Raw genomic sequence first — 57,671 nt, 5'->3', positions numbered from 1 at the left:
GAGCACGTTGGCACAGAGACGCATGTTAGCCAACATATTAAGCCCTTCAATATAGCCTTTGACATTCTTTTTAGGTCCAGAGAGAACCATCCAACCCACACGGAAACCACAGATGCGGTGAGACTTAGAAAGACCATTCATAGACACGCAGAAGACATCTGGTGCAAGACTAGCGATTGCAGTATGTTTCTTACCATCCATAACCAAGCGGTCATAAATCTCATCCGCAAAGATAATCAAATCATTTTGTCGAGCAATATCCACAATCTGTTCAAGAACATCCTTAGGATAGAGCGAACCTGTAGGATTATTGGGATTGATGACTACAATTGCCTTAGTATTTGATGTAATCTTTGATTTGATATCATCAATATCTGGATACCAGTTAGATTTTTCATCACATACATAGTGTACGGCATTACCGCCTGCTAGACTGACACAGGCTGTCCAAAGAGGATAATCTGGCATTGGGACCAAGACCTCATCTCCATCATCAAGCAAGGCCTGCATAGATATGGAAATCATCTCTGAAACACCATTACCAATATAAATATCATCAATATCTACATTTGGGAATCCCTTTAACTGGCAATACTGCATAATCGCCTTACGAGCTGAGAAAATCCCTTTACTATCCGAATACCCTTCACTGTTACGAACATTCATAATTAAATCACGAATGACTTCATCCGGTGCTGTAAAGCCAAATTCCGCAGGATTTCCCGTATTAAGACGAAGAATCTTTTCACCGTTAGCAATCATACGGTTGGCTTCATCCAAAACTGGTCCACGAATATCATAGGCAACGTGTTCCAACTTTGATGATTTATCAAATGTTTTCATAAGTTAATCCTTTCAAAAGATACTAAAAGCAGATACATCTAGCAGAAAATAAGAAAATTCAACACCTGATGGGGATTTCCACTTTTATTGACACCAACTTTATTTAGGCTCAGCCATTTGGTATCATTTCTGAAGACTTGTCTTCCTATTGTTTAATTATCATGTTTCTTACGAAGCTAATAACAGATTGTATTATACCTCTTTTTCATGCAATCTTCAATTTTTAGATAATACTGAAATCTTCACATTACTACGGACATCCTAAAGTAAGCAGTCAAAAAAAGATTTCAGAAAATCCATAACAACGCTTTCATTTTTTTGATTAAAGGAGTATAATAAAGCTAAAGATAGGAGGTAGAGCTTATGTCTCAACAATATGAACGTATTATGGTAGCTATCGACGGTTCTTACGAATCAGAACTGGCCTTTATTAAAGGTGTGCACGTTGCAAAACGTAATAATGCTCAGTTACTATTGGTACACGTTATCGATACACGCGCCCTTCAAAGCGTTGCGACTTTCGACTCTTATATCTATGAAAAACTAGAAGACGAAGCTAAAGCTGTTTTGGCTGACTTTGAACGCCAAGCCAGAGAAGCTGGTTTAACCAAGATTCGCAAAGTTATTGAGTTCGGTAATCCTAAGAGCCTCTTGGCTGTTGATATCCCTGATAAGGAAAATGTTGACCTTATTATGGTTGGTGCCACTGGTCTCAATACTTTTGAACGCTTGCTTATTGGTTCATCTTCTGAATACATTCTCCGTCACGCAAAAGTTGACTTGCTCATTGTTCGTGACTCTGAAAAAACACTTTAGTCACCTCTCACAAGCACCTCTGGTGCTTTTTTCATATGAAAAAGAACCGAGATTTTAACTCTCAGTTCTTTTTTTGTTCTATTTTTCAGACTTTGCTGATTCAGACATCACTTCTGACTCTGAAGTTGACTGGCTTTCTTCGACCAAGTCTTCACTAGCAGATTGACTTGAGGCACCTGCTTGCTCCAAAGCAAGGCTAGTTGAAAGGCTCTCACGCTCTGCTTCCTGACTAAGGCTAGCTTCAACAATCATGAGTTCCTTTTGACGTTCTGTTTCACGAAGGTATTCACGTTCTTCTAGCTCTTCCTGACGACGTCTTTCCTGCTCAAGTCTTTGAGCTTTTTGACGCTCACGCTTAGCATGACGTTTTTGCGTCTCATCAATCAAGACCTTAGTGTTATCTTTAATATGCATCCACTTAATAAGACGAACCAAGAGTCTCCATAGGAAAACAATAATCGATTCTGCGAAAAGAAGAATCTCAACCAGAATAACACCTAGCAAGCTCCAAGCCATGAAGAGTGTAATCAATAATTGCGTGAAAATCTTCTTCAAGTCACCCAAATGATTGTTGTGAATATTAAGAGTCTCAAGGAAAAGATCTAAAATTCCTTGCAAGAGGTGTGATTTAACAGATTTGTCTCCCTCTAAGCTCAAGTCCGTTTGAACTTCTGCTGGAGTAACAACGGTCAAGTCCCCATCTTGGTAGACATCAATACGGTCTCCTAATTTTATATCAAAATCAAAAAGCTTGCGATCTATTTTCTTAAGTCGCCCGTCAGGATGACTGAGATAAACAAAGTCATCATCAAATTTTAAAATACGAAACATAATTTACCTGCTCTTTATTGCTCCTTAAATAATAGCAAAGTTAAAAAGCCCTTGTCAAGAGCTTCTTTTTCAATCCAAGGTTTTAACACCGATACGATTTTTATACTCTTGATACGTTTCAGTGTGCATGAGAGCTTTGGCATTTTTGACCCGATCTGCTGTTGGTGGTTTGACCCCTTCCAAAGGATATGGAATACCGAGCTCACGCCATTTGAACTCACCCATTGTATGGTAGGGAAGGATTTCAAATTTATCAACATTTTTCAAGGTCTTTACAAACTCGCCGAGCTTAATCAAGTGTTCGTCAAAGTCTGTCAAACCAGGTACCAAGACATGGCGAATCCAGACTGGAACTTGTTTATCAGACAGATATTGAGCAAATTCCAAGATATTCTTATTAGGTTGACGGGTCACAAACTTGTGTTGTTCAGGATCAATCTCTTTGATATCCAGTAGAACCAAGTCAGTTACAGCCAAAAGTTTGTCAACAACTTCATGATACTCAGGAGTATTGCGGTAAGCAAACCCACAAGTATCAAGCGTACAGTGAATTCCTAGCTTCTTAGCCTCTGTAAAGAGGGCAGTGACAAAATCAATCTGAAGCATGGCCTCACCACCTGATACAGTGATACCACCATGCTCACCCCAGAAATGACGGAAACGAAGAGCCTCATCTAAGACATCTTCAACCGTACGTTCAACAGCCTTATTTGACTCCATAGCCCAAGTATCTGGATTATGACAATATTGGCAACGCATCTTACAGCCTTGCATGAAAACAATAAAACGGATACCCGGACCATCTACGGATCCAAAACTTTCGGTTGAATGAACAAGTCCAGTCACCTGACTGTAATCAATTTCTGCCATGGCAGCCTCCTTGTAAACGCTTTTTACATGTTTTTATTATACCTCTTTTATCAGAAACATGCTCCATATCTGCCTGAATTCAAGCAAAGGTTATACTATAATACATCTAAAATTAAATGATATCTATACTATACCAGAAGAAAAACAAAAAAACTGGAAAAATCCAGTCTTTTATCATCTATATTATTAGGCACGTTTCTTAAGCCCTAAAAAGGCTGCAGCAGCAAGAAAGAATGTTCCTGCCAATGTCAAGATTACTGTTGATGCTTCACCAGTCTTAGGAAGTGTAACTTCCTTACCTTTAGCATCTTTACCAGTCAATGTACCGTCAGCATTCACTTTGAATCCTACTGCTTCAGGAGCGACAACACTTGTTGTACCATCAGTGTTAGCGATGACAATTTGGCTGTTTTGTGTAGACACAATTGTTTGACCAGCTGCAGTGACAACTGGAGCTGTTGGTGTTACAGTAACAACAGGTTGTCCATTAACGTTCACTGCTGGAGTTTCAGGGGTTTGAGGTGCTTCACTTGTCCCTTTATCAGTTGGTGAGGCCGGTTCTTCTGGCTTATCGGATGGTTTCTCAGTTGGTTTATCAGCTGGTGTTGTAGATGAATCAGCTGTTGGAGCCGGTGTCGCAGGTGTTTCTGGAGTTGCTGGTGTTGTTGGTTCAGCTGGTACTTCAGGAGCTATAGGTGTTGTTGGCGTTGCCGCACCTGTGTTTGAATCATTGCTACGAGCCAAGTCACCATCACTTGGGGCTGTTGAAGGACCTGTTGCTGCACGATCTGTCGTTGGTTGTGTAAGAACAGCATCATTTGTCGCAATACCGTCGTCCGCAAAAGAAGTTACTGGTACAAAAGCTCCTAGGGTAAGGGTGAGTAAAAGCAAGCTACTATATATAGATTTTTTAGAAGCCATTAAGATTCTCCTTTTTTCATTTATCAGTCAATTTATATTCTACCATAAAAAAGTAATAAAAGACTGTTTTAATTAAAATCTTATTTATTTTTATTCTAAATCTATCAATACGCTAAAATATGTTAGAGCATCTCCAAAATTATAGTTCTTTTTCTGACAAAGTCTAGCAGTTTGGATAGGTAAAAAAGGCTTTATAACGTGCTTTATAGACATTTTCTAATCTTATTATTTTGATAAGCGGATATTCCAAGATAGATAAGAAAAAGCACTTTCACTCATAATGAGAGCAAGTGCCTAATTAGTAGATAGTCGCTTTTAAGTTTCAATATTTTCTAATAAAAACATGTAGAAAACTATTCTTCTGCCTCTTCTGGAGCTGCCGTGATGATTACCTTAAGTTTGGTTACGCGACCATCCTTAACCTTATCATTGATAAATTCGAGGTGTTTGTCCTTGTTGATAACTGCATAGTGTTCCTTAACTTCTTGAGTTGGGATGGCCCCCACACCAGTCAAATAATAACCTGCGATAGTATCAACGTCATCACTCTCAAGTTCTGTATCAAAATGTTCATTGAAGTCGTTAAGAGTCATAGCTCCTTCGACAATATAAGTATTCTCACCAATTTCACGAACTTCCACACTAGATTTATCTGTTTCGTCGTAAATCTCACCAACGATTTCTTCCAAAAGGTCCTCGAAGGTAACAAGACCAGCAACGCCACCGTATTCATCAAGCAAGATAGCCATCTGATTATTGGTGTTACGAAAGTCTGCCAAGAGATCATCTACGAAGATAGTCTCTGGAACAAAGAGAGGTTCGTTCATGATTCGGCGAAGTTTGATATTTTCAAAACCAAGTTCAAAACCTGCTTTTAGAAGGTTTTTAGTATGAATGACACCGATAATCTTATCCTTGTCATCTTCGTAAACAGGGATACGAGAGAAACTTTCCTTGAGAATAGCTTGGATATTTTCTTGAGTATTGTCTTCAATATCAATCATGAAGGCATCTGTACGAGGGACCATAACCTCACGTGCCATCAATTCATCAAGAGAGAAAATCCCCTGGAGCATTTCAATTTCTTCAGCCTCAAGTGTATCTTCACTCTTGGCCAACATGTACTCAATCTCATCCCGAGTCATCTGCTCATCCGCATCATCAAAGGTCATAGGCGTCAAATGAGACACAAGATTTGTCGATGCTGAAAGAATCCAAACAAAGGGACTAACAATCTTACCTGTAACAATAATGACAGGTGCCGAGTAGATGGCTAGATTTTCCTTGAGATTCATAGCGATACGTTTTGGATAAAGTTCCCCAAAAACGATAGAGATATAGGTCAAGACAACCAAAGAAATCATGCTACCCGCTGTCTTAGCCCAAGCCACATGACCAAACCAAGTCGCTATCACTGCACCTAGTGACGCAGAGAGACTGGCCCCCTGTAAGAGGCTAATAAAGGTAATACCAACTTGGATAGTTGATAGGAAGTTGTTTGGATTTTCAAGAACCTTGAGTAGGCGAATAAATTTCTTGTCGCCTTCTTCAGCCTTTTGTTCCACACGTGAACGGTTTAGTGATACTAAAGCCATCTCTGATGCTGAGAAAAAGGCCGTAAGCAAGGTTAATATTAGTAATAAAATAGATTGAAATAATAAGGACTGACCACTGGAGTCTTCCATTTTTTCTTCTCCTCTAAAAAAATTCTGACTTCCATTATATCACAATTTCCCAATATAGGTTCCTATTTTATGCTATAATTAGAGTAATTTATCACCGAAGGAGAGACTTATGTCACTTATACGCTTAGAAAATGTCAGCTTGGCCCGCCAAGGAAAAACACTTTTGTCTGACCTTAACTGGACAGTTGAAAAAGGACAAACCTGGGCTATCCTGGGACTTAACGGTGCTGGAAAATCAACCCTCCTACGTTTGTTGACAGCTGAATTCTTCCCTTCTGAGGGAAAGGCTGAGATACTAGGCTACACCTTTGGGAATGGAGACATCACAGGTCTTCGTCAACACATCGGTATCGTCAGCTCCTTCATCACTGAGCGTCTTCCTCAACATATGACAGCTGAAAAAATCGTCCTTACAGGTAAATACAAGAGCTCAATCCTCTACAAAGCCTATGGAGACAAAGAGCTACAAGAAGCCAAGGATATGCTGACTTCACTTGGTGCTGGAGATTTGATTGGTCGTAAATACCGTGGCCTTTCTCAAGGAGAAAAGCAAATCTGTTTGATTGCTCGCAGTCTCATGGAAGATCCTGACATCATTATTCTTGACGAAGCGACTGTTGGCTTGGACCTATTTGCCCGCGAAAAGCTCTTACGTCAGATTGACCGTATCACCTCGCTTCCTCACGCACCACTGGTCCTTTACGTCACCCACCATGCTGAAGAGATCACTGAAAAGATGGACCACATTCTCCTACTCCGTCAAGGAAAAATCGTGGCAAAAGGACCAAAAAATGATATCATCACACCGGAAGTTTTAGCTGACTTCTACCAAAATCCTGTTCAAATTATTCCAATTGATGACCATCGTTTTTACATTAACCCTCTTTTATAGAGACAAGTCATAAATTAACTTGATTTAGGGCCAATTCTAAAACAACATCAAAACAACAAGTCCCCCAGACTAGGTCTAGGGGACTTCTTGTTTTATGGCTACTCCTCTTTTATTTTCGATACGCCGTACAAAACTAAGGCTGGAACGATAAGTTGTTCTATAGAGCTTCTTGCAACTAAAATAAATAACATAGCAACTATATATAGACGGTTTTTGTCAGCAGTTCTTATGGCATTTGGAAGCATCACAGTAGGAATAATAATTAATGGAATCATCACGATGAAGTACATAAACCAACCGATACCTGCTAAGGGATTGGTTTCATCAGTAGGATAATTGAAAACTGCAATTATATTAAAAACTAAATTCCTCAAGGATAGAATAAAAGCTGTCCAAAGCCAAGGAGAATGAAGACTTTGAGGATTTGGTTGTCTTTGGCTCTCCGCATAATCATAAACCTTACGCTTTTCAATGACTGGTTTGGTTCTTTTCTCCACCAGTAGGTCATCCTCACTCAACTCAAACCCATACTTCTTCTGCCATTTTTTAACTAGTGTGGAAGTGTTGCCACTTACACGATAGACCAGATAGGCTGATACTACTAGTAGAAAAAGAGAGACATCAGTAATGATATGGTCAACTAAGAAAGCATAAATCAACTCAAGTAAACTAATGATTATGATAAGGATTGAAGAAATTCTTAATTTCTTTTGAGTTTTTTCAGTCATCAAGTTAAGTAGTAGGAAGATACTTGCACACTCTAGTATAGGATACAGTATGGAAGTAAGACTACTTAAATCTTCTAAATCAATATTTATATAGTGTGTGCTCCATACTACAGCTACCATCCCTAGTCCAAGAAGGGAGACAGAGGACTGCCAAGCTAATGGGCTTTTAAAGGAAACTAAGAGAGTTGGAAGCTCTGCCTTCATAATCATAATAACAAGCCAAGCTAAACAAATTACAGTTAAAACTGGCGAAACCAACCAGGGCTTAAAAATGGAAGCCGGTATTATGAAATAGGTAACTAGCTGACAAATATGGAAAGCAAGCACAGCTAAGACGCCCTCAGCTTTACGCTTGTCCTTCAAAAGCCTAAAAACAAACCATACTAAAACGACTTGCTGTGGAAGTTGAGAACTTAGTACAGATACAGAATTGAGCGTTTCATACTCAAAATGCAAACCATAAGACCTAAGCATAGAAAGAGCTAACAATACTTCAAAAAAGATAAGTATATAATACCAAGTTTTTCGGGACATACAACTACCCCACCTTTCATTTAATCTTAGAGAAAACATCTTTCAATATCATTATACTCCTTTTTATGTAAGCGCTTTACCTTTACAGTAAAATATTCCCTCTTTTCTTTACTTGATAACAAAACAGTCCTTTTTGACCGAATAGATTCTAGAATGAACCACATAGACAAATGATATTGTCCGTAAGTTAACCTTTTGATAACTTAGTAGGTGTTAAAGCAAAATATCTTTCAGATATAGAAAACGAGGTAAAAACATGACTAAAGTAATAGGTATTGGATTAATCGGTACAGCAGTAACAGTTATCACTTACAGTATTCTCGGCTTCCCAAAATTGGAGGTGTCCCTTTGGCCACTCTTTCCAGTCGCCCTTTTTGCTTTCTTTGCAATAGAAAATCTTATCAAAAAAGATTATAAATCTAGTTTCATGAGTACTTTGATTGGTTTAATGATTGCTAATGCAATCTATGACTTGCTCCCTATTTCAAACAGTATCCTGATTGTTGCAGGAATCCTAACATGCCTAGGACTGGGCTTTCTTTTTCCAAACCACGATAATGAAAAAGAGAGACATTAAAAAGAAGCCAAGAAAAATCTTGGCTTCTTCACTTAAGCTCGACCTCGAGCCAGATTAATCATATCATAGGTTAAAGTGTTGCTAGTTTCTTTGAGAGAGTAATCCTCCAAAGTATTGACTTCCTTACGAAGCTGCTTGGCATAACGGCTAGAGATAAGCTCAGCCTGCTCGTACTCGTTAATAACCTTACGTTCCAAATAGTAGCCTCGTAACATTTCATCGATATTGTCTGGATGAAGGTGGGTGATAACCCGCTCAACAAAAGCACCTGATTGAATTATTTCAGCCTCTTGAAGTCGATTACGCTTCAAATAAGACAAGAGTTCTGAATGATAAACACCTTCCAGATTACTCAAGGCTTCTAAAATCTGCTCCGTATTTGTTAAATAAAGTTCAGCCATATGGTCACGGTTTTCTTCCGTCAACCTAGGACCCCTCCTAGTTTCATCCTGATTAATACGAAACTTGAAAGTAAGAGCCAAGTGCAACAATCTACGAAGGCCACGCACAAAGACAGCTAGAGCGTAAGAAAGACTAGAGACAAAACCACGGTTAATACGACGCTCTAAGCTCTTGATATAACGTTGGTAGAGATTGTATTCGAGTTCTGAAATCTTGCCCTTCTTGTAGGCATATTCCAGACCCTCACTCTCAATTTCCATAATCATGACTCGGATATTGGCCAACTCTTCTTTGACATTATTTGATTCCTGCTCCAAGATTAAATCTTCCAAGCGTTGATTGTAGTTGTCAATAGTAGCATAGACAGCTCCTTGATTAGTTGACTGTTTTAGATCTTTTTCCAACTCGCCGACCACATCATTAAGAATGGCAATCTGCATATAATGGTTGGTTGTGTGCGCTGGTCCAGTGGCTAGCTTAGGTAGGACTAAGATACCTGTTAAGAAACTTAATAAAGTGACACCCGCTACCGTAAAGAGCAAGAGACTATGTTCCAAAGCCGTCATATTGGCAACCGGAAGCAAAAGGATGGTTGCAATTGAGACCGTTCCTTTGACACCAGAAAAGGTTAAAAGAGTAGCACCCTTCCAGATTTTTTTCAGTGATCGTTTGGCCCCCCAAGCTCTTTGGGCAAATACCGCACTAATCATAACAAAACGAATGCCAAACATGGTCGCTGTTAAAAGGACGATAGCAAGAAGCATCCAGAGATTATCGTAGGTAGTGCTACGCAGTACTGGGGCTGCTAGGGTTGGAAGTTCTGTTCCCAAGAGGAAAAAGACCATGCCATTAAGCATGAAGGTAATGGTTCCCCAAATCGTATGAGAAACACTATCCAACTTGGCATCAAAAACGGTGATTTTTTTAAAGCGACTGGCAAGTGAAATCCCTGCTACGACAACAGCAATAATTCCGGAAGCATGAATTTCCTCGGCTACAAAGTAAGAGGAAATCGGTAGTACCAACTCTAGTAAGAGAGCACCTGTGACATCTGCAGCATCCATATTATCCAAAATGGTCAAAAAGAGACGATTAAATAAGGCTGTAATCAAGCCAACCAAAAAACCACCAAGCACAGAAATAACCAAATTCCAGCTCGCATCAAGGAGGGAGAAAGCACCCGTTGTCAAAGCGGTCACCGCCACCTGAAAGGCAACCAAGCCAGAGGCATCGTTTAGAAGCCCTTCACCCTGCAAAATATAGCTAATCCACTTTGGAAAACTAAAGCGTTTAGAAATAGCAGAATAGGCCACCAAATCCGTTGGCCCAAGAGCCGCCCCAATGGTTAGGCAGGCAGACAAAGGCACTGAGGCAGGCAAGACAGCCTTAGCAAGATAACCGATTCCCATCGTAGACACGAAGATGACTGGAAAAATCAAAAATAGAATGAGTTTCCAGTTACGTAAAATACTGGTAATATCACTTTCTTCACCCTCACGAAACAGCAAGGGAGCAATAATGAAAGCTAGAAAAAGTTCCGTTTCAAGCTCGAAAGCACGTTCCTTAAAAAGAAAACCGATACCCACTCCAAAAATAATTTGGATCAAGGGTAGGGGAAGACGTGGAAAGACACGATTGATAACGTTCGATAAAATCAAGCTAAAAAGAAGAACAAGCAAAGCTAACGATAGATGCATAGCTCCTCCTACCCTTCCTTATGACAACAGTTTGAGAATAGTTCTTTTTGCTTACTAATTTTTTTATCAATGGCAGTGACATCTTCCTTAGCCAAAAGTTTATGGCAACGTTCGACCTCAAGACTAGCTAACTTTTTCTTGATCTTAGCCGTTTTACGATTATCAACCTTTTTCAAAGTACCCTCGGCACTCTGCTTATCAATATATTTGGCCTGCATATCTGCAAGTTTTTCTTTAATATCTGTAATCATTGTAATTTCTCCAACATCACCAAAAATGGTGGGGTATTAATTTGATTAAGGGGTTGGTAAAGCATGACTGTGAAAACACGCTGGTCCAAACCGATAACGTACTCAAGCACAGCATCCTTCTCCATATCACCACCATCATGACCGTAGTAAATCATAATAGCCAAGCGCCCACCAACCTCTAAGCGGTCAAGGATTTTCTCAATGGCCTCAAGAGTCGTATGGGGCTTAGTGATGACACTTTTGTCTGCAGATGGCAGGTAGCCCAGATTGAAAATAGCTGCTCGAATAGGTTCCGTGACATAATGGTCCAGATTTTCGTGACCATCTAAAATGAGTTCCGCATTTTCAATTCCCAGGTCTGACAAGCGTTGACTGGTCTTTTCAAGCGCCTGTTTCTGCACGTCAAAGGCATAAACCTTCTTGGCAAGGCCAGCCAGAAAGGCTGTATCATTGCCGTTTCCCATGGTCGCATCGATAGCTAGACTCTCATCATCCAGCACTTCTGCTAGAAAGTCATGAGATAGATGAATGGGTCGTTTAATCATGCTTTTTCCTCCTGCTCGCTAGCTACTTTGCACCCTTGCCATGAGTCACGACGTTCCATCTCTTTGTCAATGGCATTAAGGACTTCCCACTTGTTGAGACTCCACATAGGACCAATCAACATATCTCGCGGCGCATCACCAGTAATCCGATGAATGACGATATCCTTAGGGATGATTTCCAACTGGTCACAGATGATTGACACATACTCTTCCTGACTCAGCAATTTAAGACGCCCCTCGTGGTAATCTCTTTGCATACGGGTATTGGTCATCAGGTGGAGGAGGTGGAGTTTGATTCCCTGAATGTCATTGTCCGTCACACAACGGCGAACATTTTCCACCATCATCTCGTGAGTTTCCCCTGGCAATCCATTAATCAGGTGCGAAACAATTTCAGCCTTGGGCGCACGCTCACGCACACGCTTAACCGTCTCCACATAGAGTTCATAGCTGTGTGCTCGGTTAATGAGTTCTGACGTTTCTTCATAAGTCGTCTGCAAACCAAGTTCAACAGTCACATGCATACGTTCTGTGAGTTCTGCCAGATAATCAATCACATCATCTGGCAAACAGTCTGGGCGAGTACCGATATTGATGCCAACAACACCAGGCTCATTGATAGCCTGTTCGTAACGTTCCTTGATAATCTCAAGCGGAGCGTGGGTATTGGTAAAATTTTGAAAATAAACCAGATATTTCTGAACTTCTGGCCACTTGCGGTGCATAAAGTCAATCTCATGGTAAAACTGCTCACGAATCGGTGCCTCAGGAGCTACAATGGCGTCCCCAGACCCCGATACCGTACAAAAGGTACAGCCACCATGAGCCACTGTTCCATCACGGTTGGGACAATCAAAGCCCGCATCTATAGGAAGTTTGAAAATCTTTTCGCCAAAAATTTCACGATAGTAATCATTGACTGTTCTATAACGTTTTTTCATAAAGACTATTATAACACTTTGACCTTAAAAAGAGAGTAAGACTAGGACAAAAATCATGGATTTCTGCCTGTCCTACTCTCTCTTCTTACTTAGTCTTTTTCAAATAATCAATGGCTTCTTGAGCTGTTTTAACAGGGACGATTTTCATCTTGGTCCCCAGTTTCTTGGCAGCTTCCTTGGCCTCTTGATAGTTAGTCTTGGCATCCGGATCAGCCTTTTTCATTTCCTTAGTTACTGGATTATTTGGCACGAAGAAAATATCTGCACCACTATCAGCCGCTGATTTCACCTTGAGGTAGGCCCCACCGATATCACCGACAGCCCCATCCTTTTCAATAGTGCCTGTTCCAGCAATTTTACGGCCAGCCTTGAGGTCTTGACCAGACACCTGATCGTAAATAGCCAAAGTAAACATAAGCCCCGCACTTGGTCCACCAACACCATCAAGTTTAAACTTCACGTTTTCAGGACTCTTGACCTCAGTATGATCCGTCAAACCAATACCGATACCATTTTTACCATTAGCAATCTTAATGATCTTACCAGTGGCAGTCTTTTCTTTGTCCTCTGTCATATAAGTGACCTTGACTTTTGAACCCAGCTTAAGTCCTTGGACGTATTTAATCAAGTCAGTAGAATTATCAAAGGTCTTGCCATTGACAGCTGTCACTGTATCCGCAATATTAAGGACACCCTTGAAACTAGAATCATCAGCCACCTGAAGCACATAAACACCCATATACTCCAAGCTAGCCTCCTTACCAGCCAGAGTCAAGCCCTGATAAATCGCCTGGTTTTGGGAAGTCTCCATGTAGAATTGATTGATACGCATGAAATCTTCATCAGAGTAATTTCCAGTCGCCTCTTCAGCCGTTTGAAGCTTTGCAAAATCATTAAGCTGAGCATAGAGCATGAGGGCCAAGGTCGCCTTGGTTTGGGCCACCGCCACAAAATTGTAGGATCCTTTTGAATCATCAGCTTTCTTATCTACAGTCAAAACTTCCTTAGTATCAAAAGCACCACCCGGAAGCTCAACATAATAATTATTTAGCGGGAAAAAGAGGGAAAAGAGGAGGAAAAGTACCGTAAAAATACTTAGCAACCACCACTTAATACGCCAAATTTTCCCTAATAGTGATTTAGATTCGTTCTTGTTTGCCACGCTTGGCCTCCACTTCCTTAACAACTGCTTGAGGAACATAAGAACTAATGTCCCCCTCAAAATAAATCAACTCACGCACACGACTAGATGACACTGGTGTCACCTCATGACTAGCAATCAAATAAACCGTTTCAAGCTCAGGCGCCAGCCCCTTATTGAAATAATCCATATTAGCCTCATAGTCAAAATCTGTCGCATTGCGAAGGCCTCTAACCAGATAAGTCACCCCAAGATCTCTGGCGACATCTACAGCCAGACTATCGTGAGCCGTTATAACCTTGACATTGGGAAAATCTGCTACAACCTCTTCCAAGATACGCTTGCGAGTCTCAATGTCCCAGAAGCCCTGCTTATTTTTATTATAAAATAGTCCAATATAGAGCTCATCAAAGAGCTTGCTGGCTCTGGCAATGATATCCACATGCCCATCGGTAATTGGATCAAAAGACCCCGTAAACATAGCAATCTTTGTCATAGCATTCCTTTCTACAACTTCCCTATCAAAGGCTAACGCACGTAAACGGTCACCTTACTGATACCATAGGTTTTCTGCTTCCAAATCCCAAAGTTTGAAATTTCTTCAGGCAAGTCCACAGTCTTATCCGTCTCGCAAACCAACATAACTTCTTCAGCCAAGAGCCCTTGCTCCTCTAACTGAGTAATATTAGCCACAATCTGCTCTTTGGCATAAGGCGGATCTAAAAGCACCAAGTCAAATTGACCTGTCAATTGTGTCAATGCACGCGCTGCATCCATCTTCAAAAGCTGGAACTGCTTCTCACTCTTGGTCATCTTGATATTTTCCTGGATAATAGCCTGTGCCCGACGATCCTTTTCCACTAGGACAGCAGACGACATACCACGACTAATAGCCTCAATGGCCAGACTACCACTCCCAGAAAAAAGATCCAGAACACGCCCTCCATCAAAGAAAGGACCAATCATATTGAAAATAGCACCTTTGACCTTGTCCGTTGTTGGACGAGTCGTTTTGCCTTCTAACGTTTTAAGCGGACGCCCGCCAAAATCACCTGCTACAACACGCAAGTTGGTCACCTCGTTTTTACTGATTTTTAGTAAGACTTTTCTATTATAACAAAAAATTACACATAGATGTTGCCACAAAGAAATCTAGTCATGCTAAATACCTACAAGACCACACAAAAAACTCGAGAACCTCCCGAGTTTCCATTTATTTTACTTATCACCAAGTGCAGTCACGTAGTTGTAGGCTTCGATACCAGCTGTGGCACCATCCCCTACGGCTGTTGTAATTTGGCGAAGGTCTTTCTGGCGGACATCCCCAATGGCAAAGATACCAGGAATACGTGTCGCCATCTTATCATCTGTAGTTACCCAACCATCTTGGTCAGTGATGTCAAGACCTGTCAAGTAATCTGAAACCGGATCAAGTCCCACATAAACAAAGACACCGCCAAATTCGTGGTTAGTCACCTCACCAGTTTTGACATTCTTGATATCAACACTACGAACCTTGATATCATCACCCTTGATTTCTTCAACGACTGAATCCCAGATAAACTTGACCTTTTCATTGGCGAAGGCACGGTCTTGAAGAACCTTTTGGGCACGCAATTCATCACGACGGTGAACAATGGTCACGCTATTGGCAAAGCGTGTCAAATAAATTCCTTCTTCAACGGCAGAGTCTCCACCACCAACAACCAAGAGGTCTTGATTACGGAAGAAGGCACCATCACACACCGCACAGTAAGAGACACCACGGCTGTTGTACTCTTCTTCACCAGCAACACCAATATGACGGTGTTTGGCACCAGTCGCAATAATAACTGTCTTGGTTTGGTACTCCTCATCACCAGTTTTGACAACTTTATAGTCACCCTTGTCTTCGATACCAGACACAATACCATAAAGATTTTCAACACCCAATTTTTCCAAGGGTTCAAACATCTTCATTGACAATTCTGGACCAGAGATACTTTCAAAACCAGGGTAATTTTCAATATCAGACGTGTTATTCATCTGTCCACCAGGAGCACCTTGCTCCAAAGTTGCCACTTTAAGGTTGGCACGAGCTGCATAAAGTGCTGCAGTCATCCCCGCAGGACCAGCTCCAATAACAATTGTATCGTACATGAGTAACTCCTTATATGATTTTCTTGTAGAGATATCTTACACCTAATGTGCCAACAAAGCTAGAATTATGCATTCAGCACGATAAGAATCGCCATAAAAGCAAATGCCAAAACTGGAATCGAAACCATCGACATCATAATAGCATCATAGAGGGCACCTTGACGCTCCTTAACAGTTTTGTCTGCACGACGTAAGGCACGCCATCCAAGCCAAATGGCACCAATCACCAAGCACACAAAGAAAGCAATCACAAGGCCTAAGAGATAAAATTTAAAAATATTTAATAACATAAATCATCCTAAAGTGAGAAATAGAAAAGGCTGAGATAACATTCTCCAACCTCTAAATTCGACTAGTAATAACTGCACGATGCAGCCTCTGATTGGACTATAGTCGCCTTTGAAACATTCAAAAGTTCCTAATCATCCTTGTGGGATTTTGACTATGGACTAAACTGTAGTCCTATCCCACTACCTTTTCTATTGTAACAAAAATCCCATCTTAAAGATATTGTTTTGAATAAGAAGCGAAAAATTCTTTTGTTCGTTCTTCTTTTGGATGGTTAAAGATTTCATCAGGTGTTCCTTGTTCAAGGATATGCCCTTTTTCAAGAAAGAGCACCTTGTCAGCTACTTGATAAACAAAGTTCATGTCGTGACTGACCAAAATCATGGTTTGACCTGACTTAGCCGCATCAGCGATTGATTTTTCAACCTCACCAACCAACTCAGGGTCAAGGGCAGATGTTGGTTCGTCAAGCAAGAGCACATCAGGCTTCATTGCAAGGGCACGAGCCAAGGCCACACGTTGCTTTTGACCACCCGACAAGTGACGTGGGTAGTGATTTTCACGATTAGAAAGCCCAACCTTAGCGAGCTCTTCTTTAGCAATCTTGGTAGCTTCGTCGTCAGAAAGTTTCTTAACAATCTTAAGACCTTCCTTAACATTATCCAAGGCTGTACGACGTTCAAAGAGGTTGAACTGTTGGAACACCATGGACAACTTACGACGAAGAGTAAGGATTTGCTCTTTGGTAATTGTTTCGAAATCTACCTTGAAATCATCAATGGTAATGGTACCAGAATCAGGTTGCTCCAAATAGTTTAAGCTACGAAGGATTGTTGACTTACCTGCACCAGAGGCACCAACAAGAGCTACAACTTCACCCTTTTCAATGTCAATATCAATGCCATCAAGAACCTTTTGTCCTGAAAATTCTTTGGTCAAATTTTTGATACTAATCATTAGCGGTCACCTCCAATGCCAGAAATGTCAGTCGCTTCAGGAGCCTTAATGGCCATGTGATTTTCAACTGAACGACCAATGTACTCAATCAAGATTGAGATTGCCCAGTATACAAGGGCAACTGAGATATAACGTTCAAAGTAACGGTAGTCGGCACCACCCAAGATTTGAGCCTGTGCATACATTTCGACGATACCTGCACTAAAGGCAAGTGATGTTCCCTTAGTCAAACCAATCAAACTGTTAATCAAACTTGGTGTCGCAATAACTGCCGCATTTGGAATGATGACACGACGGTAAACTTGTGCTGATGTCATCCCAAGAGAACGGGCAGCTTCGATTTCCCCAGCGTCAACGGCCTGAATCGCTGCACGGATGGTCTCACTCATGTAAGCTGCTTCATTAAAGGCAAAGGCTGTAATAGCGAAGATAGCTGGTGGAATCTCATTAATGTTCCAATCTAAACCGAACTCACCATTCAAGTAACGAAGGAAGAGTGGAATACCATAGTAAGTCAACATGAGTTGGACAAGGATTGGTGTCCCACGCAAGAAGCTCACAAAAACGGCTTGAATTGGATAAAGGATACGTACTCGATTGATTTTAACAACCGCAAAGACAAGGGCCAAAATCAAACCGAAGAAGGCACCTGCAATAGTCAATCCCAAAGTTAAAGGCAAGCGTTCCACAATCTTAGGAACAGCATCAAAGACTGCCTTCCATGAGAAGAGCTTACCAGCTGGCATCCAAGATGAAATCCATTTGAAGACAACCGTAACCAGTTGCAAAACATAGCCCCAAAGGATTTCCACTAGCCATGATAAGAGAATGGCTAAAGCAACAGCTACTGCCAAACCAACCAAGCCAAGGATAACTTGGAGATACCAAGGTGACCGATTAAATGCTTCTATACTCTTTTTCACAATGTCGCCCTTTCTTTCTAAAAAAGTCGGTTAGCCTAGTGCTAACCGTTCAAATATCTTATCATAAATTTTATAATATTCATTTTAGCATGACTCAGAAAGTCTGTGAAATAGTCTTTTCTTATCAAAGTGATAAGGAAATCATATCACTGATAATTCAGCTTTATTAACGTCAAAAAGCTGAGACAGCAGTCTCAACTTTTAACCGTATTATTTCAAATCACTGACGTAATCGCCACCGAAGTATTCCTTGCTGAGTTTGGCAAGTGTTCCATCCTTCTTGAGCTCTTTGATACGTTTATTGACAAAAGTCTTGAGTTCCTTACCTTGCTTATCATTTGAGAAAAGAAGATATTCAAGACCATCAGTCTTCATACCGATATCGTCTTTAATCTTGTTTACTGTCAACTTATAGCCTTGATCTTTGACAATGTACTCAGACGAAATCGCATCATAAAGGATAAAGTCAATTTTTCCTTCTTGAATGTGTTGAATACGTGTTGAAAGACCCGTTGAGCTAGAAGCATAGTTGATAGTAATTGGTGTCTTGTCCGCATTGGCATGGTTCCAATTTTCAAGCAACTGAGCATAGTTAGAGCCAGGAAGCACCTCTGTCGTCTTACCAGACAAATCGTCTAGGCTAGTATACTTGGTACCCTCAGCACTAGTGATGGCATAGTTAGAACGTGAAATCGGATCTGAGAAACCATATTTCTGAGCACGTTCTTCATTGTAGTTGAAGTCGTTAGCCGCAATCTGATAACGTCCAGAATCCACCCCTGTCAAGATGGAATCAAAAGGTGTCGTCACAAACTTGACCTCATATTTGTCTGAATCCTTGAAAATAGCCTTGACCAAATCAATATCATAACCCTTGAAGTCGTCACCTTTTTTGAAAGTGAAAGGCGCCGTATCAGAATCCGTCGCAACAGTAATCGTCTGTTTCTCACCAGATGCCTTACTATCACTCTTGTTTCCACAAGCAGCCAAAGTCAAAACTGACAAGCCAAGAATCCCTAAACCTGCAAGCCATTTTTTCATATCTATAATCCTCGATACTTTCATTAATAGTTAGTGATAACAGTTTATCATCTTCCTACAAACTCGTCTAATAATAAAATCCTAAGAAGTGATAGATAAAGGTTATAGGGGAATCGATACAACGAACAATAAGAAAAGAGCTGCCACTGGTGTGACAACTCTTCTCGTCCAAAAAAGCTTTCCGTACATGTTTAACATCAAATGCAATAAAACTCTATTTTTCCTTACTTGATGACTTACTGCTTGAATCGCTACTGTCTTCAGGTTGATAATCTGATAAATTCTTATGGATGCGTTCAGCGTAAACGGCTCTGCTTCCTGATTCGTCATGGTCGACCAAGGCTTCGGCAAGCTCTTTATAATCTTCTACAGAAATAGTCCAGTTTCCACCATCATCTTTGGTAAGCTTGAAGGTCTTTTCCAGATTATCAGCACCTGTCAAAGGTGTATAGGATATTTCTTTATCAATGTCCTTAAATTGCGTCAAATCACCGTTAAAGTTTTCACCATAAAGGAATTTCGTTGTGAGATCTTTGGCCTTACCTTTTTCCACATCGTTGTTATCAGCTTGATTCCATTGTTTCAACTTGTCTATGTCGTTGTCATAGAGACTCATAAGGAGAGTACGAACAGCAGCTGCAGCTCCATAGGCACTAACAGAACGTGAAGTAAAGGTAACTGTCGCATCATTTCCCTTAACTTTGACATCCTTCAGCTTATAGTCCTGAATCTTACCAATCATATTACGACGGACCTTAAGGAACTTAGAAAGTACTTGAGTTGGAGTCTTGGCATCATAGCCTTCAATGTATTTAAACGTATACTTTTCTTCCGGTGTATACCCCTTTTCTTCGATAGTATCTGCAACTTGTTTTTCAAAAACATTCGTTTCAGTCCAGGTTTCGTAATTTTCACCGTAGAGTTTTGAAAAACCGTTACTAGATTTTCCAAGCATGGTGTCAATCAAAATCGTCGCATCAGCCTTGGCACGTTCTGTCGGAGTTGGTGTCGCCTTTTTCTTCTCAGCTGGTTTATTGGAAGCACAGGCTACAAGAACCAAGCAGGTTGCTAAAATCAAGCCCAGATAAGTAAAAACTTTTTTCATTACTTTTATTCCCTCATTTCTATTGGTTACTATTTAAGATAGCATAGGTCTGATGATTCTTCAAGGTCACTTTTCAGGGTATGAAGCAAAAACTCTACCTATTATATTGTTTTTAAATCATGACTCCAAATCATCCAAATCTAACTGCCTGCCCTCTTGGTCTTCCAAACCTGTCAGAGTAACACCTAAGAGACGAACACCACTGCTATTTTCCTCCAGTTGATCAAAAATGGTATGAGCAATCCTTTCGATGGTGTCGAGATCCTTGGTCGATTTATCCAAGGTCATACGCTTGGTTAAGGTTGAGAAATCCGAATAACGGACCTTGATGACTATGATACGTCCGACTTTTTTAGTTTTCTGAGCACTTTCAGCTACTCGCCTAGCATTCTTAGTCAACTCAGCCTTGATGTCATCTTCATTATAAAGAAGCTTGCCGTAGGTTCGCTCACTTCCGATAGATTTACGGACACGATTGGGCCTAACAGGACTATTGGAAATCCCCCTAGCCTTTCGAAAGAGATCAAATCCAAAACGTCCAAAACGATCAATCAGAGTCATCTCAGGAACCTTCAGAAGATCGGCACCGGTGTAGATGTCCATGTCATGAAGACGTTCAACTGACTTTTTACCTACCCCATGAAACTTTTCAATAGGGAGCTTTTCCAAAAATTCCTGAGCCTCCTCTGGAAGTACCACCGTCAAACCAGCAGGCTTTTGAAAATCAGAGGCTAGTTTGGCGATAAATTTATTATAGGAAACGCCTGCTGAACAAGTCAGGTGAAGTTCCTGCCAGATATCATACTGGATAAGCTTGGCTACCTTAACCGCCGATTTGACACCAAGTTTATTTATCGTCACATCAAGATAGGCTTCATCGATAGACATAGGCTCAACCAAGTCAGTATAGCGTTTAAAAATCTCACGAATTTGCATCCCTACCTCTCGGTAATGGCTATAATTTCCTGAGATAAAGACAGCGTTAGGACAACGTTCATAGGCTTCCTTAGAAGACATGGCTGAATGGACACCATATTTTCTAGCCTCATAATTACAAGTTGATACCACACCACGTCCCCCTGTTTTTCTAGGATCATGACCGATAATAACCGGCTTGTCCTTAAGACTGGGGTCATCCCTCATCTCGACCTGAGCAAAAAAGGCGTCCATGTCAATATGGATGATTTTCCGACTGGTATCATTTATTAGAGGAAACTCTAACATGGCTCCCTGCCTCCTTTCTCAGATTTATCTCATTGTAAAGCTTTTCACATAAAACTTTGGGACTACAAAGCATTCTCCCCTTATGATACCAAAATCTATCAAAAAACAGAAATTTATAATACAGATTTATCGTTTTCAAAACTGTATTATAAAAGAATGTCTCTAAAAACGGAGTTTTAAAGTTGTGTAAGCGTTTACTGTGTGATAGAATACTTCTAGAGAATGTAACAGATGATTTTGTTACTAGAATTATAGGAGATCCAAACTATGGCAACGGTTAAAACCAACACAGATGTTTTTGAAAAAGCGTGGGAAGGCTTTAAAGGAACTGACTGGAAAGAAAAAGCTAGCGTTTCACGTTTCGTTCAAGCAAACTACACACCTTATGATGGTGACGAAAGCTTCCTTGCAGGACCAACTAAACGCTCTCTAAAAATTAAAAAAATCGTAGATGAAACTAAAGCAGGCTATGAAGCTGAAGGACGCTTCCCAATGGATACTCGTCCAACTTCAATCGCTGACATTGACGCAGGGTACATTTCAAAAGAAGATGAACTTATCTATGGTATCCAAAATGATGAGCTCTTCAAATTGAACTTCATGCCTAAAGGTGGTATCCGTATGGCGGAAACTGCTTTGAAAGAACACGGTTATGAACCAGACCCAGCTGTACACGAAATTTTCACAAAATACGTGACTACAGTTAACGATGGTATCTTCCGTGCTTACACTTCAAACATCCGTCGTGCACGTCACGCTCACACAGTTACTGGTCTTCCAGATGCTTACTCACGTGGACGTATCATTGGGGTTTACGCTCGTCTTGCCCTTTATGGTGCTGACTACTTGATGCAAGAAAAAGTTAACGACTGGAATGCTATCAAAGAAATCGACGAAGAAACTATCCGTCTTCGTGAAGAAGTTAACCTTCAATACCAAGCACTTCAAGACGTTGTTCGCCTTGGTGACCTTTACGGTGTAGATGTTCGTCGTCCTGCCTTCGATACTAAAGAAGCTATCCAATGGACAAACATCGCCTTCATGGCCGTATGTCGTGTCATCAACGGTGCCGCTACTTCACTTGGTCGTGTGCCAATCGTTTTGGATATCTACGCTGAACGTGACTTGGCTCGTGGTACTTACACTGAATCAGAAATCCAAGAATTCGTTGATGATTTCGTTATGAAACTTCGTACAGTTAAGTTTGCTCGTACAAAAGCTTACGACCAATTGTACTCAGGTGACCCAACATTCATCACAACTTCAATGGCTGGTATGGGTGCTGACGGACGTCACCGTGTTACTAAGATGGACTACCGTTTCTTGAACACTCTTGACAACATCGGTAACTCTCCAGAACCAAACTTGACAGTTCTTTGGACTGACAAATTGCCTTACTCATTCCGTCGCTACTGTATGCACATGAGCCACAAGCACTCTTCTATCCAATACGAAGGTGTGACTACTATGGCTAAAGACGGATACGGTGAAATGAGCTGTATCTCATGTTGTGTATCACCACTTGACCCAGAAAACGAAGAACAACGCCACAACATCCAATACTTCGGTGCTCGTGTTAACGTACTTAAAGCCCTTCTTACTGGTTTGAACGGTGGTTATGACGATGTTCATAAAGACTACAAAGTATTTGACATCGATCCAATCCGTGATGAAGTTCTTGACTTTGACACTGTTAAAGCTAACTTCGAAAAATCTCTTGATTGGCTGACTGACACTTACGTAGATGCCCTTAACATCATCCACTACATGACTGATAAGTACAACTACGAAGCTGTTCAAATGGCCTTCTTGCCAACTAAACAACGTGCTAACATGGGATTCGGTATCTGTGGTTTCGCAAATACTGTTGATACATTGTCAGCAATCAAATACGCTACAGTTAAACCAATCCGTGACGAAGATGGCTACATCTACGACTACGAAACAATCGGTGACTACCCACGTTGGGGCGAAGATGACCCACGTTCAAACGAATTGGCAGAATGGTTGATTGAAGCTTACACTACTCGTCTTCGTAGCCACAAACTCTACAAAGATGCAGAAGCTACAGTTTCACTTCTTACAATCACTTCTAACGTTGCTTACTCTAAACAAACTGGTAACTCTCCAGTTCACAAAGGGGTATACCTCAACGAAGATGGTTCAGTGAACTTGTCTAAATTGGAATTCTTCTCACCAGGTGCTAACCCATCTAACAAAGCTAAAGGTGGATGGTTGCAAAACTTGAACTCACTTGCAAGCCTTGACTTCGGTTATGCAGCTGACGGTATCTCACTTACTACTCAAGTATCACCTCGTGCCCTTGGTAAGACTCACGACGAACAAGTTGATAACCTCGTAACTATCCTCGACGGATACTTCGAAAATGGTGGACAACACGTTAACTTGAACGTAATGGACTTGTCAGACGTTTATGAAAAGATCATGAGCGGTGAAGATGTTATCGTACGTATCTCTGGATACTGTGTAAACACTAAATACCTCACTCCAGAACAAAAAACTGAATTGACACAACGTGTCTTCCACGAAGTTCTTTCAATGGACGACGCTTTGGGATAAAAACGAATAAAGAGCTCGCAATTGCGAGTTCTTTTCTTTTTTAAAACACTTGTTTTCATTACATTTTTCTAAATCTACTATAATTTACATTTGACTTTTTCTCAGATTAGCTATAAAATAAAAGCGTTTCCGTTTGGTTTCTCCAAACACTTCACTCTCAGAAGCACCTCAGAGAAATGACACTCTATCACTGTCTAACTGCTAGTTTACAAATAACAGGTCAACTAGTATGACAATAAAATAAAAGAGTACAAGGAAGAAAGATGAATAAGAAAAGTTTTAAGCTAATAGGATTAGTAGCTCTCGTAGCAAGTACAGTCCTACTCGTAGCCTGCCAATCCGAGACCAAAACCGAAAACTCAAAGTCCAAGGACGTTCAATGGGGTTATACTGGCTCTACTGGTCCAGACCATTGGGGTGACCTTTCGAAAGATTATGAACTCAGCAAAAATGGTAAAGAACAATCTCCGATCAATATCACCGGAGCTGAGGACGTTGATCTTCCAGAACTAGACCTTAATAATCAAGAATCAGAAGCTCAAGTTGAAAATAACGGGCATACTATTGAAGTCAGCTTTAAAAATCCAAAGAATACCCTAACGATTGGTAACGAAGTTTACAAGTTGCAACAGTTCCATTTTCACGCACCAGCTGAGAATGAAATTGATGGTCAGACTTATCCTCTAGAGGGGCACTTCGTCTATAAAACAGATAATGGGAAAATCACAGTTGTCTCCGTTCTCTATAATTATGGCGATGAAAATCAATCTTTAAAACAAATCTGGGACAAAATGCCTCAGGCGGCCAATACTGAAACTGAGCTTTCTCAGGCCATCTCACTTGATGATTTCTATCCTGAAGACAAGGACTACTACAACTTTGAAGGTTCCCTAACAACACCTCCATGTACTGAAGGTGTTAACTGGATTGTCTTCAAGAATCAAGAAACTGTCAGCAAGGAACAAGTGGAGAAATTCACTCAAACCCTTGGATTTGAAAATAACCGTCCTATCCAAGATACAAACGGTCGAAAGATAAATGAATAAAACAAGATAAAGAGCTTGATGACTACTCCTCTCATCAAGCTTTTTTTCGTTGACGATATACTAGAATCTTTGTTACACTGGTTCTATGATTATCAAACATACAAGAGATACACTTTCAGAGACTTATCTAGATGCTGTGGCTATTCGGAACACCGTTTTCGTTAAAGGGCAAGGAGTTCCTCACTCTATCGAGATTGACGCAAATGAAGCCTACTGTATTCACTTTGTTTTATACGATGATAAAGACAAGGCTGCAGCAACCGTACGCCTACTGCCTAATAAAGATTTGACTCAGCTTACCCTCCAACGTATGGCGGTGCTCGAGGCCTACCAAGGCCAAGGTCTGGGAAGCATTCTCTTGAAAGAAGCTGAAGATTTTGCACAAGAGCAAGGCTTCCAGACTATTTCTCTCCATGCTCAACTCAGGGCACTTAAGTTCTACCTCAATAATGGCTATCAGGAAGTCGGTAAAATCTTTGAAGAGGCTGGTATCCAACACATTACTGTTGAAAAATCATTACTAAGTAAAAAAGCTTAAGCAGTAGGTCAACTGCTTAAGCTTCTTCTTTTGTCGCAGATATAGGATAGCCATGCTCGACAGCAAGAACTGATACATATTCTCTTTTCTTTAATGTCTCTACGATCTTTTTCCAGTATTTCTGCCCTTTAAAAAGAAGGACAAACACTCCCATGCAGACCAAAAAACCAAGAAATTGTTTATATTCAGAAGATGACAGTTTTGATTCTAGTTCTAGGAGCTCAAACAGTCCTCTCAATAGAACTGTAAAGGTAATCATTATAAGGCTAAGTCCACTAAAGTATCCTAAACATATAAGCAAATACCCTATTTGAAGCTTCTTGGAACGCTTCTTGTAGAGTAACTTATAGTCCTGACTGTACTTTTCAAATACAGGAAAGTGAATATCAAATCCTCTCCTCATACGAATGACTTTCAAATCAGGTTGGGCACGATAACTAAGGCAATGAATCAATTTGTATAGTATCTCTCTTATCAAGATATAAGAAGAAGCGATTATAGGGACTACTATACAAGAAAATACAAGAACACCTAAATAGAAGGAATCTTTATCAAATGCCAACAAGTCGACCATCACCCCAAAAAACATACCACAGACAAAGAGACTACTCCCGTTAAGCACACAAAAGAGGAGACTCAAAAACCAAGGGACAAGTTTGCTTTCCTTAGAATGTCTACTCGACCGTTTCACGAATCAGCTCCTTCTTCATTATCTCAATTAAAACATCTCTGTCTTTAATCCATTGAGCTCTCTCATCCTTGTAGTAAGTACGATTACTGAGGAAAATAGCTGCACGTTGAGCTGGGATATTGATAAGCACAAAGGTACCTGTATAACCAGTATGAAGAATCCAATCGCCTTGAAGGTCCCAAGCGACACTGCGCTCCTTATTGGATTGGCTGATATTCTGCGTCAGATTTTTAGCAAAATCATCCGTCAAATAATGGTCAACAAAGATTTCTAAGTCCTTTAGGGTTGAAAAGAGGCCTGCTGAACCTGTATGCTCTTTGAGCACTCGAGCCTTGGGATCGTGAACAGTTCCTCCCGGAATTCCCTCAACAGTTGGAACAGCAACCTCAACTGGCCCAAACCGTGTTTCAGTCATACCAAAAAGTTGAAAAATTTCGCTGTCAAAGAGCTTATCCAGTGTTTGTCCAGAGACTTTCTCAAGCATCAAGCCTAGGAGAATAAAATTAATATCGGTATACAAGAAAGGTTTATCATCCTTAACTTTGATGGCATTAATAGCAGAAATCAAGCCAGCTTGGTCTAACTCATCACGGTTTGGAATAAAAGGATCAATGCCGCTACTGTGAGAAAGAAGCTGACGAAGAGTTAGCGTCTTATCCACTACTGCAGGATAATAGGTCGATAGTTTCTCGTCCAAGTCCAATTTTCCCGCCTGCAAGTAGAAAAGACAGAGGGTCCCTACTCCTACCACCTTGGAAACACTAGCTAAATCATAGGTCAGTCCTGGAACTACCGGAATATTTCCATCCTGAGTTCCTAGATAATGCTCCTGCCAATCTTGTCCGTCATAAAGTGCAAGGCTGGCACCTGGAAAGATGTCAGCCTTGATGTAGTCTGTAATTGTTGACAATGTTTGTTTAAAATTAGTCATTATTTTGTTAGCCAAACCTCAATATTACTCATATCAGTCAGTGCAAGTAGGCTTTCTTTAGTATCTAGATAACTTGAGAACTGTTCCTTTTCAAGTTTCTCATGCAAGGCAACCAAGTCGTAGTCTTCAGCTACCTTAAATTCTAGAATTTCCAAATCCCAAGTCTGGTCTGGACTCACTTGGAGGTCAGGACCTTCTGCTTTCTCAAAGTGGATAGACAAAGGCAATTCTTCACCAAAAAGATTGTCGTAAAAGAAAGCTGCTTGAGCTGTATCAACAACGTTCAAGGTCAAAGACTCGACCGTAAAGTCTGACACTCCTTTGAAATCTTCTTTTTCTTCAACATCTGCGTATTCAACTGTCTTGAGAGTAGACAAGTCATCTTCGGCATGCATCAAAATAAGACCATTCTCAGGTGAGATTGTTTCAAAAGCATACCCTTTTTCCCCTTGGAAAATAGCCTTGGCTTGGTGATCATCACGCGCCAAAAGGTACTCAATCTCAAGTGGATCTGAAACCTTGATAACCACTTTATTAATTTTCTTAGGGCCTTCAACCGCACGGCAACGGTAAGCTGGTGACTCCTCAATCACAAAAAGTGAGTTACGGTCTGTCCAATCTGTGAAGACCGCAAGGGCATTTTCCTCAGTCAAAAGCTTAAATCCTAATGTATTTTGGTAAAAATCAATATTTTCTTGTCTGTTATTCACACGAAAGATTGGTGTGTGAAACTTAAAATTCCCTGATTGCGTCATGACAACCTCCATTCTTTTCTATTTTATCCGAAAAGAGCCTGTGTGACAAGGATTTTCCTAAGAAAAAACAGGATTGTAATTTTTTCACATTCTTTCACATAAATTATGAAAATCATTATATTATATTTACCTTAGGACTAGCTATTTCCTCATTTTAGAGTATAATAGAGACTATGAAAACTCTCGTCAATCATTTGGCGTTTAGACATACCTATCAGGGATTCTTTTTACTGCTGATGATAGCTATCCCAAACCTGGCTTTAGGTATGACAACGTCATATAACAATCAGACTGGGTTGACCTTCACTAGCCTTGAAAGCTGGGGAATTATCGCTGTCAATCTCATTATTTTTTACATTACCTATCTTTGGGCTAAAAGTGAGGGGTTGATTCACAGCTTTAGCTTAAATCGAAAGGATATCAAAGCTATTATCTGGGGCTTTGTGCTTATTTTTCTGATGGGAGTTATTGGGAGTAATCTTATGCTACTGACTCACACCAACTACCATGCAGAACTTCAAAGAACCCTTACGACAACGCCTATCCTACCAGTAGCCATTGGCATGATGACCACAGCCTTCTTACAAGAACTACTCTTTCGCAAGTGGATTTTCTCTTGGCTGGCTCCTTATTCGACAGTTGCTGTTTTAGTGAGTACCGGTCTCTTTTGCCTATTCCATATGCCTACCAACCTTGCCCACCTCCTCCTTTATATTGGAATGGGCTTGGCTCTCTCTATGATTTACCAAAAAAGAGAAAATCTATCAGTGGCTATCTCACTTCATGTCCTATGGAATCTTTTCACCTTAGGTGCTACAATCCTAGTTATAACTACTCCTATGTAACTGAGAAAACTTTCTCAGTTTTTTTGCTACTTTCAAAATTTTTAGCGTAAAAAAATCTGAAGCACTAACTTCAGATTTTTTGTTATTGATTAAAGGTAGAGGGCTTTGAACAAGTATACAGCCAAAATTCCTGCAAGGATTGGAGCTACAACTGGAACCCAAGCATACCACCATTTAGAATCACCTTTGTGCTCACCAAGAACTGATGTTGGCAAGATGTGGTGAAGAAGACGTGGCATCAAGTCACGGGCTGGGTTAAGGGCTGGTCCTGTAGGTCCACCAAATGATAGAACCAAGGCACAAACCAAGAAACCAACACCAATGTGAGCTACAGCAAGAGATCCATTCGCCATTTGGCCTGTTACAGCTTCTTTATCATACCCATATTGGACTGCTTGTGAGACCAATTTGTGACCAAAGTAGTTGTTAGTCAAGGCAAGGGCACCAAAGAAGAGAAGGAATGAACCTGCAAACTCATTGGCAAAACCGTTAGCCCATGCACGATTACGATTTTCTGGAGTGTCATCATGATCGTCAACTGCTGAAATCGTTGAGAAAGTACCAAGAATATTGTTTGGATTCTCAGTTTGTACATAGTAAGGTTGGTGAACCCAAACCACGATAGCTTGACCTACAAAGGCACCAAGAAGTTGTGCAATAAGGTATCCAGGAACGCCTACCCATGAGAACAAGCCAGAAGCAGCAAGTCCAAGTGTGAAGGCAGGGTTGATGTGGTTACCAGAAACATCACCAAACATAAGGGCTGGCATCATAACACCAAAACCATAACCAAAGGCGATTACAATCCAACCAGATTTGTTACCTTTTGTTCCCTTAAGCTCAACGTTGGCAACGGCACCATTACCAAGGGCTACAAGAAAAGCAGTCGCGATAAACTCAGTGAGGTATTTCAAGACCCATTCACTGGTGAACGCTTCTTTTAGAAAATCATTCATTTGTCTCTTTATTTCCTTTCGATTTTACAATAATTTAGACATCTATCATTTTATCAAGTATAATGTCTGATGTAAAGATATTTCTGAAATGTTTACGTATTATTTTTGAGGTTTTTAAATATGAAATTTAACCAATTTAGTTACATCCCTGTTAGTCCTGAAATTGCTTGTCAGGAACTCCGTTCTTTGGGCTTTGAAGTCTCTCTAGATGCTAGTGCCAAAGCCAATTTTGAGGCCTTTGTTCGCAAGTCCTTCCTCTTCTTTGACGACACCGACTTAGCTTTAAAAAATTGGATTGCTGATACAGAGACTGACCTCCTAACCTTCTTCCAATCAGACCGTTCTTTGACTGCTGATGTCTTTGGTTTGGTGGCTCTTCAACTGCTAGGATTTGTCCCTAATGTGGACTTTACAAACAGTGCGGCTTTCCTAGAGAAAATGGCCTTTCCAATCACTTTTGATGGTAGTCTTAACAACCTGCATCAATTGTTGGCGACACGCACACAGTCTGGCAATACCTTAATTGATCAGTTAGTAGCTCAGGATTTAATCCCTGTAAGTAATGACTACGTCTTCTTTAATGGTAAGAGCTTAGCAACATTTGACACTAATCAGCTTCACCGTGAAGTGGTTTATGTCGAAACACCTGTAGACACCGATAAAGATGCCCAGTTAGACTTGGTCAAAGTGACTATCTTACGTCCTGATGTGGACTTCCCAGTTCCAGCCATGATGACCGCAAGTCCTTATCAACAAGGGACTAATGAGCCTGCTTCAGATAAGCTCACCCACAAGATGGAGGGAGACTTGCTCGTCAAACCAGCAGGTAAAATCTCTCTAAGACAACCTGAAATCAAGGCACCTGAAGCAGACCTTACGCCTATCAATCCTGTCACAAAGGCTCAGGAGCGTTTTGCTCACACAGATACCTACACACTTAACGATTACATGTTAGCTCGTGGTGTGGCCTCTATCTATGTATCCGGTGTCGGTACCTTCAACTCAGAAGGTTTCATGACCTCTGGAGACTATCAACAAGTTCTGGCCTATAAAGCTGTCATCGACTGGCTCAATGGTCGTGCACGCGCCTTTACTAGCCGTAGCAGACAGCATACAATCACTGCTGATTGGGCTTCTGGTAAGGTGACTACTACTGGACTTTCATACTTAGGTACCATGTCCAACGCCCTTGCTACAACTGGCGTTGACGGTTTGGAGATGGTAATCGCTGAAGCAGGTATTTCTTCTTGGTACGACTACTATCGTGAAAATGGGCTCCTCGTCAGCCCTGGAGGCTACCCTGGTGAAGATCTCGATACCTTGACTGAGTTCACCTATTCTCGTGCCCTATTAGCTGGAGAATACCTACGCCACCAAAAAGACTATGAGACCTACCTCAAAGAGCTAAGCAAAGCCATTGATCGTAAGCATGGAGACTATAACCAGTTCTGGCATGACCGCAACTATGTGCAATTCGCAGACCGTGTCAAAGCTACTGTAGTCTTTACACACGGTAGCCAGGATTGGAACGTCAAACCGATTAACGTCTATCAAATGTTCAAGGCTCTTCCAGACTCTCTTGAAAAACACCTCTTCTTCCACAATGGTGCCCACGTTTACATGAATGCTTGGCAGTCTATTGACTTCCGAGAAAGCATGAACGCCTTGATTTGTCAGAAACTCCTTGGTTTAGATAACAGCTACACACTGCCTACTGTCATCTGGCAAAACAACCAGTCTGAACAGACCTGGGAGGTTCTCGATAACTTTGGGCACGACAATGGTAAACACATTCAGCTTGGTGAGACTGAAGCTAGTATCGCTAACCATTATGAAGAGAAAACCTTTGCCAAATACGGTAAGACTTACCAAAGCTTCAAAGATGACCTCTTTGCAGACAAAGCCAACGCCATTACCTTGGACTTTGAACTGGACCAAGACATCCAGATTAATGGCCGTGTCCACCTAGAGCTCAAGGTTAAGTCTAGCACAAACCGTGGTCTCATTTCGGCCCAAGTTCTAGAAATGGGTGACAAGAAGTATTTAGCACCTATCCCTGCACCCAAACGCATGAGTTTAGATAACGGTCGTCTCTTCAAGGAAGAAGCCTTACGTGAACTGCCATTCAAGCAGGCCAAATACCGTGTCATTACCAAAGGACACCTTAACCTGCAAAATCGTAAAGATCTTCTTACCATTGAAGATGTTACGCCAAATGAATGGATGACTGTCGGCTTGGACTTGCAACCAACCATCTACAAACTCAACAAGGGCGACAAACTCCGACTTGTTCTCTATACCACAGACTTTGAACACACTATTCGTGACAATAGTGACTACGAATTAACCGTGGACCTAAACCAGAGTCAGATGACATTGCCTTATTAGTCTTTATCGCAAAAAATCCCATAGGATAAGAACTCTCATGGGATTTTTTGATTGTGTGGAAATAAACAAGATTTAATCTTCAATTTTTACGATTCATTTTAATGTTATTTAAACAAATGATATATCCAAGACAGTGGAACAACACAAAGATATGCCAGTAAAAATAAAGCATAAAGCTGTCAGATTTAGTCAACGTATAAAAAAGAAAAATTCCAACAAACAAAATGGAAAGCCATAACGTCTTCTTAACGAATAACAAATATTGATGCCATATCTCTTTATCACTCAAAGTAACTTTAGATTTTTTACTTAGGAAAAGATGCATCAAAATCTCTGCTAGACTACTAAGTACTGTTAAAACCAGAATCTTACTTAGAGGAATACCTAAAAAGAATCCCATCCACTCAATAAGCAATTGGGACAAAACAATGGCCGTAAGGGCACGTAGATTTTTTGACATAAAACTGAAACCTCACACTTCTCTCAAACAGAAAGTTTTCACAACGCCTACAAAGTTACCAAAGCATAGATAAGCACTGACAACCTCGCTATCTTTATAAGCGCGTCTTTCATAAACTGAATTCTAGCCTCGTTCACTTTGTTTAATGATTTTAAGCACTCTAGGTGTCAGAAAAGCTAGTAAACAAATATCCAAAGCAATCACAACAATAATGATTATACGCCATTCAGCATCCCTCACCGTCAGAAAACGATAAACACCAGCTAAAATAATAGCCAAATGTGCCAAGCCCATACCAGCGTAAATTTGTTTAAGAGTAAACTGTCGTTCTTCAAGTGGACGACGGTCAAGCTCTCGCTTAATCAACAGGGGCAACTCAAGTAAAAAGATTGATAGCAATACCAAAGGTAGCCAAAATAAGAAAGAATAACCATTATATAATAATTCTAAACCAATATTGCCACCTATCAAACCAAAGGCAACAACCATGAGTCGTAAATAAAGTAACGTTCCTGAACGAAGTCGGTTAAGATAAGGCATCGCACTCTCCTTTCATCACAATCACTTGTCCGCTTTGCATAATCATAACTAGGACTTAAGGTTCTTTCTCTGCTCCTCAACAGGTTGGAAAAGAACCTTTTTGCCCCATCTTCCTTTTCTCAATGGACAACTCAACCTTAAAACCAAGAAATCCTCCCTAATGACATCAATAGCCATAACGAATCGCTAGCAATTTTCGCAACTCTGCCATTCGCTCCTCAATAAAGGGAGACAAGGTTAGCTGGTTCTTTCTGACCACTTCGGATATTTCCAGTGACATCCTGCTTAAGATATAGGGAGTGGCTGAACGAGAGTCTGCAAGTTCCGTTCGGTAGGAGTGCAGGACCTGCTTCAAATCAGCATAATCTGGCTTATCTCCAATAGTTTCAATTACTTCATCGATAATAGCTACTGCTTGTTCTCGTCTCTCTTTGCCTCCTGCAAACCATTTAAGTCCTGTCATTAAGAAAACCTCCTTATTTCTTTCAACTAATTTTTCAATCACATCTTTAGTATAGCACACTGATAGTCATTTAAAAGCCAGCGTCCCAAAAAGTGGCTATACGTCCCGAATGGTAGCCAAATCCAGATTGGATGCTGACTAGATAGAGCATTTAAAGCTATATTCCAAATGACTACTCCTAGGATTGCTGATAGGAAACGTAACGAACGTAACACAGCAGAACTAAATTTTTGTAATATCACCATAGTAATTCCTTTTCTACTAGAGTCATTTACATAAACTACTAGGGCGTTATCTAAAGAATGATTTGCTATTATTCTGAATCTAGCATAGCTAAAGACACGAATCTGTCACTTTCCATGCTGCTTAAAACAAATACATCACTTATCGTTTCTAAAAATCAACTGACTAAGATCATCAGAGAGCGATAAAGAAACATAGAGTGACAAGGTGTAAAATAAAAATGTCCTTTCTTGATGCCAGAAAAATATTATCACACATTGAATACAGACAGCCAAAATAACTTGCACGATAAATTTAATATATTTTCTAGAAATAAGTGATTGTTTCAAATAGTAATCCTCCTTTCATGACATTTTTTGAAGACCTAGCCCCTGCAAGTTTTGTCTATACGATAGAAGACTATCCTTCAAACATTGGAAATTCACTCTAATTTTCACATGTTTCATTAATCACTTTCTTATTATAACACTTTTATGCAACGTAAATTGAATAATGTCACAAACAGTTACTATATTTTCTATCTTTTAAAATATCTTTTGACTTGCAAGTAAGCTAGAAAATCACAGAGGATTAACAAAAGCATTAATACGGCTAGTACTATACGGTCTGTGGTATCACTGAATGTTAGTAATGTGTAAAACTCTACACAAAGCACTAGCAATGAGATGACAAGAAAGACAAGGAAGGACTGCCGTATTGTTAACGGATTTACTGAATCTGGACGCTTCTTAAGAATATGGTAGAGCAGACCATTTACAAAAATGACTACTAAAGCTAGTACTCCGACTGCTAAACAAATCCCTAGCGAAGTCTTGCTCTTATAAAGAGAAATACTGATACTTATAAGGAAAACTGCCAATATAGCAGTGACGACCCTAAAAAATCGCAATACTCTCGAACTAATATTCTTTAACTTCATGATAAAACACTTAAGCTATGAATAACCTCAGTCAGCCTTGTAAACCGAATAAGCTATTACATTAAACTTTATTCCTTTCTGTATTTTTTTATACTGCTGTAAGATCTCAAGTAATCCCTTAGCGATTAAATTCTACTGGAGATGTAATATAATAGCGTCATTAGCACTGATATTTTAAATAAGCGAATATACATATCTTTGTTCTTTCTATTACAAAGATAAGCAATCAAATATAATACAATTTCCGCTATCATTAGTAAGAATAATTTTACTTCGGGAACATCAACAATAAGCATTTGCAAGCACCTCACGTTCAAAGGGACAAAAGGTTACTTTTTAAACTGTGCCCATTTTTTAAAAAGCAGACTATAAAGAAGCAAGGTTAGCCCAAACAAGTTAATAGTATGGTGGACTGCATCCAAACTTCTAAATAGATTAGCAAGGCCCATTCCTATGAGAATGGTAGCCAGTAAATACGGTTTTGAGTTTTTAAACATACTTTTCTCCTTAAAGTGTTTTTAGCTATCTGTGCAAAGCTATGAATTTTATTATAGGTTGCAAGCCAACAAAAAAGTAGTGACATAAATGTCACTACTCGATTTTGATTTTTAGGAACTCTACATTTCGAATACTTCTATTTTTTGAGTCGCTCCCATTTACTAAAAATCAAACTAAAAGTGATTAATGTTAACCCTACCAAATTAATGATATGATGAACAAAATCTAAATTTCTGAAAAGGTTAGCAATTCCAAATCCTAAAAGGAAAATTGCTAGTAAATACATTTTTTTATCTTTAAGCATAGGGTCACCTAAATATTAGCAGAATGTGGCGTAACCAACTAAAGCTCCTCCCCAGTAACCTACTGGGCCTCCTGCTGATCCTACTAGGGCAGATCCAATTGTGCCGGCATAACACTTAACCCATCCGCCACCTTCAACGTTTGCAAGTGCCTCAAGATTGAGTGTTTCAAAAGTGTTAATTGTTTGTGTTGTCATTCTAACAACCTCCTAAAATATTATTTTTTAGCTTTTTTCTCTCAAGCTATGGTTTTATTATAGGGTGGAAGACAACAAAAAAGTAGTGACATAAATGTCACCACTCGATTTTGATTTTTAAGAAATCTTTTCGAATATAGAATCTATGGTCTAGACTAGCTTACTCTCTTTCCATTGCACCTGCTTGTAGGCTGTACATCTTGTGGTAGGTGCCACCAAGGGCTAGGAGCTCCTCATGGCTACCGTGTTCGATGATGCGGCCCTTGTCTAAGACATAGATGCAGTTGGCATCTTGGATTGTCGATAGGCGGTGGGCAATGGCAATGGTTGTGCGTCCTCGACGCATTTTTGCTAGAGAATTTTGAACAATAGCCTCTGTCTCTGAATCTATATTGGCTGTCGCTTCATCCAGAATCAAAATCTTAGGCTGGCTAGCAACGGTCCTAGCAAAGGCTAGAAGTTGTCGTTGACCGGTTGAAAAGCTAGACCCTCGTTCAGAAACTGGAGCATCGTAGCCTTCTGGAAGTTTGTCGATAAAGTGATTGGCATCCACAAACTCAGCGGCTGCTTTAATCTCTTCATCAGTTAAATCCTGATACATGGCAATATTGGATTTGACTGTACCATGATAGAGAAAGGGTTCCTGAAGGACAAGACCAATGTTCTTACGCAGCTCTGCCTGACTATAATCGCGAATATCCACACCGTCAAGAAGAACTCGGCCTGATTGGAACTCATAGAAACGCATGAACACGTTGATAATAGAGGATTTCCCGGAACCTGTAGAACCGACAAAGGCGATGGTTTCACCTTTATTGACAGAGAAGGAAATATTATCCAAAATCTGGTGCTTGCCATCATAGGAGAAGGAGACATTTTCAAAGCGAATATTCCCCTCGGTAACCTCAGCATCTGTGTCTCTCTGCTCAGGCTCATAGGTGCGCTCGTCAATCAAGGCAAAGACCCGACCGGCTGAGACCATAGAAGTTTGCAAGGTTGAGAAGTTTTGTGTCACTTCAATCAAGGGATCAAAGAGACGGTTAATGTACTGGATAAAGGCATACATGGTCCCCGCTGTGATGCCCAAATAGATACCTCGATAGCCAAAATAGGCCATGAGAACAGCATAGCCCAGGAGCTTTAGTAAGCTCATGGCTGGGCGTAGAAAGAGAGAATCCAGTGACATGGAACGGCTAGCATAAATCAAGTGTTCCTCATTAATAGCATCAAACTCTTTTTTGAGGCGTTTCTCTTGGTTAAAGCCCTGAATAATGCGAATCCCTTCGATACTCTCTGACAGTTTGGCATTTATATCTGAAAGCAAAGCTCTGGTCTTTTCAATGATAACCACTGATTTTTTCCGGTAAAGGTTAACCAAAAGGACAATCAGAGGAAGAAAGAGCACAATAAGCCCGGTTAGACGAATGTCCAACATCATCATAGTGTAAAGGGTGGTAACAAAGATAAAGATAGCCGAAATAAAGCTAGACAGAATCCCTGAAAACATCTCGCTAATAGTCTCAGTATCATTGGTCAAGCGAGAAACGATAGAGCCTGCTGGAGTTTTGTCAAAGTAGGACATCCCCAGTTTTTCCATATTGGCAAAGGCATCTCGGCGAATATCCCTGACAATACTGTAGGACACACGCGCAAAAAAGAGATTTCCCAAATACTGGACTAGCGTCTGCAAGAGATAAAGACCATAGTAACCAATCAGAATCAAGCTTGCCGCCTGATTCATATCATGAAGATAGTGGTCGATAAAATAAGAGGCCACAAGGGGAATAATACTCTTGATAACCGTAGTGGACAAGAGGAAGGTCAAAGCTAGAAAGGTCAAGAATTTGTAAGGCTTGAGATAAGTCAAGAGACGCTTAAACACAGACCATTGGTTTTGATTAGGCATCAACTTCTCCTCCTTCCATTTCTAACTGTTGAGACTCATAGGTCTTGGCATACCAACCACCCTGAGCTAGTAAGTCCTCATGACGGCCCCGTTCAATGATACGACCATTTTGCATGACTAAGATGAGGTCAGCGTGCACCACAGCACTAAGACGATGTGCGGTAATGATCGTCGTCTTATCCTTGCGGGTATGCTTGAGATTATCAATAATGGCATGTTCTGTCTTGGCATCAACCGCAGATAAGGAGTCGTCCAAAATCAAAATATCTGGATCCAAAATCATGGCACGACTCATGGCCAGACGTTGTTTTTGACCACCTGATAGGCTGACACCCTTTTCACCAATGATCGTTTCAAAGCCTTCAGGCATAGCCTTGATATCCTCATAAACTTGAGCCAACTTAGTCGCTTCTTCCACCTTTTCAAAGGCGAGGTCAGGATTACCAAAACGAACATTGTCTAAAATGGAACTGGCAAAGAGAAACTGGTCTTGAGGAACATACCCCATCAAGCTACGCAAGTCTGATAGGCGATAGTCTCTGATGTCATGGCCATTTAAATAGATGGCTCCTTGATTAACATCGTGCTCCCGCAAGAGCAACTTGACAAGGGCCGTCTTTCCTGAGCCAGTCTGTCCAACCAAACCAAGGGTTTGGCCCTTGTCCAAGGTGAAATGAATATCTCGCAAAGTATCCTCATCCTCAAAAGCAAAGCGGTCAATCGCATATTCTAAGCGACCATTTTCGATACTTGGGAGAGGATGTGCAGGATCTTGAACATCTGATTCCTGCTCCAGAAGATTTTCAATACGTTGGTAGGATACATTTCCCCTCTGTGTGATATTAAAGAGGAAACCAATGGCCATCAAAGGCCAAACCAACATATCCAAATAGGTAATGAAGGTTACTAAATTTCCGACCGTTATCTGATTAGCCTGAATCATAAAGGCCCCGACAAGAAGGGTTAAAACATAAGATGAGCCAACAAAGAGCAAGACCAAAGGATCAAAAAGGCTGTCATACTTCATGGTATGCATATTCTTTTTAAAAGTCATCTCATTGGTCTCTTGGAAGGACTGAAGCTCAGCCTCCTGATAGCCAAAAGACTTGGTTACCTTGATCCCTGATACCGACTCCTGAACCTTATTATTAAGTTCTGAAAAGGCTGCCTGGGATTCTCCAAAAGCTTTATGGGTCTTGCGTCCCAAACGACTAGTCGCAAAAGCCATGAAGGGTAGGGGTAAGACAGCCACCAGGGTCATCTGCCAGGAAATGCTGAAGAACATGGTGATTAAGGTTACCAAGGCTGTGATAGACGCATCCACGGCTGACATGACACCCCCACCAGCCAAACGGGTTAAAGAGTTAATATCATTGGTCGCATGAGCCATGAGATCCCCAGTTCGGTACTTTTGGTAAAAAGAAGGCGACATCTTGGTAAAATGCTCAAAAAGGCGTGACCTCATAATCTGACCCAAGCGATAAGAGGTCGCCAAGATATACATCCGCCAAACATAGCGCAAATAGTACATTCCTAAAGCTGCCAAAAGCAAATACACAAGATTCAAAAGCAAGATCTGATTGGTCAATTTTCCCGATGTAATAGCATCAATGACCCGCCCCATAACCATAGGAGGAATCAGATTGAGTACCGAAACCAGACTCAGTGCCAAAATCCCGACAATATACCGACGTTTTTCTAACTTGAAAAACCACCAAAGTTTTGCAATGATTGATTCTTTAAAAAACAAGTTATTCCCCCTATCCTTACAAATGGTTAATAATAGACCTCGTATAAGTCTCGTATGCTAAGGTTGCTTCCAATAGCGATAAATTGTACCATCTTCTAACTGAAAGTAACCAATATAAGTCAATTTCCCAAAATCAGTAGACTCTGGCAATTGATAAGCAAAGGAGTCAAAATTATAGACCTTGTGCCCATCATCAATAGAGTAGCTATCCTTATCATGGATAACTGATTCATCTTTCTTAGGGCTCCAAATGCGTCTGATTTCATCAGATGTCTTATACTCTCTGACAAAATTGTACAATTCAAAGTTAGTTGCCTCACTGAGATAGCGACCATCGGTGTTGTAGTTGGCTAATTGAGCCTCTCTCTTAGACTCAGAATAATTCCAAACCTGTCCTCTTTCTCGCATGATATCGGCATCACGACCACTTTGATAAGTATCTGCCTTAACCATCGTCATTGTTACTCCTAACGTTAATACGGTGACTACTGTCATCATTAAGTGTTTCATTGTTTCTCCAAACGTGTTTATTCATTTTTCCCTCTTTTGAATGTGTTGTATTTGTATGATAGAAAATAAGTGAAACCTGAGACGCGTAAGCTCCCAGGTTTTTTACTCTTTAAAATGCGTTTGAATCAGTTTTACAAGAAGGCGGTAGGCACCTAGTGCCACCAAACCACCCAAAGTATTGGTCCATAAATCATCTAGCTCAAAGACACGATTAGCATCAATGAGAAGGTCTAGAATCACTTGTCCGACCTCAATCGCCAAAGACATGGCAAAAGTCGCTAAAAGGACCTTTTTCCAAGACCTGAATCTGGGGTACAAGGCTAAAAGTCCTAAAATCAGCGGACTCAGCAAGAAAATATTGGTCACATTTTGCCCAAGCACAAAGACAATCTCTTTAAGACTATCCAACTGATAAAAGTTGGTCAAACTATTGAATGGGGTCAAGAGGACCACCACACGACCAAAATGTTGAATCCCAGGAGTTTCAACACCTTCAACTAGCCCGTACTGGGGTGTCCAACATAGGAGCACTAAACAAAGGAGATAAGCACAAACCAAAACTTGGCTTGCTTGTCTTCCTTTTAGTGTCAGTTCTCCATCCTTATCTACCCAAGTCGTCAGCTGAAACATCTTATTTACCTTCTGATTTACCAGAAGCTTCTGCTACGGCCTTTTGACGGTCACGTTTCATAGTGTTTGAACGCAATTGTCCACAAGCAGCATCGATATCTGTACCGTGTTCTTGACGAACGACACAGTTAACCCCGTTTTTCTTGAGCACATCGTAGAAGGCCGCCACACGTTCCTTGGTTGAACGACTATATTGGTCGTGCTCTGATACTGGGTTATATGGAATCAAGTTGATGTATGACAACTTACGGATTTTCTTAGTCAAATCAGCCAACTCTTGAGCGTTTTCAGGGTGATCATTGACCTCATTAAGCATGATGTACTCAAAAGTTACACGACGGTTGGTTGTCTGGATGTAATACTCGATAGCTTCAAAGAGTTTTTCAAGTGGGAACGAGCGGTTGATACGCATGATGCTTGAACGAAGGTCATTGTTAGGCGCGTGAAGTGATACGGCGAGGTTAACTTGAACACCTTCGTTAGCAAATTCCTTGATTTTTGGTGCCAAACCAGATGTTGATACGGTAATGTGACGCGCTCCAATGGCAAGACCATTATCATTGTTAATGGTACGCAAGAAACGAAGCACATTGTCATAGTTATCAAATGGCTCACCGATACCCATAACAACCACGTGGCTTACACGTTCACCGTCGCCACGATCGTCAAAGTATTTTTGTACCAACATGATTTGCGCCACAATCTCACCAGCAGTCAAGTCACGTTGTTTCTTAATCAAACCACTGGCACAGAAAGTACAACCGATGTTACATCCAACCTGGGTTGTCACACAGACAGACAAACCATAGTGTTGACGCATCAAAACCGTCTCAATCAACATACCATCTGGCAATTCAAAAAGATATTTAACGGTACCATCTTTAGATTCTTGAACGATACGTTGTTTCAATGGGTTCACACAGAAATTCTCATTCAATTTAGCAATGAAATCCTTAGAAATGTTAGTCATTTCTTCGAAAGATTGCACACGCTTCTTGTAGAGCCAATCCCAAATTTGAGTAGCACGGAATTTCTTTTCACCGTGTTCCATAGCCCAATCAATCAACTCGTCACGAGTAAGACCATAAATAGAAGGTTTGTAGCCTTCCATATCCTCTAACTTCTGACGTTTACGGCGTTCTGGTTTTGCTTGTGTTGTTACTTCTGACATAGTTTAATTTCCTTTTTTTCTGATTGTGAAATGCTGACCATCTGACTTGGTCTGGCTTTGTTTCTTCGATGGGGTGTTTTGACCTTTAGATTTTGGAGCTTGCTTCTGACTCTTCTTGAAGTTAGGCTTACGCTCACGACCACCGTCCTCGGATCTAGATTTGAACTTAGGGCGACGCTTGATTTTCTCAAAGCTTGGACCCTCTTGATCCCTATCTCTTCGTTTGGACTTGTCTGGCTTTTGCTTAGCAGAAGCTTTTTGTCCTTTATTCTTTTGAGAAGCATTGCGCTCTCTAGATTCCTGAGAAGCATTACGACGATTATTAGAACGACGGCGCTTGCGACGAGGTTCTGTCTCCTCTTCAAAGACGATTAATTGCGGCTCTTCATTTTTCAAAATAAAGTAGGCGCAACCAAAGGCACAGTATTCACGCAAATACTCCGACAATCGGCTAATGCGGTCTGTCTTACGCGTATTAGGGCGCTCGTCCTCGTAAAATCCCTTAAGGCGAAGCTGATCATTGGACCAGTCCCCAACGATATAATCATACTTGAGCATGATTTCAGAAAAACGTTGCCCAAAGCGGGTAGCGTCTAAAGCATCCTTGTGATTTTCAAGAACTGTAAACTGACAGGCATCTGATTTCAGAAGATCAGCCACATACACAAAGTCTGGCCCTGGATATTTATTATAATTAAACATTTCTGGCAAGATTTCTTTACGCATGTGCCATCCTTTCTGCTCTCTCTTATTTTCTATCATGATGCTGTAATAAAGTCTCTATATCTTATCCCAATTGGCACCATTTTTTCCTAAATACTTGGCCACAAGTTCCCTTAACAAATCTGGAAAAAGAAGAGTAACTTCCTTTTCCTTAATTGTAGGAAAGTAAGAAGCAAAGTAGTACTGGTCCACAAGGACCAAACTAAACTTCTCATTGGAATCTACAACCCTTCTATTATACAACAAATTACCGTTTTTGTAAGCAAAATTCCCCGTGATTACTTCACCAAATGTCTTCCCTCTAAATCCCATACCTTTAATAGCTTGATTTTTAAGGAGTTCAGCCTTAGTAAAAACTTCCTGACAGATTTCTTTGAGCTCTTGTCCTGTCACGACTAGACGAGCCATCCGCATCTGATGAGGAAGGGCTTCTTGCAGGTCTGCCATGGTCACTTGAGGACCCAAAGTCTTCATGATGAGTCCAGTATTTAAAAGCGTTAATTGGCTATGAGTCTCCTGACAAACAGCCTGCAAAACCAATTGACAGGTCTCATCAAAATCTAGTTCTCGACCTAGATTAGCTACTTTTTTCTGAGCTAAACGACGATGGCCTTCCTCACGCATAGCCTTGATAAAGGCTTCGTCCTCCTTGTCTAAATCCAAGATGTAGGACTTGGTGGGGATAGCCTCAATCTGACACTCTATCAATTGCCCATTTTTCACAGTAAGGTCAATACAGCCAAGATAATAACCATATCTGTCAGCAGCTGCTAAATAGGTTTCATTGACTAATTTGCCCTCTTCAAAAAGGTGATGCGTGTGGCTTCCGATGACAAGATTTACCTGTGGATAAGTCTCTGCAATCTGCTCATCATAACGTACACCTAGGTGGCTAAGAACGACGACTATATCTGCATCCCTTACCTCGGGACGAGCCAAATCCTCTTCCAACCGAGCCATAGGCTCTAACACTTGCCAACCGTTGGGAGCATAGGTGATGTAATATGGGAAGGTATAGGCCAAGAAAGCAATGTTTGTACCTGCTTTAGTTTTGTGGATAAGATAGGGCTTAGCCCATTCAGGTTGTCTCCCCTCATCCTTGAGATTTCCTATGATCGGCTGAAACTTAGCCTGCTCATAAAGACAGTCTAGCTCCTCCTTGGCCAGACCAATCCCCTCATTATTTCCAATAGTCGCATAGTCTATCCCCAACTCATTCATCAGGGCTACATTAAAACGCCCGGCTGTCGCATCAGATAAGGGATGGGACTTATCCACATTGTCCCCAAGATCTACCTTGATCAACTCTCTATCTGTCTGACTCAAATCATCCACAGCTCGCTTGAGTTGTGGATACTGTTCAAAATGAGAGTGTAAATCATTGATATGAAGAATTCGAATCTTGTCTTTCATGACTCCTATTGTAGCACTTTTGCTATAAAAAAACTTGACAATCATTCTGCCAAGTTTTTACATGCTATTTTTCAAACAGGAACGTATTCCTAGTTAACTTTCTTTTTAACATATTCTTCTGCGAGATGATAGACGTCATCTGCTAGGGATATACTGACATAGATGCACACAATTGAGAAAATTTCTCCTCTAAAGTGTTGCCAAGCAAAGAATATAAGCCCATAAATTAGGAGAGCAAGTACTATTTGGCCAAAAAATTGACTCAGTAATCGCCTAATAACGACAAATAAGTCCATAAGTAATCCCATCTTTAATACCATAACCAATACCCTTTAAGGCTGCACCTTGCCAAGTACCTGTTTGAATACCACCTTTAATGGCTCCTCCAACAGCCCCGACGCCTACGGCAGCTGTAGCTCCCCAAAAACTACATGCTCCACCCTTAACAGTAGAAAGATCTTCGGAATTAAGTGAGTTAAAATTGTTAATGATTTGTGTCGTCATTAAAACAACCTCCTTTAAAATATTTTTTAGCCTTTTCTCAAAAGCTATGATTGTATTATAGATAGAAAGCCAACAAAAAAGTAGTGACATAAATGTCACTACCTGATTTTGAGAGTTGACTCAACTAATAACCTCAAACTTACACATTATTTTACTTTAAACGGAAAGCTTCTTAAAAATGGCTGTGATAAAACTATTTAAAATCTGTCATAGTTTCAGTTCTTAAGACAGCCAATTATTTTGCGAGTGTAGTGAGCATATACTGAGACTTGTCACTGTGATAATGACGACTAAGACTTTGTAGTCATAAGCGTTGGGAAGTTTTGAGACCTTAGGCTCAAAAGAAAAATATATCTTCAAACTAAATAAGGTCTTTTGAGTTTCCAAAAAGTTTGATAATAATCAAAAAAGCTGAAACACTTTGGTTTCAACCTCTTGAATTTTTAAATTAAAATTTGCTCTCACCTAGAAGCCAATACTTAGAAACTTTGCTTCTTAGCTTTACGCTCAGCACGTCCCTTAGCACGGTTAGCTGCACGGCGTTCACGTTTGCGTTTTTCGTCAACCTTCCACTGAATTTTCTTCTTGTAGCCAGGCTTGATTTTTTTCTTTTTCTTCTTAACCAAACCAATCATTTCCGTATCAAGTTTTTGATAGGCTTTTTCACGGTTGGCACGACGGTCACGGTCATAGGTATCTTGAAACTCGCCGTCCTTATAGACTTTCGGCTCAAAGGTAATCCCCATCTTTTCAAGCTCACGAATATCTGAGTCATCACTTGGTTGATAGAGGGTGATGGCTGTTCCTGACAAGCCATTACGTCCAGTACGTCCCACACGGTGAACAAAAAAGGACAAGTCTTGAGGGATGGCGTCATTGATTACATGGCTAACCCCTTCAATGTCAATCCCACGCGCTGCAAGGTCAGTCGCTACTATATACTCAAACTCAAGCTTCTTAACTTGATTCATGATACGTTTACGTTCACGTGGTGGAATACCGCCGTGAATTTTGGCAACCTTAAGACCATTTGACACTAGGTAACTGTGCAAATCGTCAGCACGTTCCTTGGTATTAACGAAAATCATTGCTAGATAAGGCTGCATCCCCTTAAGCATCTCAAGAATCTGTTCATTCTTGTTGCGACCCTTGGTAGATACCAACCAGTTATCAATGGTATCCGCAATAACTGTTGAAGTTTTAATTTGTTCCATGACTGGATTGGTCAAATACTTCTTCAAGAATGGTTGCAATTTTTGAGGAATGGTTGCTGAGAAGACCAAAATTTGAACTTCCTTAGGCAGACTTGCCGCAATCTTGTCTACAGTATCCAAGAATCCCATATCCATGGTCATATCAGCTTCGTCAACAACAAAGGTATGGGCCTTGTGGATAGCCAAGTCCCCAGACTTAACTAGGTCATAAATACGACCTGGTGTCCCGATAACAATATGAGGTTGTGCTACCTTGAGTTTCTCAATCTGACGTTGCTTGTCTGTACCACCCACATAGTTGACCACACGAATTTCAGTCTCAGAGTGTTTGGCAATTTGTTTTGTCGCTTGGTAAATTTGTGTCGCCAATTCACGTGATGGTGCTGTAATAACAACCTGAACATCACCACTCTTTGGATTTAGTTTCTCAAAAATTGGCAAGAGGAAGGTATGTGTCTTCCCTGAACCCGTCTTTGATTCACCAACCAAATCACGACCTGAACGGACTACAGGAATCAATTTCTGTTGAACAGGTGTTGGCTCTTTAAACTTAATCTCGTCAAGAGCCTCCTGAATAAATGTTTTAAAATTAAAATCTTTAAATGACATGCTTAGTTACTTCTTTTCTATCTAGTCTATCCCTATCATTATAACAGAAAAAGAGCATTTCTGCTCTTTTCATTTATTTCATAACGTTTCCAAGAACCATCCAAAGGGTAATGGCACTTGCAAGTGCTCCAACTGTCCAAAGGAAAGCATCAACCTTCCACTCTGACCATTTGTCACCCTTACCTGAAAGACCACCCAACTCGAGGTGATGGTGGAATGGTGTCATACGGAAAATACGACGACCTTCACCATACTTACGCTTAGTGTATTTGAAATAGCTGACCTGTAGCATGACAGAAGCTGTCTCAAAGACATAAACCACACCAATCAAGAGTAGGGTCCACTCTACACGTAGGGCAATAGAGATAACCGCAAGCATAGCTCCAAGTGACAAGGAACCGACATCTCCCATAAAGACCTTGGCTGGCTTGTGGTTAAAGACGAAGAAGCCAAGAAGTGCCCCAATCATAGTGATAATGATAGTCAAGATAGCGAACTCACCCTTGACAAAAGCGATAATTCCATAGGCAATCAAGCTGATAACCACAGAGATAGAAGCTAAACCATCAATACCGTCTGTCAAGTTCACAGCATTTGAGAAACCGACAATCCAGAATAGGACAAAGAGAACATAAAAGACACCGAGATGAATGGTTAATCCACCAATAGCTAGGCTATCTGTCCCACTAGGGAGTACGTGGATAAAGTAGAAAAGCAAACCCGCAATAATCTGCAAGGCCATCTTTTGCCAAGGTTTAAGTCCCTCATTGATTTGACGGAAAATCTTAAGGAAATCATCAAGGAAGCCGATGATTCCATAAATCAAAATTACAAAGAGAATCCCTACTGTAGCACCATAGGCTTGGTGGCCCTCGCTAAAGACGTGGAAGTTAAAAATCAAGCTAACCAAGATGGCAACCACTAGGAAGACTGTCCCTCCCATAGTTGGTGTTCCAGCCTTAGCCAAATGCTGCTTCACATCTTCATGCATTTGTTGGCCACCGATTTTCTTGATTTTGTAGTAAGTAATAAAGTGAGGCATGGCGAGCACCGTCAACACAAAGGCGGCCACACCTGCTATCAGACTCATAGTCATCTTAGTCTCCTAAAGTAATGGTAATCTTCTTGGTTTTAGACAGGGCTTTTCCTGCCGCAACACTTTGTTTGGTAACAGTCCCTGACTTGCCACCCTTATAAGTAACTTTAATGCCTTTCCATTTGGCAAAGGTTTCAACGTTCTTCTTGGTCCAACCATACATGTCTGGAAGTTCTGTGAAATCATTGGTCATGATAAGAATCTGTTCATTAGCCTTGATATTGGCTTTGGCATCTACAGAAACCTTCTCAATCTTATCACCAACACCCAGAACAATCGGATGAATCAAGTTTTGACGAAGGGTGTTAGCTGTCTCGCCCGGACTCTTACCGATAATATCGCCGGTTTGATAGCTCGTTTCATCGGTCTTTCCACCACCTTCAGAAACAGAGGTATCAAGCGTATCACCCATGGACATAGCTTCTTCTAGGACAGGGTTAACCACCGTCGCATAAAAATTATTATCCCAGGTCTTAGGTTCCTGAACTGTTACATACATAACATATTGTGGATCATCAGAAGGAACCATAGCTACAACTGAGTTGAGCGTTTCGTTGGTCCCAACTTTATAGGTTCCTGTTTTTTCATCGGCCACTTGGGCTGTTCCTGACTTAACCGCAACATCATAGTTACCAACCTTAATGATTGGCGAACCTTCAGACTTGTTGTACAGGGTACCAAACTCTGGGTCTGTACCAACAGAAATCATATAATTACGGGTCTCAGAAGCAGCCTGCTTGGAAACTGGCTTACCAATAACTTCTTTCTTAGCCGTACGAACAGTGCCTTGGTTAACATCTGCAACTTGTTTGATAAATTGAGGTTCCAACATAACACCATTGTTAGAGATAGCTGAAAAAGCACGAAGCATCTGAACCTGAGTCACTGAAATCCCTTGTCCAAAGGATGATTGCGCAATATTCACAGAGTTTCTTGAGACAACCCCTGAAGATTCACCTACCATCCCAAAACGGGTTGGAAGTCCAAACTTATAGAGTGATAGGTAGTTTGACCAAACCTTGTCTCCCATCTCTTGTTCCAACATGGTCATCAAAACGTTACTTGAATAAGAGAAGCCTTGAGCAAATGACATGGTTCGGCCTGACGAGATACCTTCATTAATAGACCAGTCATTGATTTCAACATCATCAACCTTGATACCGTTGGCATTGCTATAGGTCGCATTAGGATTGAAACTTCCGTTATTGATAGCCGATGACAAGAGCATGACCTTCATGGTTGACCCTGGTTCATATTGGGCCTCATAAAGTCGGTTAACCCAGTCATAACTTTTCTTGGCTTGTCCTTCGAGGGTATCAGAGTTATAGGTAGGACGTTGTGTCGTCGCAAGAATTTCACCTGTTTTTGCATTGACAACTGTCGCTGAAGCATTGACACCTTGCGTCTGCTCCATAAAGGTATCCATCTGCGTTTCTAAGAAGGTTTGGAGAGGCGCTGACAAGGTTGTATAGATGTTCTTACCATCGATAGCTTCCTTGGTAATGGTTTCCGTACCTAGAAGCGTATTACCGTTTTTATCCTTTTCATAGATGGCCTCTCCATCTGTTCCAGTCAAGAGGCTATTGAGCGAGCGCTCCAAACCAGTTTGACCAATTAAAGAATATGAGCCGTCTTTTTTATTTTCAACAGCTTCGGCACGACCAAGAAACTCTGACGCGAAGGTTCCATTAGGGTACATTCGTGACGTTGTTGCTTCAAAGGCCATCCCCTTAATTCCCGCATCTTTAAAGGCTTTTTCTAGTTCTTCTTTAACAGAGTAGGTAATTCCCTTCCCCTTTAGCCCAAAGGAAACCTGGTAGGCACCCTTAGTACGCAATTGGGCCAAGGAATCACTCTTTTCAATTCCTAGCTTATCCTTTAAAATATCAGCAACCTTGTCAAACTGACTATCTTGGACATAGAGTTTTTCTTGAGTCGCTGATACATAACTGGTCGACACGATAGCGTAAATGGCATAACTGGTTGAATCCTCAGCCAAAACATTTCCATTTCGGTCGTAAATCGTCCCACGCTTGGCAGCCACCGTGGTCTTAGTGTTATAAGATTTAGCAGCCTGGGTCGACAAATCGACACCAAACTTACTATCTGTCCCGATAATCACCACAAAGTTGATAATAAAGACGAAAAAGATAAAGATGCTGAGAACCATAAGGTTCTGACCAACGTGCTGTCGATTCTGGGCTGGCTTTCGCCTATCCCTAACGACATAGTTTAGAAATAAATGTTTAAGTTTTCTTAATCTGTTCATTGGTTACTTCACACTCTTAATACTATCGTTATTAATAGACAGGCCTGCCTTATTAGCAATCTCTTTAATACGGTCAGAGTTAGTCAACTCATTAACTGCCTGCTTAGCATTGTTAAGCTCTGTTTTTTCATCACTAATCTTGCTATTAAGGTCTGTGATTTGTTGCTTGATAGCCTGATTACGCCCTTGTAAAAATACAACTGCGATACTCATCACAATAGCTGTCAAAACAATTGCCGAATAGAAAGCCTTTTCCATACGCGTCATAAAACGAATATGGTTTCTAATGGCTCTATTGACAATCTGATGTTCCTTATTTTCCATAATTATTTCCTGATTTTTTTAGCCACACGCAATTTAGCAGAATGCGAGCGGTTATTAGCTTCTAATTCTTCCTGACTAGGTAGGATTGGCTTGCGATTAACTAAGGCTACCTTAGGTTGGAGGTCTTCAGGAATAAAGGGCAGACCTTTAGGCACATCTACCGTACTGGCTTCCTTGAAAAGCTGTTTAGTCAATCGATCCTCCAAAGAATGGAAGGTAATGACCGAAATACGACCATCCACAGCAAGTAAATCCAAGGCCTCTTGAATAGACTCATCCGCAGCACCAAGCTCATCGTTCACTTCGATGCGAATAGCTTGGAAAATTTGCTTGGCTGGATGGCCCTTCTTCTTCAATTCCTTAGCAGGCTTAGCTGATTTAATGATTTCCGCCAGTTCCGTCGTGGTCTCAATTGGTTTAACCTGACGGGCCTGTTCAATCTTACGTGCAATTTGTTTAGAGAACTTATCCTCACCATACTTGAAGAAAATGCGCACCAAATCGTTGTAAGGATAGGTGTTGACCACATCATAAGCGGTCAGACTCGCCTCCTCATTCATACGCATATCTAGCTTGGCATCCTGTTTATAGGAGAAACCACGCTCACGCTCATCCAACTGTGGGCTAGAGACACCCAAGTCATAGAGAATGCCATCAATTTCAGACACCCCCAAGGCTTCAAGGTTGGACTTGAGATTACGGAAATTATCCTTGATGAAAGTCACCATACCCTTATCAATATAGTCCTTGAGACGCACTTGAGCATTATCAATAGCCTTTTGGTCCTGATCAAAGCAGTACAAATGACCCTTTTCAGATAATTGCGACAAAAGATAAGACGAATGTCCTGCGCCACCCAAGGTCGCATCAACATAGATGCCATCGGGCTTGATATCAAGCATATCAACAGTTTCGTGTAAAAGAACGGTTACATGGTGAAATTCATTAGTCATAACTTTTATTATAGCATAAGAATAGAGAAATTGTCTCGCCTTGAAAGTTGTTAGGACGGCAAAAAAACCAGACCCAAGGCCTGGCTTTATAAATTATAGATTGGTTCTCAAAAATCAGTCTACTCTGTAATAATAATCTTCCTCTGAAGGCATCCCATTCGTCGCTAGGATACGGTCCTTACTGTTATCCCCCGCATCACTCCCGTCACTAATCCCTTTGGGACATAGCCGAATTGGGGTATTACCTGTTGGATTGGAATCAACATAAGTTAAGCTATAGATACCTGACACATATTGATTGGATGAGACTTTGTCAATAGGGTAAGTATAGCCCCAGAGATTCAACTGTCCATCCGAAGTAATGGTAATGGTCTGTCCATTTGAAGACTTCCATGTTCCTACGGCTGATTTGTAATTGCCATTTTTGAGCTCATCAGGCTTAAGAGCTGATGAACTTGTTGGCGTTTGTGACGCTGTGCTAGAGCTACTAGTAGAGGCGCTGCTCAGGTCCTTCCAACCCCAATTAGAGAGATCAACCTTGTCTGCACCCGAATCACTGTCATCTTTTACAAGAGACTGGCCATCACTACTAAAGTGGTAGCCAGAACCTCCACCAGCCATAGCACCAGCACTACCATAGTAGCTAAAGGTGTTATCCATGAGGTAGGCCAATGTCATACGCTCACCCAACATGCCCAGTTGTGGACCTTCTGTCAGACGAATCACCTGACCACTATCCTTAGAGATAGTGTAAATATCCGTAATCACATGTTCTTTAAAGAGTTTACCTGGCTTAAAAGCAAGAATCAACTCATCAACACCATTACCATCCAAATCACGATAAGTATAGACCGTTGAGGCAGGACTTGTTTGAGAATTAGCATAGGTCACAATGAGAGAATTAAGTGAGGCATCCGTTTGGTTGTTGGCCACGGCCGTTTGGTACTTACTAATGATGCTATCATAGGCAGAGGTATCTACCTTTTTCTCCTGACTAGAGCTTGAGCTAGTACTCGTGCTAGAGCTTTCACTACTACTTGATTGTGACTGCTCTACTGATGAAGATGAAGTCGTCGCTGTTAAGCCATTCTGCAGGTTTGAACAAGCTGTCAAGAGGACTAAACTAGACAAAGCCGTCACTAACACTAAAACTTTACTTTTCATTTTTAGTCTAACTTTCCTTCTCTTTGACTCTTATTCTGCTGTCCCAGAGCTGACATCTGCACTGTAGGCAGGAGCTGTGTAACTTGGAGCATCACTATGTGACTCTGTATAAGCTGTTGGTGGCACATAGTTATACTGGGGCGCTTGATAAGCCTCTTGTGCTGAAGAAGGCGTTGGCGCCGATGCTACCGCAGGAGTTGAGCTTGCTTCTGTCTGACTAGCTGCTTCTACCGTTGAGCTTGATGACGACGATTCGCTTGAAGACTCACTTGAAGTTGAAGAAGATGACGACGAACTTGAGCTCGATGACTTGGATGAAGCCTTAGGTTTGCTTGATGATGATTGCTTAGTCCCCACCTTAACTTGGACCTTAGCATGATTCTGCGCAGGTTGCAAAAAGACAATAGCCAATGCCAAAAGAATAGCCGGTAGGGTAAATGCCAAAATAAGGTAACGTTTTTCTTTTAAATGACGAAGTAGTTTCATAGAATATTCACATTTCTTAAATATATTTTAGTATTGATTAGTCTCAGATAAGATTATATCAGAAATATTAAAATGTGCAACATTAACATAAAACTTTTTTGGCATCAGAAAAACCAACTCAAAGAGTTGGTTGATTGTCATTATTGCTGTGGGTTATCGACGTTGTTGGATGGCACTTCTACTTTTGTTGGTTGACATAATAGAAAAATGAAGATAAAAATACCGACAAATGGGATTAAAGGAATAAAAATATACGGCCAATTATAGCCAGCATCACGCAAACGACGAACAGCTATCGCAATACAAGGTAAAACCGCAGCAATACAAAAAACAATTATGATAAGAAATAAAATAACTGAAATAGCAAATAAACCGCTTGATATTTCATCTACCATACTTTCAAACACTGCTTCGAGCCAATTCCCAGCAAAGACAATCAATAGATGTGCCAAATATGCAGACCATAAATCTGAGGGTGTTGAACGTCCCGTAAAATCAACATAGCCCTTCCAAAATTTTTTGTAGGCTTCAATCATAATAAAATCCCCCTTTTTTATGTTACTCTCAGTATAACAAGAGAAGAGGAGCTTGACAAATCAACTAAAAAACAGCCTAGCAAGGCTGTTAAGTCATTATTATTGTTGTGAATTATTGAACTGGTTGAAAGGAAATTCTACTTTTGTGGGTTGACAAGACAAAACCAACAGTACGATATCACCTATGACAGACGCAAAGCGTAAGAAAATCAAGGCCCAATGAAAACCGGCATCACGCAAGCGACGCACCTGAAGGGCAATGGATGGAATATAGTTAGCAAAACAATATAGCATTGCAAACCCATACAGTAAGTTGAGAATAACATGGTAAGGACTATCGGGACTATCAAAAACAATTACAACTATAACTATGCTAAATAAAATGATACCTACAATAGTATTCGCTAAAACTGCCAACCAATAGTCTGAGCGAGTTGAACGTCCCGTGAAATCGATATAGCCCATCCAATACTTTTTATAAGCTCTAAACATCACAAAAGCTCCTCATTTTTGATACCCCCAGTATAGCAAAAGCTTTATACTCTAGCAAATAGACCAAAAAAAGCCCCATGAGGAGCTTTTTGTTTATTCTCTAATTTGTCCTTGGCCATTAATATAGAACTTGATTGAGGTTAGGGCCTCAAGTCCCATTGGGCCACGGGCGTGCATTTTTTGGGTTGAGATTCCGATTTCAGCACCCAGTCCAAAGACGAAGCCGTCTGTGAAGCGGGTTGAGGCATTAACATAGACAGCTGCAGCGTCTACGTCGTCTTGGAATTGCTCCGCACGACTGATATCCTGAGTTACGATAGCCTCTGAATGCGATGTTGTGTAGGTATTAATCCAATCAATGGCCTCATCAAGGCTGTCTACCACTTTAACAGACATAATATAGTCAAGAAACTCTGTCGCAAAATCTTCTGGTGAAGCGGGTACGGATTTTTCCATAAGTTTCAAAGCCTTTTCATCCGCACGGAATTCAACAGCCTGAACTTTTGAAATAGCTTTTTCCAAATTAGGTAAGAAGTCTTCCGCAATATCAGCATGAACGACCAGAGATTCTGCAGCATTACACACGCTTGGTCGCTGCGTTTTGGCATTGATGACAATCTGTGTCGCCATATCTAAGTTAGCATATTTATCCACATAAATATGACAGTTACCAACACCCGTTTCAATGACTGGAACTTTGGCTTTTTCTTTAACCGTTTGGATGAGACGAGCTCCACCACGAGGAATGAGCAAGTCAACATACTTAGTCGCCGCCATGAGTTCTTCTGCTACCTCATGAGAGGTGTCTTCAACCAGCTGAACGGCATCTGCTGTGATACCCGCATTTTCCAAAGCCTTACGAGCTACCGTAACCAAGGCCTTATTGGAATTGATGGCATCACGTCCTCCACGAAGAATGATAGCATTATTGGTTTTAAAGGCAAGGCTAAAGGCATCGATTGAGACATTGGGACGGCTCTCAAAAATCATAGCGATAACACCCATAGGAACACGCTTTTGAACAATTTTGAGACCATCCAGATTCGTATAGCCACGAACTACTTGACCGATTGGGTCCTGAAGATCTGCCACCTGACGGACACCCTCAGCAATCCCTGCGATACGGTCTTCCGTTAAGAGCAAGCGGTCTTGCATAATCTCTGAAATACCATTTTCCTTGGCATTGGCCATATCCTTAGCATTTTCAGTGATAATATAGGCACTCTCAGCTACTAGAGCTTTAGCTACTTGATTTAAAAGGTCGTTTTTAGCTGCTGTTGACAATTTAGCAATCTGACGACCTGCCACCTTGGCCTGCTGGCCCAATGTATCAATATATGTCATCTTAGTCCTCCTGTTTAAAGAGTGTACCAATCTTGGCTCCTTCTAGGACACGAAGAATGTCACGTGGATTTTCACCATTCATCAAAACCATTTGGCTTTGATTTTCAAAAACCATCTGAGCTGACTTAATCTTACTCATCATACCACCCGTACCAAATTTACTACCGGCACCACCAGCTGAGGCTATAATTTCCTCTGTAATCTCTGGGACATAGCTACGAAGGGTGGCATCCTCATAGACATTTGGGTTCTTATCGAAGAGCCCATCAATATCTGACAACATAATGAGTAGGTCAGCACCAACAATCTTAGCTACGATAGCTGACAAGCGGTCGTTGTCCCCAAACTTAGTCGCATGGTCCATTTCATCTACGCTAACAGCATCATTTTCATTAACAACTGGAACAACTCCAAGCTTGAAGAGGCTCTCGAAGGCATTGATGGCATTGGCCAAACTCTCAGGATACTCGACCACATCACGGGTCAAAAGAAGCTGAGATACCTTGGTTTGGTAATGTGAAAAGACCTGAGAATAGAGGCTCATCATGGCTACCTGCCCTACACTTGAGACGGCTTGTTGCTTACCGACTTCAGCCGGTCGCTTGTCTAGGTCTAGGACATTGAGCCCGAAGCCCATGGCACCAGAGGATACGAGGACAACCTCAATCCCTTTATTATGCAGGCTAGAAATGACAAAAGCTAATTGATCGATTTTTTCAAGATTAATTTTCCCTGATGGTAAAACCAGAGAGCTAGTCCCGATTTTGATAACCAGGCGTTTTACTGAGTCAAAATTTCGTTTCATGTTTATGATTATACACTAAATCCATGTATTTTAACATATATAATGCATAAGTTTACATATTAAAGATTTTCAGTAAAAAAGAATCCCTCCAATCGGAGAGACTCTTTAAACAGTTTGTTCTAGGCAAAAAACATGGCTCTAATACGTTTCCAACGTCTGCGATCAACAAAGAGATAAACGATTAGGGCAATTAAAGCTATAAGCCCAGATACTATAGCGTTGACTACTAGGGCAATCCAGAACTTACTTGCAAAGAAGACAATACCTCCTAGCAAGGCAGCGATGAAAATTGTAAGAATAAAGATACCCATATAGAGCCACTGTCCGCCACCCCGATTGAAGAGCTGAGTGACTTCCTGCCAATTCACTTCCAATAATTTAAGGTCACGTTCAAAGAAATAGCCACCTACAAGATAGGTTGTTACGAGAAAACCAAGAGAGAAACTTGCCACCAAAATAGGATGGAGATGTGCAAGGAATATTAAACCAAGTCCTCCTAGTAAGAGGGATACACCGACTTGCAAGCCATAGAAAATCCAAAACTTTTGACGAAGATAGTCTCCCGTATTGATTGGCAGGCTACGGATAAAGTCAAAGTTTGTTCCCTCTAAGGAAGTTGCCACCCCAAGAAAACTTGTTGGTTGAGCTGAAAAGAAACCAAAGGCAATTCCGACTAAAAGCATAAGCCCAAAATAGTCTGGACCTAAATCTTTCAAAAAGAACGCACCTCCACCCAGCATAATCATATATAATACTGGTACCACATAGGTATTGATAATGAGGGTTGAGTTTCCCAAAGTAGATAAATGATGGCGAACCAAGACCTGTCTTTGACTTCGAGTAACAACTTTTACCTGAGTCTTTCTAGCCTTTTTGTTATAAATGGCTTCGTGGAAATAACGAGGCATTCTGACTTTATAAAACCAAAAGCCCAAGATAAGCACTAAGATAAGAGGAAGATAAAAATTTAGTAGGGCCTCCGAAGATAGAGGAGCAGCTACCACATCATAGTAACCTCTTAGATAAGGCAACAAAGGAAAATCGATATGTCCAGCACCCTTAACATAACCATTAAGAAAACCAACCATCATGATAGGGAACATAATCAATAGGGTTGACAGGGTCATCAAAATAGTCGAATAGAGCTTTTGACGAGAACTGCGAACAATCAGCGTTCCAATAGTATTAGACAGAATCACTGAAAAAACGAGATTGATAAAGAGAGAAACGATAAAGGATAGCAGCCCCACGACTATCCCCAGTGGGCCAATAAATTGCCAGTAAGCTAGAATGAGGAGGCTAAGGATAGGTACCATGAAGGTCATCCCAACCATAGAACCTGACAAGGTCTTGGCCAAAAAGACTTCTGATGGCTTTAAGGGAAGAGGCAGATAAGCCTTGCTATCCTTACTATCGTAAAAGGTACTATAGAGAGCCGTAAAAGTCTGTAGAAGCCCCATGATTGAAAATGTCAAAAGATATAGGGTTAAGACTCCAGGATTGGCCTTATAATCGACACCTACAAAAAGATAGCTATATACAACCGTAAAAATAATTAAAATCAAGAGTTGTTGTCTAAGCATGGCATTAACGATGGAGAAATTAGCCTTTTTCTTTTTCTCCTGACGTTTCTGTAGGTTAGTTACTGCTTGAGGATTTGCATAGAGGAGATTAATTTTAAAAAGCTCCCAAACATGGTTCCAGTTCATGACTACACCTCCTCAATCTTACGTCCAGCCATTTCCAGATAAATGGTTTCCAAATCCTTGTCAGGGTACTGAGACTTAAGTTCAGCTAGAGACCCTTGGAAGATGAGTTTTCCTTTCTTCAAAATAGCAATACGATCACAGAGCTGCTCAGCTACACTTAGAACGTGGGTTGAAAAGAGCACACTATTACCCTCCTTAGCATGGTTACGCATGGCTTCTTTCAAATCATAAGATGCCTGTGGATCCAGACCAGTCAAAGGCTCATCCAAAACCCAAATCTGCGGATTAACCAGAAGAGCACCGATAACGACAACCTTCTGACGCATACCGTGAGAGAAGGAAGAAATGAGGTTATAGCGA

The 57,671-nt window shown here is 40.9% G+C and carries 59 protein-coding genes (2 of these 59 cut by a window edge); 8 read left to right on the top strand and 51 right to left on the bottom strand.

Going from position 1 to position 57,671, the window contains the following annotated elements; all coding sequences use genetic code 11:
• Positions 1-843, bottom strand: partial view of a pyridoxal phosphate-dependent aminotransferase gene (locus AX663_RS02195; protein ID WP_004183315.1) — the 5' portion only. 372 nt of this gene lie to the left of the window's left edge; 843 of the gene's 1,215 nt are visible here — the first part of the coding sequence; the start codon lies at positions 841-843; its stop codon lies beyond the left edge, outside the window.
• Positions 844-1,206: 363 nt separating this feature from the next.
• Between AX663_RS02195 and AX663_RS02190 the strand changes: the two genes are divergently transcribed.
• Positions 1,207-1,659: a universal stress protein gene (locus tag AX663_RS02190; RefSeq protein ID WP_002891687.1), complete on the top strand. Its 453-nt coding sequence runs from the start codon at positions 1,207-1,209 to the stop codon at positions 1,657-1,659.
• Positions 1,660-1,737: 78 nt separating this feature from the next.
• Here the strand turns inward: AX663_RS02190 and AX663_RS02185 are convergent, their stop codons facing one another.
• From AX663_RS02185 to AX663_RS02170, 4 genes are all read right to left on the bottom strand, one after another.
• Complete coding sequence (locus AX663_RS02185) at positions 1,738-2,490, bottom strand: hypothetical protein (protein ID WP_002891688.1); 753 nt, start codon at positions 2,488-2,490, stop codon at positions 1,738-1,740.
• Positions 2,491-2,559: 69 nt separating this feature from the next.
• Positions 2,560-3,360, bottom strand: a complete 801-nt coding sequence (gene pflA / locus AX663_RS02180) for a pyruvate formate-lyase-activating protein (RefSeq protein ID WP_002891689.1) — start codon at positions 3,358-3,360, stop codon at positions 2,560-2,562.
• Positions 3,361-3,546: 186 nt separating this feature from the next.
• Positions 3,547-4,281: an LPXTG cell wall anchor domain-containing protein gene (locus tag AX663_RS02175; protein WP_049546022.1), complete on the bottom strand. Its 735-nt coding sequence runs from the start codon at positions 4,279-4,281 to the stop codon at positions 3,547-3,549.
• Between the two features lie 353 nt (positions 4,282-4,634).
• Entirely contained in the window at positions 4,635-5,966 is a 1,332-nt protein-coding gene (locus tag AX663_RS02170; RefSeq protein WP_060972569.1) for a hemolysin family protein, read from the bottom strand.
• A gap of 109 nt (positions 5,967-6,075) precedes the next feature.
• Here AX663_RS02170 and AX663_RS02165 point away from each other — a divergent pair, with 109 nt between their 5' ends.
• Positions 6,076-6,858, top strand: a complete 783-nt coding sequence (locus AX663_RS02165) for an ABC transporter ATP-binding protein (protein WP_060972568.1) — start codon at positions 6,076-6,078, stop codon at positions 6,856-6,858.
• 98 nt (positions 6,859-6,956) lie between these two features.
• Here AX663_RS02165 and AX663_RS02160 read toward each other — a convergent pair whose 3' ends face one another.
• A complete protein-coding gene (locus tag AX663_RS02160; protein WP_060972567.1) occupies positions 6,957-8,120 on the bottom strand; it encodes a hypothetical protein in 1,164 nt (387 codons plus the stop codon).
• A 256-nt stretch (positions 8,121-8,376) separates the two neighbouring features.
• Here AX663_RS02160 and AX663_RS02155 point away from each other — a divergent pair, with 256 nt between their 5' ends.
• Positions 8,377-8,697 (top strand): hypothetical protein, encoded by a 321-nt coding sequence (locus AX663_RS02155; RefSeq protein WP_002891695.1) that lies wholly within the window; start codon positions 8,377-8,379, stop codon positions 8,695-8,697.
• 32 nt (positions 8,698-8,729) lie between these two features.
• On the opposite strand, the gene AX663_RS02150 is transcribed toward AX663_RS02155, so the two are convergent.
• The 14 genes from AX663_RS02150 to dinB form a co-directional block, all read right to left on the bottom strand.
• Entirely contained in the window at positions 8,730-10,796 is a 2,067-nt protein-coding gene (locus AX663_RS02150) for a cation:proton antiporter (RefSeq protein ID WP_060972566.1), read from the bottom strand.
• A gap of 8 nt (positions 10,797-10,804) precedes the next feature.
• Positions 10,805-11,047 (bottom strand): hypothetical protein, encoded by a 243-nt coding sequence (locus AX663_RS02145; RefSeq protein WP_002891697.1) that lies wholly within the window; start codon positions 11,045-11,047, stop codon positions 10,805-10,807.
• The gene (locus AX663_RS02140) at positions 11,044-11,592 is read right to left on the bottom strand and encodes a tRNA (mnm(5)s(2)U34)-methyltransferase (RefSeq protein ID WP_060972565.1); all 549 of its coding nucleotides are present in this window, start codon (positions 11,590-11,592) and stop codon (positions 11,044-11,046) included. The genes AX663_RS02145 and AX663_RS02140 overlap by 4 nt, the downstream gene beginning before the upstream one ends.
• Positions 11,589-12,533, bottom strand: a complete 945-nt coding sequence (locus AX663_RS02135; RefSeq protein WP_060972564.1) for a TIGR01212 family radical SAM protein — start codon at positions 12,531-12,533, stop codon at positions 11,589-11,591. The genes AX663_RS02140 and AX663_RS02135 overlap by 4 nt, the downstream gene beginning before the upstream one ends.
• A gap of 85 nt (positions 12,534-12,618) precedes the next feature.
• Complete coding sequence (locus tag AX663_RS02130; protein ID WP_060972563.1) at positions 12,619-13,695, bottom strand: SepM family pheromone-processing serine protease; 1,077 nt, start codon at positions 13,693-13,695, stop codon at positions 12,619-12,621.
• Positions 13,673-14,170 carry a pantetheine-phosphate adenylyltransferase gene (gene coaD / locus AX663_RS02125; protein WP_060972562.1) on the bottom strand — a complete coding sequence of 166 codons (498 nt, stop codon included), beginning with the start codon at positions 14,168-14,170 and terminating at the stop codon, positions 13,673-13,675. Before coaD ends, AX663_RS02130 begins: the two co-directional genes overlap by 23 nt.
• Positions 14,171-14,202: 32 nt before the next feature.
• Entirely contained in the window at positions 14,203-14,799 is a 597-nt protein-coding gene (rsmD, locus tag AX663_RS02120; RefSeq protein ID WP_255296715.1) for a 16S rRNA (guanine(966)-N(2))-methyltransferase RsmD, read from the bottom strand.
• A 93-nt stretch (positions 14,800-14,892) separates the two neighbouring features.
• Entirely contained in the window at positions 14,893-15,846 is a 954-nt protein-coding gene (gene trxB / locus AX663_RS02115) for a thioredoxin-disulfide reductase (RefSeq protein ID WP_269449872.1), read from the bottom strand.
• A gap of 32 nt (positions 15,847-15,878) precedes the next feature.
• Positions 15,879-16,103, bottom strand: coding sequence for a DUF4059 family protein (locus AX663_RS02110; RefSeq protein WP_002884393.1), 225 nt, complete (start codon positions 16,101-16,103; stop codon positions 15,879-15,881).
• A 211-nt stretch (positions 16,104-16,314) separates the two neighbouring features.
• Positions 16,315-17,058 carry an amino acid ABC transporter ATP-binding protein gene (locus AX663_RS02105; RefSeq protein WP_002891704.1) on the bottom strand — a complete coding sequence of 248 codons (744 nt, stop codon included), beginning with the start codon at positions 17,056-17,058 and terminating at the stop codon, positions 16,315-16,317.
• On the bottom strand, positions 17,058-17,804 hold the full coding sequence (locus tag AX663_RS02100) for an amino acid ABC transporter permease (RefSeq protein WP_095559509.1): 747 nt from the start codon (positions 17,802-17,804) through the stop codon (positions 17,058-17,060). The genes AX663_RS02105 and AX663_RS02100 overlap by 1 nt, the downstream gene beginning before the upstream one ends.
• A 387-nt stretch (positions 17,805-18,191) precedes the next feature.
• Positions 18,192-19,022, bottom strand: coding sequence for a transporter substrate-binding domain-containing protein (locus tag AX663_RS02095; protein WP_060972558.1), 831 nt, complete (start codon positions 19,020-19,022; stop codon positions 18,192-18,194).
• 214 nt (positions 19,023-19,236) lie between these two features.
• Complete coding sequence (locus AX663_RS02090; RefSeq protein WP_060972557.1) at positions 19,237-20,127, bottom strand: hypothetical protein; 891 nt, start codon at positions 20,125-20,127, stop codon at positions 19,237-19,239.
• Positions 20,128-20,244: 117 nt separating this feature from the next.
• Positions 20,245-21,351: a DNA polymerase IV gene (dinB, locus tag AX663_RS02085; protein WP_060972556.1), complete on the bottom strand. Its 1,107-nt coding sequence runs from the start codon at positions 21,349-21,351 to the stop codon at positions 20,245-20,247.
• 267 nt (positions 21,352-21,618) lie between these two features.
• Here dinB and pflB point away from each other — a divergent pair, with 267 nt between their 5' ends.
• The 3 genes from pflB (at position 21,619) to AX663_RS02070 (ending at position 25,515) form a co-directional block, all read left to right on the top strand.
• Positions 21,619-23,931 (top strand): formate C-acetyltransferase, encoded by a 2,313-nt coding sequence (pflB, locus tag AX663_RS02080; RefSeq protein ID WP_060972555.1) that lies wholly within the window; start codon positions 21,619-21,621, stop codon positions 23,929-23,931.
• Between the two features lie 263 nt (positions 23,932-24,194).
• On the top strand, positions 24,195-24,977 hold the full coding sequence (locus AX663_RS02075) for a carbonic anhydrase (protein WP_060972554.1): 783 nt from the start codon (positions 24,195-24,197) through the stop codon (positions 24,975-24,977).
• A gap of 85 nt (positions 24,978-25,062) precedes the next feature.
• Positions 25,063-25,515 carry a GNAT family N-acetyltransferase gene (locus AX663_RS02070; RefSeq protein ID WP_037599126.1) on the top strand — a complete coding sequence of 151 codons (453 nt, stop codon included), beginning with the start codon at positions 25,063-25,065 and terminating at the stop codon, positions 25,513-25,515.
• A gap of 16 nt (positions 25,516-25,531) precedes the next feature.
• On the opposite strand, the gene AX663_RS02065 is transcribed toward AX663_RS02070, so the two are convergent.
• The 3 genes from AX663_RS02065 to AX663_RS02055 are packed head-to-tail and all read right to left on the bottom strand — an operon-like array spanning position 25,532 to position 27,892.
• Positions 25,532-26,206: a hypothetical protein gene (locus AX663_RS02065; RefSeq protein WP_037599125.1), complete on the bottom strand. Its 675-nt coding sequence runs from the start codon at positions 26,204-26,206 to the stop codon at positions 25,532-25,534.
• Positions 26,190-27,137 carry a serine hydrolase domain-containing protein gene (locus tag AX663_RS02060; RefSeq protein ID WP_037599124.1) on the bottom strand — a complete coding sequence of 316 codons (948 nt, stop codon included), beginning with the start codon at positions 27,135-27,137 and terminating at the stop codon, positions 26,190-26,192. The genes AX663_RS02065 and AX663_RS02060 overlap by 17 nt, the downstream gene beginning before the upstream one ends.
• Positions 27,137-27,892: a CppA family protein gene (locus AX663_RS02055; protein WP_022495893.1), complete on the bottom strand. Its 756-nt coding sequence runs from the start codon at positions 27,890-27,892 to the stop codon at positions 27,137-27,139. The genes AX663_RS02060 and AX663_RS02055 overlap by 1 nt, the downstream gene beginning before the upstream one ends.
• A gap of 173 nt (positions 27,893-28,065) precedes the next feature.
• Between AX663_RS02055 and AX663_RS10255 the strand changes: the two genes are divergently transcribed.
• Positions 28,066-28,737, top strand: a complete 672-nt coding sequence (locus tag AX663_RS10255; RefSeq protein ID WP_082759636.1) for a CPBP family intramembrane glutamic endopeptidase — start codon at positions 28,066-28,068, stop codon at positions 28,735-28,737.
• 89 nt (positions 28,738-28,826) lie between these two features.
• Here AX663_RS10255 and gla read toward each other — a convergent pair whose 3' ends face one another.
• Positions 28,827-29,693: an aquaglyceroporin Gla gene (gene gla / locus AX663_RS02045; RefSeq protein WP_037602504.1), complete on the bottom strand. Its 867-nt coding sequence runs from the start codon at positions 29,691-29,693 to the stop codon at positions 28,827-28,829.
• 120 nt (positions 29,694-29,813) lie between these two features.
• On the opposite strand from gla, the gene AX663_RS02040 reads away from it, so the two are divergent.
• Positions 29,814-32,081, top strand: coding sequence for a Xaa-Pro dipeptidyl-peptidase (locus AX663_RS02040; protein WP_060972553.1), 2,268 nt, complete (start codon positions 29,814-29,816; stop codon positions 32,079-32,081).
• Positions 32,082-32,664: 583 nt separating this feature from the next.
• On the opposite strand, the gene AX663_RS02030 is transcribed toward AX663_RS02040, so the two are convergent.
• The 27 genes from AX663_RS02030 to AX663_RS01910 form a co-directional block, all read right to left on the bottom strand.
• Positions 32,665-33,081: a hypothetical protein gene (locus AX663_RS02030; RefSeq protein WP_060972551.1), complete on the bottom strand. Its 417-nt coding sequence runs from the start codon at positions 33,079-33,081 to the stop codon at positions 32,665-32,667.
• A gap of 166 nt (positions 33,082-33,247) precedes the next feature.
• A complete protein-coding gene (locus AX663_RS02025; protein WP_060972550.1) occupies positions 33,248-33,544 on the bottom strand; it encodes a bacteriocin immunity protein in 297 nt (98 codons plus the stop codon).
• Positions 33,545-34,304: 760 nt separating this feature from the next.
• A complete protein-coding gene (locus AX663_RS11030; RefSeq protein ID WP_082759634.1) occupies positions 34,305-34,706 on the bottom strand; it encodes a hypothetical protein in 402 nt (133 codons plus the stop codon).
• 329 nt (positions 34,707-35,035) lie between these two features.
• Positions 35,036-35,203 carry a hypothetical protein gene (locus AX663_RS10730; protein ID WP_014634990.1) on the bottom strand — a complete coding sequence of 56 codons (168 nt, stop codon included), beginning with the start codon at positions 35,201-35,203 and terminating at the stop codon, positions 35,036-35,038.
• Positions 35,204-35,340: 137 nt separating this feature from the next.
• Positions 35,341-35,508, bottom strand: coding sequence for a hypothetical protein (locus AX663_RS10725; RefSeq protein WP_049527516.1), 168 nt, complete (start codon positions 35,506-35,508; stop codon positions 35,341-35,343).
• Between the two features lie 15 nt (positions 35,509-35,523).
• Positions 35,524-35,703: a Blp family class II bacteriocin gene (locus tag AX663_RS02020; RefSeq protein ID WP_060972549.1), complete on the bottom strand. Its 180-nt coding sequence runs from the start codon at positions 35,701-35,703 to the stop codon at positions 35,524-35,526.
• A gap of 160 nt (positions 35,704-35,863) precedes the next feature.
• On the bottom strand, positions 35,864-37,609 hold the full coding sequence (locus AX663_RS02015) for an ABC transporter ATP-binding protein (RefSeq protein ID WP_060972548.1): 1,746 nt from the start codon (positions 37,607-37,609) through the stop codon (positions 35,864-35,866).
• A complete protein-coding gene (locus AX663_RS02010; protein WP_060972547.1) occupies positions 37,602-39,359 on the bottom strand; it encodes an ABC transporter ATP-binding protein in 1,758 nt (585 codons plus the stop codon). The genes AX663_RS02015 and AX663_RS02010 overlap by 8 nt, the downstream gene beginning before the upstream one ends.
• A gap of 57 nt (positions 39,360-39,416) precedes the next feature.
• Positions 39,417-39,812: a hypothetical protein gene (locus tag AX663_RS02005; protein WP_231724198.1), complete on the bottom strand. Its 396-nt coding sequence runs from the start codon at positions 39,810-39,812 to the stop codon at positions 39,417-39,419.
• A gap of 159 nt (positions 39,813-39,971) precedes the next feature.
• Positions 39,972-40,499: a VanZ family protein gene (locus AX663_RS02000; RefSeq protein WP_060972545.1), complete on the bottom strand. Its 528-nt coding sequence runs from the start codon at positions 40,497-40,499 to the stop codon at positions 39,972-39,974.
• 1 nt (position 40,500) lies between these two features.
• Positions 40,501-41,610 carry a 23S rRNA (adenine(2503)-C(2))-methyltransferase RlmN gene (gene rlmN, locus AX663_RS01995; RefSeq protein ID WP_096832658.1) on the bottom strand — a complete coding sequence of 370 codons (1,110 nt, stop codon included), beginning with the start codon at positions 41,608-41,610 and terminating at the stop codon, positions 40,501-40,503.
• A gap of 63 nt (positions 41,611-41,673) precedes the next feature.
• Positions 41,674-42,396 (bottom strand): YutD family protein, encoded by a 723-nt coding sequence (locus AX663_RS01990; RefSeq protein ID WP_048790202.1) that lies wholly within the window; start codon positions 42,394-42,396, stop codon positions 41,674-41,676.
• Positions 42,397-42,450: 54 nt separating this feature from the next.
• Positions 42,451-43,806 (bottom strand): bifunctional metallophosphatase/5'-nucleotidase, encoded by a 1,356-nt coding sequence (locus AX663_RS01985; RefSeq protein ID WP_048674863.1) that lies wholly within the window; start codon positions 43,804-43,806, stop codon positions 42,451-42,453.
• A 273-nt stretch (positions 43,807-44,079) separates the two neighbouring features.
• Complete coding sequence (locus tag AX663_RS01975) at positions 44,080-44,310, bottom strand: Blp family class II bacteriocin (RefSeq protein WP_002884558.1); 231 nt, start codon at positions 44,308-44,310, stop codon at positions 44,080-44,082.
• Positions 44,311-44,789: 479 nt separating this feature from the next.
• Positions 44,790-46,133 carry a DEAD/DEAH box helicase gene (locus AX663_RS01970; RefSeq protein WP_060971666.1) on the bottom strand — a complete coding sequence of 448 codons (1,344 nt, stop codon included), beginning with the start codon at positions 46,131-46,133 and terminating at the stop codon, positions 44,790-44,792.
• Positions 46,134-46,206: 73 nt separating this feature from the next.
• Positions 46,207-47,229: a phospho-N-acetylmuramoyl-pentapeptide-transferase gene (gene mraY / locus AX663_RS01965; RefSeq protein WP_002891748.1), complete on the bottom strand. Its 1,023-nt coding sequence runs from the start codon at positions 47,227-47,229 to the stop codon at positions 46,207-46,209.
• Between the two features lies 1 nt (position 47,230).
• Entirely contained in the window at positions 47,231-49,498 is a 2,268-nt protein-coding gene (gene pbp2x / locus AX663_RS01960) for a penicillin-binding protein PBP2X (protein WP_037602531.1), read from the bottom strand.
• A gap of 3 nt (positions 49,499-49,501) precedes the next feature.
• Positions 49,502-49,822 carry a cell division protein FtsL gene (gene ftsL / locus AX663_RS01955; protein WP_002891750.1) on the bottom strand — a complete coding sequence of 107 codons (321 nt, stop codon included), beginning with the start codon at positions 49,820-49,822 and terminating at the stop codon, positions 49,502-49,504.
• Positions 49,823-49,824: 2 nt separating this feature from the next.
• Positions 49,825-50,775 (bottom strand): 16S rRNA (cytosine(1402)-N(4))-methyltransferase RsmH, encoded by a 951-nt coding sequence (gene rsmH / locus AX663_RS01950; RefSeq protein ID WP_002888254.1) that lies wholly within the window; start codon positions 50,773-50,775, stop codon positions 49,825-49,827.
• A 114-nt stretch (positions 50,776-50,889) separates the two neighbouring features.
• A complete protein-coding gene (locus tag AX663_RS01945; protein WP_060972544.1) occupies positions 50,890-51,939 on the bottom strand; it encodes a hypothetical protein in 1,050 nt (349 codons plus the stop codon).
• Positions 51,940-51,969: 30 nt separating this feature from the next.
• The gene (locus AX663_RS01940) at positions 51,970-52,425 is read right to left on the bottom strand and encodes a Wzz/FepE/Etk N-terminal domain-containing protein (RefSeq protein ID WP_060972543.1); all 456 of its coding nucleotides are present in this window, start codon (positions 52,423-52,425) and stop codon (positions 51,970-51,972) included.
• 140 nt (positions 52,426-52,565) lie between these two features.
• A complete protein-coding gene (locus tag AX663_RS01935) occupies positions 52,566-52,961 on the bottom strand; it encodes a DUF805 domain-containing protein (RefSeq protein WP_060972542.1) in 396 nt (131 codons plus the stop codon).
• 99 nt (positions 52,962-53,060) lie between these two features.
• A complete protein-coding gene (locus AX663_RS01930; protein ID WP_060972541.1) occupies positions 53,061-53,453 on the bottom strand; it encodes a DUF805 domain-containing protein in 393 nt (130 codons plus the stop codon).
• A 93-nt stretch (positions 53,454-53,546) separates the two neighbouring features.
• Positions 53,547-54,797: a glutamate-5-semialdehyde dehydrogenase gene (locus AX663_RS01925; RefSeq protein ID WP_060972540.1), complete on the bottom strand. Its 1,251-nt coding sequence runs from the start codon at positions 54,795-54,797 to the stop codon at positions 53,547-53,549.
• Position 54,798: 1 nt separating this feature from the next.
• The gene (gene proB / locus AX663_RS01920; RefSeq protein WP_022495873.1) at positions 54,799-55,602 is read right to left on the bottom strand and encodes a glutamate 5-kinase; all 804 of its coding nucleotides are present in this window, start codon (positions 55,600-55,602) and stop codon (positions 54,799-54,801) included.
• A 119-nt stretch (positions 55,603-55,721) separates the two neighbouring features.
• Positions 55,722-57,311 carry a DUF4231 domain-containing protein gene (locus tag AX663_RS01915; protein WP_060972539.1) on the bottom strand — a complete coding sequence of 530 codons (1,590 nt, stop codon included), beginning with the start codon at positions 57,309-57,311 and terminating at the stop codon, positions 55,722-55,724.
• A gap of 2 nt (positions 57,312-57,313) precedes the next feature.
• On the bottom strand, positions 57,314-57,671 hold the 3' portion of the coding sequence (locus tag AX663_RS01910; protein WP_002891761.1) for an ABC transporter ATP-binding protein. The gene runs 374 nt beyond the window's last position; only the last 358 of its 732 coding nucleotides appear in the window; the start codon falls outside the window, past its right edge — the gene reads right to left on this strand; it ends in the stop codon at positions 57,314-57,316.

The sequence above is a fragment of the Streptococcus sp. CCH8-H5 genome, assembly GCF_001556505.1.
GTDB lineage: Bacteria > Bacillota > Bacilli > Lactobacillales > Streptococcaceae > Streptococcus.
Note: the sequence above shows the minus strand (reverse complement) of the source record. Positions and strands in the feature narration are given on the sequence as shown.

Coding starts and splice junctions, on each gene's coding strand:
- AX663_RS02070 (WP_037599126.1), top strand. CDS start 25,063: ATGATTATCAAACATACAAGAGATACACTTTCAGAGACTTATCTAGAT.
- AX663_RS01915 (WP_060972539.1), bottom strand. CDS start 57,311: ATGAACTGGAACCATGTTTGGGAGCTTTTTAAAATTAATCTCCTCTAT.
- AX663_RS02060 (WP_037599124.1), bottom strand. CDS start 27,137: ATGACTAATTTTAAACAAACATTGTCAACAATTACAGACTACATCAAG.
- pbp2x (WP_037602531.1), bottom strand. CDS start 49,498: ATGAACAGATTAAGAAAACTTAAACATTTATTTCTAAACTATGTCGTT.
- AX663_RS02100 (WP_095559509.1), bottom strand. CDS start 17,804: ATGCCAGCTGGTAAGCTCTTCTCATGGAAGGCAGTCTTTGATGCTGTT.
- AX663_RS01930 (WP_060972541.1), bottom strand. CDS start 53,453: ATGTTTAGAGCTTATAAAAAGTATTGGATGGGCTATATCGATTTCACG.
- AX663_RS02150 (WP_060972566.1), bottom strand. CDS start 10,796: ATGCATCTATCGTTAGCTTTGCTTGTTCTTCTTTTTAGCTTGATTTTA.
- AX663_RS02155 (WP_002891695.1), top strand. CDS start 8,377: ATGACTAAAGTAATAGGTATTGGATTAATCGGTACAGCAGTAACAGTT.
- AX663_RS02105 (WP_002891704.1), bottom strand. CDS start 17,058: ATGATTAGTATCAAAAATTTGACCAAAGAATTTTCAGGACAAAAGGTT.
- AX663_RS02025 (WP_060972550.1), bottom strand. CDS start 33,544: ATGACAGGACTTAAATGGTTTGCAGGAGGCAAAGAGAGACGAGAACAA.
- AX663_RS02005 (WP_231724198.1), bottom strand. CDS start 39,812: ATGGTTAAGGCAGATACTTATCAAAGTGGTCGTGATGCCGATATCATG.
- AX663_RS01975 (WP_002884558.1), bottom strand. CDS start 44,310: ATGACGACACAAATCATTAACAATTTTAACTCACTTAATTCCGAAGAT.
- AX663_RS02000 (WP_060972545.1), bottom strand. CDS start 40,499: ATGTTTCAGCTGACGACTTGGGTAGATAAGGATGGAGAACTGACACTA.
- coaD (WP_060972562.1), bottom strand. CDS start 14,170: ATGACAAAGATTGCTATGTTTACGGGGTCTTTTGATCCAATTACCGAT.
- proB (WP_022495873.1), bottom strand. CDS start 55,602: ATGAAACGAAATTTTGACTCAGTAAAACGCCTGGTTATCAAAATCGGG.
- ftsL (WP_002891750.1), bottom strand. CDS start 49,822: ATGGAAAATAAGGAACATCAGATTGTCAATAGAGCCATTAGAAACCAT.
- AX663_RS01970 (WP_060971666.1), bottom strand. CDS start 46,133: ATGTCATTTAAAGATTTTAATTTTAAAACATTTATTCAGGAGGCTCTT.
- AX663_RS01990 (WP_048790202.1), bottom strand. CDS start 42,396: ATGCGTAAAGAAATCTTGCCAGAAATGTTTAATTATAATAAATATCCA.
- pflA (WP_002891689.1), bottom strand. CDS start 3,360: ATGGCAGAAATTGATTACAGTCAGGTGACTGGACTTGTTCATTCAACC.
- AX663_RS02145 (WP_002891697.1), bottom strand. CDS start 11,047: ATGATTACAGATATTAAAGAAAAACTTGCAGATATGCAGGCCAAATAT.
- AX663_RS02190 (WP_002891687.1), top strand. CDS start 1,207: ATGTCTCAACAATATGAACGTATTATGGTAGCTATCGACGGTTCTTAC.
- AX663_RS01940 (WP_060972543.1), bottom strand. CDS start 52,425: ATGAAACTACTTCGTCATTTAAAAGAAAAACGTTACCTTATTTTGGCA.
- AX663_RS02140 (WP_060972565.1), bottom strand. CDS start 11,592: ATGATTAAACGACCCATTCATCTATCTCATGACTTTCTAGCAGAAGTG.
- AX663_RS02075 (WP_060972554.1), top strand. CDS start 24,195: ATGAATAAGAAAAGTTTTAAGCTAATAGGATTAGTAGCTCTCGTAGCA.
- AX663_RS10255 (WP_082759636.1), top strand. CDS start 28,066: ATGAAAACTCTCGTCAATCATTTGGCGTTTAGACATACCTATCAGGGA.
- gla (WP_037602504.1), bottom strand. CDS start 29,693: ATGAATGATTTTCTAAAAGAAGCGTTCACCAGTGAATGGGTCTTGAAA.
- AX663_RS02165 (WP_060972568.1), top strand. CDS start 6,076: ATGTCACTTATACGCTTAGAAAATGTCAGCTTGGCCCGCCAAGGAAAA.
- mraY (WP_002891748.1), bottom strand. CDS start 47,229: ATGACTATGAGTCTGATAGCAGGTGTGGCCGCCTTTGTGTTGACGGTG.
- AX663_RS02095 (WP_060972558.1), bottom strand. CDS start 19,022: ATGAAAAAATGGCTTGCAGGTTTAGGGATTCTTGGCTTGTCAGTTTTG.
- AX663_RS02170 (WP_060972569.1), bottom strand. CDS start 5,966: ATGGAAGACTCCAGTGGTCAGTCCTTATTATTTCAATCTATTTTATTA.
- AX663_RS02185 (WP_002891688.1), bottom strand. CDS start 2,490: ATGTTTCGTATTTTAAAATTTGATGATGACTTTGTTTATCTCAGTCAT.
- AX663_RS10725 (WP_049527516.1), bottom strand. CDS start 35,508: ATGCTTAAAGATAAAAAAATGTATTTACTAGCAATTTTCCTTTTAGGA.
- AX663_RS02160 (WP_060972567.1), bottom strand. CDS start 8,120: ATGTCCCGAAAAACTTGGTATTATATACTTATCTTTTTTGAAGTATTG.
- pflB (WP_060972555.1), top strand. CDS start 21,619: ATGGCAACGGTTAAAACCAACACAGATGTTTTTGAAAAAGCGTGGGAA.
- AX663_RS02175 (WP_049546022.1), bottom strand. CDS start 4,281: ATGGCTTCTAAAAAATCTATATATAGTAGCTTGCTTTTACTCACCCTT.
- rlmN (WP_096832658.1), bottom strand. CDS start 41,610: ATGGAAGGCTACAAACCTTCTATTTATGGTCTTACTCGTGACGAGTTG.
- AX663_RS01985 (WP_048674863.1), bottom strand. CDS start 43,806: ATGAAAGACAAGATTCGAATTCTTCATATCAATGATTTACACTCTCAT.
- dinB (WP_060972556.1), bottom strand. CDS start 21,351: ATGTTAGAGTTTCCTCTAATAAATGATACCAGTCGGAAAATCATCCAT.
- AX663_RS02015 (WP_060972548.1), bottom strand. CDS start 37,609: ATGCCTAATCAAAACCAATGGTCTGTGTTTAAGCGTCTCTTGACTTAT.
- AX663_RS01945 (WP_060972544.1), bottom strand. CDS start 51,939: ATGAAAAGTAAAGTTTTAGTGTTAGTGACGGCTTTGTCTAGTTTAGTC.
- AX663_RS02030 (WP_060972551.1), bottom strand. CDS start 33,081: ATGCCTTATCTTAACCGACTTCGTTCAGGAACGTTACTTTATTTACGA.
- AX663_RS01935 (WP_060972542.1), bottom strand. CDS start 52,961: ATGATTGAAGCCTACAAAAAATTTTGGAAGGGCTATGTTGATTTTACG.
- AX663_RS02090 (WP_060972557.1), bottom strand. CDS start 20,127: ATGAAAAAAGTTTTTACTTATCTGGGCTTGATTTTAGCAACCTGCTTG.
- AX663_RS01925 (WP_060972540.1), bottom strand. CDS start 54,797: ATGACATATATTGATACATTGGGCCAGCAGGCCAAGGTGGCAGGTCGT.
- AX663_RS02135 (WP_060972564.1), bottom strand. CDS start 12,533: ATGAAAAAACGTTATAGAACAGTCAATGATTACTATCGTGAAATTTTT.
- rsmH (WP_002888254.1), bottom strand. CDS start 50,775: ATGACTAATGAATTTCACCATGTAACCGTTCTTTTACACGAAACTGTT.
- AX663_RS02055 (WP_022495893.1), bottom strand. CDS start 27,892: ATGACGCAATCAGGGAATTTTAAGTTTCACACACCAATCTTTCGTGTG.
- AX663_RS11030 (WP_082759634.1), bottom strand. CDS start 34,706: ATGAAGTTAAAGAATATTAGTTCGAGAGTATTGCGATTTTTTAGGGTC.
- AX663_RS02040 (WP_060972553.1), top strand. CDS start 29,814: ATGAAATTTAACCAATTTAGTTACATCCCTGTTAGTCCTGAAATTGCT.
- AX663_RS02110 (WP_002884393.1), bottom strand. CDS start 16,103: ATGTTATTAAATATTTTTAAATTTTATCTCTTAGGCCTTGTGATTGCT.
- AX663_RS10730 (WP_014634990.1), bottom strand. CDS start 35,203: ATGTTTAAAAACTCAAAACCGTATTTACTGGCTACCATTCTCATAGGA.
- AX663_RS02020 (WP_060972549.1), bottom strand. CDS start 35,703: ATGACAACACAAACAATTAACACTTTTGAAACACTCAATCTTGAGGCA.